This is a genomic window from Streptomyces sp. NPDC002669 (genome assembly GCF_042889165.1).
In the GTDB taxonomy this organism is placed as follows: Bacteria; Actinomycetota; Actinomycetes; order Streptomycetales; family Streptomycetaceae; genus Streptomyces.
On sequence record NZ_JBIAQQ010000029.1, the window covers coordinates 1 to 57,671 of the forward strand.

45 protein-coding genes (1 of these 45 running past the window's edge) are annotated in these 57,671 nt (G+C 70.5%); 28 read left to right on the forward strand and 17 right to left on the reverse strand.

The window, feature by feature from the left end; all coding sequences use genetic code 11:
• From ACFYW1_RS31745 to ACFYW1_RS31760, 4 genes are all read left to right on the forward strand, one after another.
• Positions 1 to 882: acyl-CoA carboxylase subunit beta (locus tag ACFYW1_RS31745; RefSeq protein ID WP_389000970.1), on the forward strand; the 882-nt coding region annotated here is incomplete at its 5' end.
• Between the two features lie 71 nt (positions 883 to 953).
• Complete coding sequence (locus tag ACFYW1_RS31750; RefSeq protein WP_389000973.1) at positions 954 to 1,166, forward strand: acyl-CoA carboxylase subunit epsilon; 213 nt, start codon at positions 954 to 956, stop codon at positions 1,164 to 1,166.
• Positions 1,167 to 1,492: 326 nt separating this feature from the next.
• Positions 1,493 to 1,921: an ATP-binding protein gene (locus ACFYW1_RS31755; RefSeq protein WP_389000976.1), complete on the forward strand. Its 429-nt coding sequence runs from the start codon at positions 1,493 to 1,495 to the stop codon at positions 1,919 to 1,921.
• Between the two features lie 192 nt (positions 1,922 to 2,113).
• The gene (locus tag ACFYW1_RS31760; protein ID WP_389001215.1) at positions 2,114 to 4,642 is read left to right on the forward strand and encodes a SpoIIE family protein phosphatase; all 2,529 of its coding nucleotides are present in this window, start codon (positions 2,114 to 2,116) and stop codon (positions 4,640 to 4,642) included.
• A 67-nt stretch (positions 4,643 to 4,709) separates the two neighbouring features.
• On the opposite strand, the gene ACFYW1_RS31765 is transcribed toward ACFYW1_RS31760, so the two are convergent.
• The gene (locus ACFYW1_RS31765; RefSeq protein WP_389000979.1) at positions 4,710 to 5,420 is read right to left on the reverse strand and encodes a PspA/IM30 family protein; all 711 of its coding nucleotides are present in this window, start codon (positions 5,418 to 5,420) and stop codon (positions 4,710 to 4,712) included.
• Positions 5,421 to 5,483: 63 nt separating this feature from the next.
• Complete coding sequence (locus ACFYW1_RS31770) at positions 5,484 to 7,565, reverse strand: TPM domain-containing protein (RefSeq protein WP_389001218.1); 2,082 nt, start codon at positions 7,563 to 7,565, stop codon at positions 5,484 to 5,486.
• A 15-nt stretch (positions 7,566 to 7,580) separates the two neighbouring features.
• On the opposite strand from ACFYW1_RS31770, the gene ACFYW1_RS31775 reads away from it, so the two are divergent.
• Entirely contained in the window at positions 7,581 to 8,750 is a 1,170-nt protein-coding gene (locus ACFYW1_RS31775; RefSeq protein WP_389000982.1) for a hypothetical protein, read from the forward strand.
• 129 nt (positions 8,751 to 8,879) lie between these two features.
• On the opposite strand, the gene ACFYW1_RS31780 is transcribed toward ACFYW1_RS31775, so the two are convergent.
• The 5 genes from ACFYW1_RS31780 to ACFYW1_RS31800 all read right to left on the reverse strand — a co-directional run bounded on the left by ACFYW1_RS31780 (position 8,880) and on the right by ACFYW1_RS31800 (position 15,096).
• Positions 8,880 to 10,352 (reverse strand): glucoamylase family protein, encoded by a 1,473-nt coding sequence (locus ACFYW1_RS31780; RefSeq protein WP_389000985.1) that lies wholly within the window; start codon positions 10,350 to 10,352, stop codon positions 8,880 to 8,882.
• Positions 10,353 to 10,647: 295 nt separating this feature from the next.
• Positions 10,648 to 11,850, reverse strand: a complete 1,203-nt coding sequence (locus tag ACFYW1_RS31785; RefSeq protein ID WP_389000988.1) for a glycoside hydrolase family 1 protein — start codon at positions 11,848 to 11,850, stop codon at positions 10,648 to 10,650.
• Positions 11,851 to 11,963: 113 nt separating this feature from the next.
• A complete protein-coding gene (locus ACFYW1_RS31790) occupies positions 11,964 to 12,851 on the reverse strand; it encodes a carbohydrate ABC transporter permease (protein ID WP_389000991.1) in 888 nt (295 codons plus the stop codon).
• On the reverse strand, positions 12,848 to 13,840 hold the full coding sequence (locus tag ACFYW1_RS31795; protein WP_389000994.1) for a carbohydrate ABC transporter permease: 993 nt from the start codon (positions 13,838 to 13,840) through the stop codon (positions 12,848 to 12,850). Before ACFYW1_RS31795 ends, ACFYW1_RS31790 begins: the two co-directional genes overlap by 4 nt.
• A gap of 5 nt (positions 13,841 to 13,845) precedes the next feature.
• Positions 13,846 to 15,096, reverse strand: a complete 1,251-nt coding sequence (locus ACFYW1_RS31800; RefSeq protein WP_389000997.1) for a sugar ABC transporter substrate-binding protein — start codon at positions 15,094 to 15,096, stop codon at positions 13,846 to 13,848.
• Positions 15,097 to 15,343: 247 nt separating this feature from the next.
• Here ACFYW1_RS31800 and ACFYW1_RS31805 point away from each other — a divergent pair, with 247 nt between their 5' ends.
• On the forward strand, positions 15,344 to 16,336 hold the full coding sequence (locus tag ACFYW1_RS31805; protein WP_389001000.1) for an acetylxylan esterase: 993 nt from the start codon (positions 15,344 to 15,346) through the stop codon (positions 16,334 to 16,336).
• Between the two features lie 210 nt (positions 16,337 to 16,546).
• Here ACFYW1_RS31805 and ACFYW1_RS31810 read toward each other — a convergent pair whose 3' ends face one another.
• On the reverse strand, positions 16,547 to 17,602 hold the full coding sequence (locus ACFYW1_RS31810; RefSeq protein WP_389001004.1) for a LacI family DNA-binding transcriptional regulator: 1,056 nt from the start codon (positions 17,600 to 17,602) through the stop codon (positions 16,547 to 16,549).
• Positions 17,603 to 17,943: 341 nt separating this feature from the next.
• On the opposite strand from ACFYW1_RS31810, the gene ACFYW1_RS31815 reads away from it, so the two are divergent.
• The 7 genes from ACFYW1_RS31815 to ACFYW1_RS31845 all read left to right on the forward strand — a co-directional run bounded on the left by ACFYW1_RS31815 (position 17,944) and on the right by ACFYW1_RS31845 (position 29,461).
• Entirely contained in the window at positions 17,944 to 20,322 is a 2,379-nt protein-coding gene (locus ACFYW1_RS31815; RefSeq protein ID WP_389001007.1) for an ABC transporter family substrate-binding protein, read from the forward strand.
• A 677-nt stretch (positions 20,323 to 20,999) separates the two neighbouring features.
• The gene (typA, locus tag ACFYW1_RS31820) at positions 21,000 to 22,904 is read left to right on the forward strand and encodes a translational GTPase TypA (protein ID WP_356935119.1); all 1,905 of its coding nucleotides are present in this window, start codon (positions 21,000 to 21,002) and stop codon (positions 22,902 to 22,904) included.
• A gap of 679 nt (positions 22,905 to 23,583) precedes the next feature.
• On the forward strand, positions 23,584 to 25,227 hold the full coding sequence (locus tag ACFYW1_RS31825; protein WP_389001011.1) for an ABC transporter substrate-binding protein: 1,644 nt from the start codon (positions 23,584 to 23,586) through the stop codon (positions 25,225 to 25,227).
• A gap of 150 nt (positions 25,228 to 25,377) precedes the next feature.
• Entirely contained in the window at positions 25,378 to 26,304 is a 927-nt protein-coding gene (locus ACFYW1_RS31830; protein WP_356935164.1) for an ABC transporter permease, read from the forward strand.
• Positions 26,297 to 27,247, forward strand: coding sequence for an ABC transporter permease (locus ACFYW1_RS31835; RefSeq protein ID WP_389001014.1), 951 nt, complete (start codon positions 26,297 to 26,299; stop codon positions 27,245 to 27,247). Before ACFYW1_RS31830 ends, ACFYW1_RS31835 begins: the two co-directional genes overlap by 8 nt.
• 14 nt (positions 27,248 to 27,261) lie before the next feature.
• Positions 27,262 to 28,317 (forward strand): ABC transporter ATP-binding protein, encoded by a 1,056-nt coding sequence (locus ACFYW1_RS31840; protein WP_389001017.1) that lies wholly within the window; start codon positions 27,262 to 27,264, stop codon positions 28,315 to 28,317.
• Positions 28,310 to 29,461, forward strand: a complete 1,152-nt coding sequence (locus ACFYW1_RS31845) for an ABC transporter ATP-binding protein (RefSeq protein ID WP_389001020.1) — start codon at positions 28,310 to 28,312, stop codon at positions 29,459 to 29,461. The genes ACFYW1_RS31840 and ACFYW1_RS31845 overlap by 8 nt, the downstream gene beginning before the upstream one ends.
• Positions 29,462 to 29,750: 289 nt before the next feature.
• Here ACFYW1_RS31845 and ACFYW1_RS31850 read toward each other — a convergent pair whose 3' ends face one another.
• The 5 genes from ACFYW1_RS31850 to ACFYW1_RS31870 form a co-directional block, all read right to left on the reverse strand.
• Positions 29,751 to 30,836 (reverse strand): ABC transporter ATP-binding protein, encoded by a 1,086-nt coding sequence (locus ACFYW1_RS31850; RefSeq protein WP_389001023.1) that lies wholly within the window; start codon positions 30,834 to 30,836, stop codon positions 29,751 to 29,753.
• A 26-nt stretch (positions 30,837 to 30,862) separates the two neighbouring features.
• Entirely contained in the window at positions 30,863 to 31,828 is a 966-nt protein-coding gene (locus ACFYW1_RS31855; protein ID WP_389001221.1) for an ABC transporter ATP-binding protein, read from the reverse strand.
• Positions 31,829 to 31,899: 71 nt separating this feature from the next.
• Positions 31,900 to 32,880 (reverse strand): ABC transporter permease, encoded by a 981-nt coding sequence (locus tag ACFYW1_RS31860; RefSeq protein ID WP_389001026.1) that lies wholly within the window; start codon positions 32,878 to 32,880, stop codon positions 31,900 to 31,902.
• A gap of 87 nt (positions 32,881 to 32,967) precedes the next feature.
• Positions 32,968 to 34,752 carry an ABC transporter substrate-binding protein gene (locus tag ACFYW1_RS31865; RefSeq protein ID WP_389001029.1) on the reverse strand — a complete coding sequence of 595 codons (1,785 nt, stop codon included), beginning with the start codon at positions 34,750 to 34,752 and terminating at the stop codon, positions 32,968 to 32,970.
• Between the two features lie 74 nt (positions 34,753 to 34,826).
• On the reverse strand, positions 34,827 to 35,852 hold the full coding sequence (locus ACFYW1_RS31870; protein ID WP_389001032.1) for an ABC transporter permease: 1,026 nt from the start codon (positions 35,850 to 35,852) through the stop codon (positions 34,827 to 34,829).
• 509 nt (positions 35,853 to 36,361) lie between these two features.
• Here ACFYW1_RS31870 and ACFYW1_RS31875 point away from each other — a divergent pair.
• From ACFYW1_RS31875 to ACFYW1_RS31900, 6 genes are all read left to right on the forward strand, one after another.
• On the forward strand, positions 36,362 to 37,993 hold the full coding sequence (locus ACFYW1_RS31875; protein ID WP_389001035.1) for an ABC transporter substrate-binding protein: 1,632 nt from the start codon (positions 36,362 to 36,364) through the stop codon (positions 37,991 to 37,993).
• Positions 37,994 to 38,144: 151 nt separating this feature from the next.
• Positions 38,145 to 39,068, forward strand: a complete 924-nt coding sequence (locus ACFYW1_RS31880; RefSeq protein WP_389001038.1) for an ABC transporter permease — start codon at positions 38,145 to 38,147, stop codon at positions 39,066 to 39,068.
• Positions 39,061 to 40,035 carry an ABC transporter permease gene (locus ACFYW1_RS31885; RefSeq protein ID WP_389001041.1) on the forward strand — a complete coding sequence of 325 codons (975 nt, stop codon included), beginning with the start codon at positions 39,061 to 39,063 and terminating at the stop codon, positions 40,033 to 40,035. Before ACFYW1_RS31880 ends, ACFYW1_RS31885 begins: the two co-directional genes overlap by 8 nt.
• A gap of 13 nt (positions 40,036 to 40,048) precedes the next feature.
• Complete coding sequence (locus ACFYW1_RS31890) at positions 40,049 to 41,026, forward strand: ABC transporter ATP-binding protein (protein ID WP_389001044.1); 978 nt, start codon at positions 40,049 to 40,051, stop codon at positions 41,024 to 41,026.
• Positions 41,016 to 42,263, forward strand: coding sequence for an ABC transporter ATP-binding protein (locus ACFYW1_RS31895; protein WP_389001047.1), 1,248 nt, complete (start codon positions 41,016 to 41,018; stop codon positions 42,261 to 42,263). Before ACFYW1_RS31890 ends, ACFYW1_RS31895 begins: the two co-directional genes overlap by 11 nt.
• 80 nt (positions 42,264 to 42,343) lie before the next feature.
• Positions 42,344 to 43,357, forward strand: a complete 1,014-nt coding sequence (locus ACFYW1_RS31900) for a hypothetical protein (protein WP_389001050.1) — start codon at positions 42,344 to 42,346, stop codon at positions 43,355 to 43,357.
• Between the two features lie 75 nt (positions 43,358 to 43,432).
• On the opposite strand, the gene ACFYW1_RS31905 is transcribed toward ACFYW1_RS31900, so the two are convergent.
• The gene (locus ACFYW1_RS31905; RefSeq protein ID WP_389001053.1) at positions 43,433 to 45,568 is read right to left on the reverse strand and encodes a prolyl oligopeptidase family serine peptidase; all 2,136 of its coding nucleotides are present in this window, start codon (positions 45,566 to 45,568) and stop codon (positions 43,433 to 43,435) included.
• Positions 45,569 to 45,742: 174 nt separating this feature from the next.
• Between ACFYW1_RS31905 and ACFYW1_RS31910 the strand changes: the two genes are divergently transcribed.
• The 9 genes from ACFYW1_RS31910 (at position 45,743) to ACFYW1_RS31950 (ending at position 54,494) form a co-directional block, all read left to right on the forward strand.
• Complete coding sequence (locus ACFYW1_RS31910; RefSeq protein WP_148839028.1) at positions 45,743 to 45,937, forward strand: hypothetical protein; 195 nt, start codon at positions 45,743 to 45,745, stop codon at positions 45,935 to 45,937.
• Between the two features lie 190 nt (positions 45,938 to 46,127).
• On the forward strand, positions 46,128 to 47,051 hold the full coding sequence (mshB, locus tag ACFYW1_RS31915; RefSeq protein ID WP_389001056.1) for an N-acetyl-1-D-myo-inositol-2-amino-2-deoxy-alpha-D-glucopyranoside deacetylase: 924 nt from the start codon (positions 46,128 to 46,130) through the stop codon (positions 47,049 to 47,051).
• A complete protein-coding gene (locus ACFYW1_RS31920) occupies positions 47,048 to 47,494 on the forward strand; it encodes a DUF6113 family protein (protein ID WP_389001059.1) in 447 nt (148 codons plus the stop codon). The genes mshB and ACFYW1_RS31920 overlap by 4 nt, the downstream gene beginning before the upstream one ends.
• Before the next feature lie 418 nt (positions 47,495 to 47,912).
• Positions 47,913 to 49,784 carry a hypothetical protein gene (locus ACFYW1_RS31925; protein ID WP_389001062.1) on the forward strand — a complete coding sequence of 624 codons (1,872 nt, stop codon included), beginning with the start codon at positions 47,913 to 47,915 and terminating at the stop codon, positions 49,782 to 49,784.
• Between the two features lie 213 nt (positions 49,785 to 49,997).
• The gene (locus tag ACFYW1_RS31930) at positions 49,998 to 50,933 is read left to right on the forward strand and encodes an ABC transporter ATP-binding protein (RefSeq protein WP_389001065.1); all 936 of its coding nucleotides are present in this window, start codon (positions 49,998 to 50,000) and stop codon (positions 50,931 to 50,933) included.
• Complete coding sequence (locus ACFYW1_RS31935) at positions 50,930 to 51,670, forward strand: ABC transporter permease (protein WP_389001068.1); 741 nt, start codon at positions 50,930 to 50,932, stop codon at positions 51,668 to 51,670. The genes ACFYW1_RS31930 and ACFYW1_RS31935 overlap by 4 nt, the downstream gene beginning before the upstream one ends.
• Positions 51,667 to 52,914 (forward strand): sensor histidine kinase, encoded by a 1,248-nt coding sequence (locus ACFYW1_RS31940; protein ID WP_389001071.1) that lies wholly within the window; start codon positions 51,667 to 51,669, stop codon positions 52,912 to 52,914. Before ACFYW1_RS31935 ends, ACFYW1_RS31940 begins: the two co-directional genes overlap by 4 nt.
• Entirely contained in the window at positions 52,911 to 53,522 is a 612-nt protein-coding gene (locus tag ACFYW1_RS31945) for a response regulator (protein WP_384217540.1), read from the forward strand. The genes ACFYW1_RS31940 and ACFYW1_RS31945 overlap by 4 nt, the downstream gene beginning before the upstream one ends.
• Positions 53,523 to 53,627: 105 nt before the next feature.
• A complete protein-coding gene (locus tag ACFYW1_RS31950; protein ID WP_389001075.1) occupies positions 53,628 to 54,494 on the forward strand; it encodes a DUF3626 domain-containing protein in 867 nt (288 codons plus the stop codon).
• 59 nt (positions 54,495 to 54,553) lie between these two features.
• Here ACFYW1_RS31950 and ACFYW1_RS31955 read toward each other — a convergent pair whose 3' ends face one another.
• The 3 genes from ACFYW1_RS31955 to ACFYW1_RS31965 all read right to left on the reverse strand — a co-directional run.
• Positions 54,554 to 55,393, reverse strand: coding sequence for an immunity 49 family protein (locus tag ACFYW1_RS31955; RefSeq protein ID WP_389001224.1), 840 nt, complete (start codon positions 55,391 to 55,393; stop codon positions 54,554 to 54,556).
• Positions 55,394 to 55,507: 114 nt separating this feature from the next.
• Complete coding sequence (locus tag ACFYW1_RS31960; RefSeq protein WP_389001227.1) at positions 55,508 to 56,326, reverse strand: immunity 49 family protein; 819 nt, start codon at positions 56,324 to 56,326, stop codon at positions 55,508 to 55,510.
• A 60-nt stretch (positions 56,327 to 56,386) separates the two neighbouring features.
• Positions 56,387 to 57,671, reverse strand: partial view of a hypothetical protein gene (locus ACFYW1_RS31965; protein WP_389001078.1) — the 3' portion only. The gene runs 1,388 nt beyond the window's last position; the window shows 1,285 of its 2,673 coding nt (coding positions 1,389-2,673); its start codon lies off the right edge, out of view; it ends in the stop codon at positions 56,387 to 56,389.

Consider the following 57,671-nt stretch of genomic DNA (forward strand, 5'->3'; position numbering starts at 1 on the left):
GGGGTGGCGCACTTCGCCTACGACGACGAGGAAACCTGCATCGCCGAGGTCCGCTACCTCCTGGGCATGCTCCCCTCCAACAACCGCGAGAACCCGCCCACCGCCCCCGGCGGCGACCCCGCCGACCGCCGCGGCGACACCCTTCTGAGCCTGGTCCCGGCCGACGGGGCGCGCCCCTACGACATGCGTGCCGTGATCGAGGAGATCGTCGACGACGGCGAGCACATGGAGGTCCACGAGCGCTGGGCGACCAGTGTGGTCTGCACCCTGGCCCGGCTGGACGGGAAGGCGGTGGGCATCGTCGCCAACCAGCCGCAGTCGTTCGCGGGCGTCCTGGACATCCACTCCTCCGAGAAGGCCGCCCGCTTCGTCCAGTTCTGCGACGCGTTCAACATTCCCCTGGTCACCCTCGTCGACGTCCCCGGCTTCCTGCCCGGCGTCGACCAGGAACACGGCGGCATCATCCGGCACGGCGCGAAACTGCTGTACGCGTACTGCAACGCCACCGTCCCGCGGGTCCAGGTCATCCTGCGCAAGGCGTACGGCGGCGCCTACATCGTGATGGACTCCCGCTCCATCGGGGCCGACCTGTCCTTCGCGTGGCCGTCGAACGAGATCGCGGTGATGGGCGCCGAGGGCGCGGCCAACGTGGTCTTCCGCCGCCAGATCGCGGCGTCCGACGACCCGGAGACCACGCGCGGCCTGCTGGTCAAGGAGTACAGGGCCGAGCTGATGCATCCGTACTACGCGGCCGAGCGCGGACTGGTCGACGACGTCATCGACCCCGCCGAGACCCGCGAGGTCCTCATCGCCTCGCTCGACATGCTCCGCAACAAGCACGCCGACCTGCCCTCCCGCAAGCACGGCAACCCGCCGGCCTGAGGGCCCGTCGGGCGACCGGCCGGCGCGGTCCCGCACCGGCCGGGCACCACGAGACAGCGAGTGGAGGAAGCATGACGAATGCTCCGCAGGACCCGCAGGGGCCCGCACCGGTGAAGGTCGTCAGCGGCGCGCCCACGCCCGAGGAACTCGCCGCCGTCACGGTGGTCCTCACCGCCCTTCAGGGCGGCGAGGGCGGGACCCCGGCGCCGGGGCCGACCGCCGCGACCTGGAGACATGCCGGGAGCCGGGGCTTCCCGCCGGCCTCCTGGATGGCCGCGAAGTAGCGCGGGCCCCGGGGTCCGGCGATGACGGGAGCGCGGCGGTGGAACTTGGGTGCGCCGGAGTGCGACGGTGCGCCCGGGACGCTCGGGGCCGGGTGCGGGAGCGGGGCGTACGGAGGCGCCGAGCAGGTGGTTGACCCGGGCAAGCACCCCCTCGGCGGCGCGTGCCGGGCGGTCGTGCGCCCCCGCCACGGTGTCCACCCGTTCGTGCGCGTGGTCATACACCCGTACGCCCCACGTGTCGATGCCGACGATAGTTCACCCCGATTATCGGGTATGTGCTGATTAGTCCTCGCAGGCGAGGCGTTCTTCTTTGCTGGTCTTGGGAAGTGATCGGCGTGATCGACACCGCAGGCGACAGCGCCGAGTGGACCTTCCCGGCTGTGCCGGGCGCCGTTCGATCCGCGCGGCACGCGGTTCACGAGGCACTGACCGCCTGGGGGCTCGACGCCGGTGTCGCCGATGTGACGGTTCTGCTGGTCAGCGAGTTGGTGACCAACTCCATGCGGTATGCATCCGGTCCCATCGGTGTACGGCTGCTGAGGCCGGCCCCCGACGGCGGCGGGCCCGCCGCCCGGACCGGACTGCTGGTGGAGGTGTCCGATCCGCTTCCGGATCCGCCCACCGAACGCGCGGCGGGGCCCGACGACGAGGGCGGCAGGGGGTTGCAGCTCGTGGCCTGCACGGCACGGCGCTGGGGGACCAGACAGGGAAAGACCGGCAAGACGGTGTGGTTCGAGCTGGCCCTGCCTGGTTAGGAGTGGGGTGGGACGCACAGCGATCACGGAGGTCCGAAGGAACCTGGACGAAAGGGACTGAGACCGTGCTGTGATCGTGAACGCCGTGTCGGAAGAGGCCGTAGTGCTGAATACTGCGGGCAGGACCGGTCCGGTGTGTGAGCTGGAGGGGACGGTCGCGTGAGCGAAATACCTGGGACGGCGGGCGATGTCATGTGGCAGACAAGCCCGCCCGGCTCGATCTACGACTACATCAGGGTCGCCTCCTTCTCGATCGGCCCCGACGGCCTGATCGAGCAGTGGAGCAGCCGGGCCGCCGGTCTTTTCGGCATTGCCGCGGACAAGGCCGTGGGCATGGACCCGGTCGAGGCGTTCCTGCCCGACGGGCTGCACGGCGACGGCCGGCGCCGGGTCGAGGAGATCCTCGACGGCCGGGAGTGGACGGGTCTGGTCCCCTTCCGGATGCCGGACGAGGACACCGTGCACGGCCTCGCCGAGATCTATGTGATGCCGAGCGAGACGGAGCACGGGGAACGGGCCGCGATCTGCATCGTCGTGGACGTCCGGGCCCTGCGCCGCATCGAGACGGACCTCGCCGCCTCACAGGCCATATTCGGCCAGTCCCCCTTCGGCTTCGTGCTGTTCGGCACCGATCTCACGGTGATCCGGGCCAACCAGCGCTTCGCCACCGTCTTCGGCGGCCGGGCCGACGACCACCGCGGCCGCACCGTCGAGGACTACCTCTCCCGCCCCGAGGCCGACCGGCTCACCGCCAGCCTCGAACGCGTCCTGGAAACCGGCACCTCCGTCACCGATCTCCAGCTCGTCGGCACCGCCCCCGGCGAACCCGGCAGCCGGTACTGGTCGGTGAACCTCTACCGGGTGCACAGCGGTTCCGGCCGCCCCGTCGGCATCGCCGGACTGGCCACCGACGTCACCCGCAGGCACATCGCCGCCCGCGAGGCCGCCAGCGCCCGCCGCAACCTCGCCCTGCTCAACGAGGCCAGCGCCCGCATCGGCAACTCCCTCGACCTGGAGACCACCGCCCGCGAACTCCTCGACGTCGCCGTGCCCGGCTTCTGCGACCTCGCCTCCGTCGACCTGTACCAGAGGATGCTGACCGGCGACGACGCCCCGCCCGGCAGCTGGGACTCGCTCCGTCAGGAATCCGTCGGCGGCTCCGCGGAGCTGCGCCGGGTCGCCCTGGCCAGCGCGGTGTCGGACGCCCTGCCGGAGACCGACACCGCCGACGGGCCCGCGCTCGGCGCCGTGCACCGCTTCTCGTTCAACTCGCCCTGCGCCATAGCCCTGCGCACCGGCCGCGTCGAGGACGTCCCCGGCGACGACCGGGGCTTCGTGCAGTCCACGCTCGCCGTGCCGATGGTCGCCCACGACACGGTGGTCGGCCTGGTGCGGTTCTCCCGCACCAAGGGCAGCGAACCCTTCGGCGAACGGGACCGGGCACTGGCCACCGAACTCGCCGCCCGCGCCGCGGTCTGCATCGACAACGCCCGCCTCTACCGGCGCGAGCACGAACGCGCGCTGATCCTCCAGCGCAGCCTGCTGCCCCCCGGCGACCCGGTGGCCGCCGGACTCGACATCGCCTGCCGCTACCTCCCCGGGAACACGGCCACCGAGGTGGGCGGCGACTGGTTCGACGTCATCGAACTCCCCGGCCACCGCACCGCCCTCGTCGTCGGCGACGTCATGGGCCGCGGACTGCGGGCCGCCGTGGCGATGGGCGAACTGCGCACCGCCGTACGGACCCTGGCCCTGCTGGACCTGGAACCCGCCGAGGTGCTCTCCGCACTTGACGAGGTCGCCCGCGGACTGGGCACCTCCGGCGGCTCCGGCCCGTCCCGCGGCGGCTCCCAGTGGCCCTCCCGGGCCGCCCACAAGTCCCGCGAGGCGGACCTCTCCGAGGTCTACCTGGCGACCTGCGTGTACGCGGTCTACGACCCGGTCACCCGGCGGTGCACCTTCGCCAACGCCGGTCACCTCCCGCCCGCCGTGGCCGAACCCGGCCGGCCCGCCATGCTGCTCGACGTCCCGCCCGGGATGCCGCTCGGCGTCGGCGGCGAACCCTTCGAGGAGGTCGAGGTCGAGCTGAAGGAGGGCTCCCTGCTCGCCCTCTACACCGACGGCCTCGTGGAATCCCGCCACCACCCGCTCGACGAGGGGCTGGACGCCCTGCGCGGAGCGCTCGTGGAACCCGAACGGCCCGTCGAGGACGTCTGCGACCAGGTGCTGTCCACCCTCGACACCCGGCACGGCGAGGACGACATCGCCCTGCTGGTGGCCCGCATCCAGGGGCTGCCGGACGACGCGGTCGGCGACTGGGTGCTGCCCCGCGAACCCCGCTCCGTCGGCCGCGCCCGCGAACTGGCCCGGGGCCGGCTCCTCGCCTGGGACCTGGACGACCTGGTCGACACCACCGAACTGCTGGTCAGCGAGCTGGTCACCAACGCCCTGCGGTACGGCGAGGGCGAGATCAGGCTCCGGCTGCTGCGCGACCGCACCCTGGTGTGCGAGGTGTGGGACGCGGGCCTGGTCCAGCCGCGCCGCCGACGGGCCCGCGACACGGACGAGGGCGGCCGCGGCCTCCAGCTGGTCGGGCTGATGAGCGTGGCCTGGGGCTCGCGGCGGACCCCGCGCGGCAAGACCGTCTGGTTCGAACTGGCCCTGCCCGACGGGAAGCCGCCCGCCGAACTCTCGGTGGAGCAGCTGCTGAGCATGTACTGAGACGGGCGCGCCGGGGACGCCGGCCGGGCGCCCGTCGGGCTGCTTCCGGACCGTCTCCGGGCCGCCCTCAGGCCGCCTTCAGCGCGGCGAGCCGGGCCTCGATCTCGGCGCTGTCGCCCAGCGCGTCCAACTGCTCGAACTGGGCGTCCAAGGACGACGCGGCGAGCTCCTGCCCGCCCAGCGCCCTCGCCTCCTCGCGCCGCACCTTGTCCTCGAACCGGCCGAGTTCACCGGCCGGGTCGAGGACGTCGACGCTCTTGACGGCGTCCATCATCCGGTTCTGCGCCTCGGCGGTCTTCGCACGGGCCACCAGCTCGTCCCGCTTGGCCCGCAGCTCCGTCAGCTTGTCCCGCATCCGGTCCAGGCCGGAGCGGAGCCGGTCCACGACCTCGGTCTGCGCGGCGATGACCGGTTCCGCCGTCTTCGCCTCCTTCTCAGACCGGAGCTGACGGCCCAGCGCCACCTTGGCCAGGTTGTCGAACCGGTCCGCCTCCGCCCCGGCCCCGGCCGCCCGCAGCTCGTCCGCCTTGCGGCTCGCGGCGAGCGCCTTGCCGCCCCACTCGTGGGCCGCGTCCACGTCCTCCCGGTGGTCCTGCTCCATCAGCCGCAGATTGCCGATGGTCGTGGCCACCGCCTGCTCGGCCTCCGCGATGTTGGCCGTGTAGTCGCGGATCAGCTGGTCCAGCATCTTCTGCGGGTCCTCGGCCTGGTCGAGCAGCGCGTTGACGTTGGCCCTCGCCAGCTGGGCGACCCGGCCGAGAACGGTCTGCTTGGTCATGCTCTTCCTCCTCGATGCGTGTACGTGTCGTGGGGACCGGGCGGGGCCGCCCGGTCCGCCGGCTCAGAAGCGGCCCCCGCCGCCGCGCCGCTCCCGCGTGCCCCCGCCGCCGAAGCTGCCGGGCCCGCCGCCCCCGCCGTACCCTCCGCCGCGGCCCCCGGGCCCCCCGCCCAGGAGCCCGCCGAGGATGATCCCGCCGAGCACCGCGCCACCGATCCCGTCCCCCGCCCCCCGCACACCGCCCGCCGCGCCGCCACCGCCGTACGACCGCACGTCCTGCTCCGCCAGGCTCGACGCCTCCCCGGCCAGCGCGTCCGCCTGCCGGGCCTGCGCCAGCGCCCCCTGCGCGTCGCCCGCCCCGGCCAGTTCGAGGGACCGGTCGAGCCGCCGCTGCGCCTCCGCCAGCCGGGTCCTGGCCGGGCTGCCCACCGCACCGCGGTTCGTGGCGACGAAGTCGGCGGCGGCGGCGATCGCCGAACGCGCGGTGAGCGTCGTGCGGTCGAGCAGGGAACGGGCCCGCTCCTCGTCCTTCTCCCGGGCCCGGGCACCGGCCAGCGCCTCGTCGAGCGCCGCGTCCGCCTCCTCCACCCTGCGCAGCGCGTCGAGCGGGTCGTACGGCCCGGCCCGCAGCTCCTCCCGCACCCCGTCGAGCACCGAGCGGGCCCGGGCGATCCGGCCCCGCAGGTCCCCGGTCGGCACGTCCGCCCCGGTCCCCTCCAGCAGCCCGCCCGCGTCGGCCAGATCGGTCTCCGTCCCGGCCAGGGCCCCGGCCAGCCGTTCGTCCGCCTCCGCGAGCTCCCGGCCCCGCCGGTCCACCGCGTCGACGAGGGTGGCCGCCTGGTCCACGGCGCCCTCGGCGGCCCGGATGTACACGGCCGCCGCGGCACCGTCCCCGTCGTCCACCGCCTGCCGGGCCCGGTTGAGCCCGGCCGTGGCGAACAGCAGCCGCTCCTTGGCCTGCTCGACGTCACCGGCGACGGGCGCGGACGCCGATGGCGCGTACCGCCCGCGCATCGCGGTCAGGGCCGCCTCGGCCGTGGAGACCCGTCCGGCGAGCGAGCGGAACGCCTCCTCGACCGAGGCCAGGGCCCCCGGCGCGTCGCGCTCCAGGGCGCGCAGCCGGTCGAAGTCGCCGGACACGTCGTCGAGCCGGGCGTCCGCGTCCGCGCAGCGGCGGACGATCTCGTCCAGCATCCGGCGCCGGGCCGCGTCGTCCTCGGGCACGGCGTCGTCCAGCTGCTGACGCAGCCGGAACGCGGCCGTCAGCTCGCCCTTCGCCCACTCGACCGCCGCCGCGAAGGGCGCGGCGGCCTCCTCGCCGAACTGGGCGGTGGCGAAGCCCAGTTCCTCCTCGCTGGTGCGCACCGCGTCGTCGGTCGCCACCAGCACCTCCTTCGCCCGCGCGTCGAGCCGCTCCAGCGGGACGGGCGGCGGCTGCGGCGGCCCGCCCCGGCCCCAGCCCCGCGCGGCGGGCGTGGTGCGGGTCGTGGTGCGCCGCCTGCGCCGGACGTACGCGTACCCGGCGACCGCCACCGCCCCGCCGACGACGACCACCGGCAGGACCAGGCCCTCGGCGTCCGTCCCGTCCGGGCCGCCGGGGTCGGGGTCGCCGGGGGTGGGGGTCGGGGTGGGCACCGCCCTGCCCGTCAGCACCGCCGCGTACCCGTTCGCGGCGCCGATCGCCGCCCCGGCCCAGTCGTTCTCCCGCAGCGCGGGCTCGATCGCCGTGCGCGCCACGTCCCCGAGTTGCCCGTCGGTGAGGCGCGAGCCCTGCTCGACGGTGTACGCGTACCGCCGGTCGTGGGTGGCGACCGCCAGCAGGACGTCGTCCCGGCCCAGCCCGTTGCGGTCGGCCGTCGTATCGGCCCAGCCCTGCGCGGACCGCCCGGAGAAGTCGCGCACGTAGACGACGAAGAGCTGGACGCGGCGGTCCGCGTACAGCCGGTCGAGTGCCGCCTCCACCTGCTTCCCGCGGCCCCCGAGCGCCCCCACCCGGTCGGTGATCTGCCCGTCCCGGGACAGCGTGACGGGATCGTCGGCGCGCGCGGCCGGCAGCACGGGGAGGACCAGCCAGCACACCGCCGAGAGCACGGTGAGAAGGGCCCGGCCCGGCGGGGAGACCCGGGCACGGCCCACGAGCGGCATCACCTTTGCGAGGCTATGTCCGCCCCGCGCCCCCCGCGACCCGGCGACCGGACCGCCGGGGCACCGCACGGCCCGCCCCCGAACCCTTCAGACTGTGACGGCACACCGACACACGAGGGGGAGACGGACGTGCTGACGCGGATGAGGCGGGGGATCGCGGCCGTACGGGCACGGGCGGCCCGGTTCCGTTGGACCTGGCCACGGCGGATCGCGCTGGTCGTGGTCCTGGTGATCGTGGTGCCTGTCCTCGCCGCGGGCACCGCCCTGCGGCTCAACTACACGGGCGACCCCGGCGACGGCACCCGCACCCGGGGCCGGGACGCCATCTGGCTCGGCCACGCCTGGGTCGACGGGCGCAAGGACGACACCGACCTCGCCGCGTTCGCCGAGCGGATCGCGGGCACCGGCATCAAGGACCTGTACGTCCACGCCGGGCCGCTGGAACACGACGGCACCCTGCCCGCCGGCCGTCGCCCCCGGGCCCGGTGGCTGATCGACGCCGTCCACCGCACCCTGCCCGGCATCCGGGTCCAGGCATGGCTGGGCGACGTGCTGGCCACCGAGGGACCCGACGGGCTGCGCCTGGAGCGGGCCGCTTCCCGCACCGCGGTGGTGGCCTCGGCCCGGCAGGTCCTGGACGCCGGATTCGACGGCGTCCACTTCGACCTGGAGCCGCTGCTCTCCGACGACGGCCACTACCTCTCGCTCCTGGACGACCTGCGCGCGCTCACCCGGCCGCGCGGGGCGCAGCTGTCGGTCGCCGCCCACCAGATCGACCCGCTGCCCGCGGCGCACAGCGTGAACGGCGCGCTCAGCGGCAGCGAGAAGTGGTGGTCGCAGGAGTTCTTCGGGCAGGTCGCGCGCCGGGTCGACCAGATCGCCGTCATGTCGTACGACACCTGGATGCCCCTGGAGGGCCTGTACGGCGGTTACGTCGCCCAGCAGACGGCGCTGGCCCTGGAGGTGACGCCGGAGGACACCGACCTGCTGATGGGGCTGCCCTTCTTCCACGAGGACGACCTCGGGCACCACGAGTCGGCGGAGACGGTCACGGCCGCGGTCCGGGGCACCAGGCTGGGCCTGGCACGCACGGACCGCGGCCGCGAACGGTTCGGGGTCGCCCTCTACGTCGACTTCGCCGCCCGGGACGGGGACTGGACGGCGTACCGCGAGGACTGGAACTGACCCCGGGACCGGGGGACTTCGGGCCCCGGGGCCGGGGCCCGTCGGGCGACGGACCCCCGACGGCGCACCGGTCCGGGGCCGGGCCCCGAGCACTCCGCCCCGCCCGGTGCGCCGTGTCGGTGGGGGTCCTCAGATGGAGAACCGCTCCTTGGCGAGCAGCGGCCGCACCCGGGACCGGAACCCGCCGGTGCGGAACGGGCGTTGCAGCAGACCGGGGCGGAGCGCCTGGGCCAGGGCCGCGGCGATCATGCCCTGGTCGAGGGCGAGCAGGTAGTCGCTGACCCGGCCGGTGCCCACGTTCACGGAGTCCCGGAACCCGTACCCGGGGTGGTAGGCGCCGAAGTCGCGGTCGAGCGCGCGCAGGTTGGCGACCGCCTCGTCGTGGGCGTGGGGCAGGGCGAGGAAGGAGGCGTGCGGGGTGACCACACCGTTGGTGAACGCGGAGGCGGGCGGCAGCGGCGCGCCGTCCTCGGTGTACGTGCGGTCGGTGTTGGAGGCGTAGCCGTCCACCTGCATGCCGAGCGCGTCGACGCCGTACTCCTGGTAGCCGCCCTCGGGGACATTGGCGGGGGAGAAGCCCCAGTACCCGTACTTCGCCTCCTCCAGGCCGTGTTCGATCTGGCCGCGGACGTAGCGGTGGTGGTTCTTCCCCCAGGAGTGCGGCGACCACTCAGCCTCCGGCACGAACAGCGGCACCATCAGCGCCTCGAACATCGACCCGCCCCAGGTGGGCACGACCTTCCGGCCGCGGTGGGTGTAGTGGCCCTGCCAGACGCGGACGCCGTCCATGGCGACGTAGCTGCCGCCGGGGTGCTGCTCCTGGCCGTGCTCGGGGAGCATCGTGCGCAGCAGGTGCCAGTAGTGGTCGGCGGGCAGCGAGCCGTCCGCGATGCCCAGGTAACTGGCCATTCGGGGCTCGGTGTTGAGCGCGCCGTAGTGGTGGCCGGTGGGCTCGCCGGTGTCGGTCCAGAAACCGCCGCGCAGCTGGCCCGGGCCGGCGACGGGGTCGGCGGGGTCGTACGGCGTGTAGTAGTAGGACCAGTCGGCGGTCGCCAGGATGCGGGCGACGCGGGGGCGCAGCGCGGGCGCGGCGTCGGCGGCGATCCGCAGGCCGGTGACCAGCCAGGCGTTGTCGACCGAGGAGAGGAACGGGCGCACCGGGTCGCCGCTCTCGGGCCAGTGGGTGATGACCGAACCGTCGTGCGCGTCGTACCAGTTGAGCCAGAAGCCGTGGTGGCGCTCCAGCTTCTCGACGGCCCCTACGGTGTGCTCCAGCCTGCGCCGCATGGTGGCGTCGTCGATCACCCCGAGTCCGGCCGCGGCGACGGTCGACCACAGGCCGCAGCCGATGTTGGTGGGGGAGGTCTGGCGCGACTGCACGGGACGCGCCCCGCTGACGTCGATCTTGTCGACGGCCAGGCCGAAGCCGGTCGTCATGGCCTCGATCGAACGGTACGTGTCACGGAACCAGCGCAGCAGCAGCGGCGCGTCCGGGCCGCGCACGGGCCGGCCGGCGGCGCCCGCCGGGGACGCGGACACGGCCCCCAGCGACAGGGCCGCGGCCCCGGAGCCCGCGGCGGTGAGAAAGGTGCGACGGTCCATCTTGAACCCCTCGAAGAAGAGCCGCAGGCACTTCGGCCGGCGGGCGGATTTCGTTCGTCGGTCGTATCGCGGGTGCGGGGGCGCCCGGCGCGGGCGCCGCACGTGAACGGGGCTGGACACGGGCGGCGCCGCACGCGGGCGCGGGGCCCGTCCGGCGCGCACGCGCGGTCCGGACGGGGTCCCGGCGGTACGGGAACCGGCGATCCGTCAGGTGTCGCCGGTCCCCGTACGGGCGGGAGCCGTCAGGTGGCTCCCGGTCGGGGGGAGCCGGGGTGACCCGGCTCGGGGCGGGCGCTCAGCCGGCGACGCGGGGCAGCGCGCGGGTGCGGCCCATCCCGCCCAGCCAGGAGGCGGACGGCTTGGGCAGCCGCTCGAAGGTCTCCGGGTTCCAGCCGATCAGGCCGAAGGTGGGCTTGTAGGAGCCCCACTCGTAGTTGTCGAGGGCGCTCCAGGCCAGGTAGCCCTGGATGTTCAGGCCGTCCTCGATGGCGCGGGCGACCTCGTTCAGCGCGCCGGTGTAGTAGTCGATGCGGCGTTGGTCGTCGTCGGTCGCGATGCCGTTCTCGGTCACGATCAGCGCGATGCCGTTGCCGGCCACCTCGGCGGTGTGGCGCAGCGCGTACCCGACGGCGGAGGGGTAGTACTCCCACTGCGTGAGGGTGCGCTCGGCGCCCTCGGGCGTCGGTATCGGGCCCTCGGGGCCGATCTTGGTCCGGGTGTAGGACTGCACGCCGATCCAGTCGTCGCCGCGGGCGGCCTCGATGAAGACGTCCTCGCGGGGGTGCCGGTAGGCCGCGGTGACCTCCTCGGCGCCGGGCAGCGCCTGGTAGACCTGGTTGGCGATGGTCCAGCCGACCTTGATGTCCGGGTCGATCGCCCGGACCGCCTTCACGGCGGCGTGGTGCGCGGCGATGACGGCCTCGGTGGTCTCGTCGTCGGGGGTCGGCAGGCCGGCGGGCGGGAAGCTGTTGTCGCCCCGCTTGGCCTGGCCGGCCATCACGGCGATCATGTTCGGCTCGTTGATGGTGCAGACGTACTCGACGCCCTCGGAGATCACCGGCGCGCAGGCCGCGACGTAGCGGGCGAAGAGTTCGGTGGCGCCCTCGGCGGTCCAGCCGCCGCGCGCCTCGAACCACTGCGGCACGGTGAAGTGGTGCAGGGTGATCATGGGGCGCAGGCCGCGCTCGATCGCGCCCTCGACCATGCGGCGGTAGTGGGCCAGCTCGGCGCGGGAGAAGGTGCCCTCGACGGGCTCGATGCGGGCCCACTCGATGGAGAACCGGTAGTCCGTGAAGCCCAGCCCGGCCAGCACGTCCATGTCCTCGTGCCAGCGGTGGTAGCTGTCGCAGGCGTCCAGGCTGGGTTCCTGGATGTGGGTGCCGGGGGTGTGCTCCTTGACCCACCAGTCGCAGTTGGTGTTGTTGCCCTCGATCTGGTGCGCGGCGGTGGAGGCGCCCCACAGGAAGTTTTCGGGGAACGGGACCTGGGTGTGAGTCATCGCAGACTGTCTTTCTGGTGCGTGAAGGGGTGTGACCGGGCGGATGGGGGCGCGCGGCCTCGTACGTTTCGTGGGGGCGGCCGGGGAAGGACCCGGCCGCCCGGGGCGGGGGGCTACTTCATGCCCGCCGTGGCGATGCCCTGGGTGAAGTGGCGCTGGAGCGCGATGAAGACGACCAGGACCGGCAGCACGATCAGGAAGGACCCGGCCATCAGCATGCCGTTGGACCCGCCCGCCTTGTTGGGGTCGGTGGCGAAGGTGGCCAGCGCGACCGGGAGGGTGTACTTGTCGGGGTCGTTGGTCGCGATGAGCGGCCAGACGAAGTTGTTCCAGGAGCCCAGGAAGGTGAAGATCGAGAGCGTCGCCAGGGCGGGCTTCACCAGCGGCATCACGATGCGCCAGAAGATGTACCACTCGCCGGCGCCGTCCATCCGGGCCGCCTCCAGCAGCTCGTCCGGGATCGACTGCATGAACTGCCGCATCAGGAAGACCCCGAAGGCACCGGCCGCGAACGGCAGCACCAGACCGGCGTACGAGTCGATCAGCTGCAACTTGCTCATCAGCACGAACAGCGGCAGCAGCATCAGGTTGCCGGGCACCATCAGCGCGCCCAGGACCAGCCCGAAGATCTTGTTGCGGCCGGCGAAGTTCAGCTTGGCCAGGGCGTAGCCGAGCATCGAGCAGAACACCAGGTTCGAGACGGTCACCAGCACCGCCACGATCACCGAGTTCATGAAGTACAGCGGCAGGTCGAGCTTGTCGAGCAGGTTCCGGAAGTTCTCCAGGGTCCACTCGGTCGGGAGCCACACGGGCGGGCTGGCCGACAGGTCCGTCTGCGTCTTGAAGGCGGAGACCGCCATCCACAGGAACGGCGCCGACATGACCAGCAGGCCGAGCGAGAGCAGGACGTAGACCAGGACGCGCTTGGCTCCGCCGCCGGACCGCGGGGACTTCTTCACGGGCGCCGTCGGGACGGCGCCGGGTGCACGGGTGGCGCTCATTTCGTGTTGTCCTTCAGCAGTCGGAGCTGCAGCACCGTGATGCCCATGATCACTACGAAGAGGACATACGCCATGGCGCTCGCATAGCCCATGTGGAAGAAGCTGAAGCCCTCGCGGTACATGTTCAGCGAGACGGTGAGCGTGGAGTCCGAGGGACCGCCCTGGGTCATCACGAACGGCTCCTCGAAGACGTTGAGGTAGCCGATGGTGGTGATCACCGTGGCGTAGAGCAGCGTGGGCCGCAGCAGCGGCACCGTGATGCCCCTGAACTCCTGCCAGGTGCCGGCCCCGTCCAGCCGGGCGGCCTCCCGCACCTCGGTGGGGATGGCCTGGAGGCCGGCGATGAAGAGCACCATGACCGTGCCGAGGTTGCGCCAGACCGCCATCGCGATCATCGAGGGCATGGCGAGCGTCTCGGACCCCAGGAAGTCGGGCGCGGTGAGGCCCACTTCCGAGAAGAGCCCCGCGATCAGCCCGTCGCTCGGGTCGAGCACGAACCGCCAGACGACGGCGACCGCGACGATGGTCGTGACCACCGGGGCGTAGAAGCCGACGCGGAAGAAGGTCCGCGCCCGGTCGATGCCGTTGTTCAGCAGCACGGCGACGACCAGGCCGAGGCCGATCGTCAGCGGGACGCCGACCACCACGAAGTACGCCGTGTTGAACAGCGACTTGAGGAACTTCTCGTCGCCGAACAGCTTGACGTAGTTGTCGAGGCCGATGAACTCCGCGTCCAGCGGGTGCGTGACGTTGCGCAGCCCGAAGTCGGTGAAGCTCATCACCAGCGTCGCGATGATCGGGAACGCCATGAAGACGAGGAAGAGCACGAGGAACGGGGTGGAGAACAGCCAGCCGGCCAGGTTCTGCACGCCCATCGAGCGCTTCCTGCCGCCCCGGCGGCCGGCGGGCCCGCCGGCCGGGGACTTCGAGGTCCCCGGTCCGGCCTGCGCCTTGGCCGACTCCGCGGCCCTTGAGGTCATGGTGCGCATGACTCCTACTTCACGAGGCCTTCGATTTCGGACTGCGCGGTCTTGAGCGCGTCCTCGGCGGACGCCTTGCCCTGGGTCACCTTCGCGATGGCCTGGTCGACCTTGTCCGTGATCTCCGTCCAGTTGGACAGCGACGGCGAGGACTTGGCGGTGTCCATCTGCTTCTTGAAGACCTGGAGGTTGGCGTCGTCGGCGAGGTCGCCGGAGGTCCAGGCGGCGGTGTTGGCCGGCAGGTCCTTGGTGCGCTCGTACCAGTCGGCCTGGCCCTTGGTGTCGGTCAGGTACTTGATGAATTCCTTGGCGGCGGCCTTGTGCTCGCTGTCCTTGGAGATCACCAGGGAGGAACCGCCGGCCATGGAGACGGACGCCTTGTCGGCGGGCACGTTGGCCACCGCCCACTTGCCCTTGATCTGCGGCTGGCCCTCGTTCAGCAGGGTGACGTGCCAGGGGCCGCCGAAGAACATCGGGACGCGGCCGTTGCCGAAGTCCTTCACCACGTCGTAGCCGGGCTGCACGGACTTGTTGGACAGGCCCTTGTCGAAGTACGAGCCGTACTCCTTGAGCGCCTTGACGGCCTCGGGGCTGTCGATGACGGCCTCGCCCTTGTCGTTGACGATCTCGCCGCCGGCCGAGTAGAGGAAGGAGTAGAAGTTCTGCACCGTGTCCAGGCCGCTGGGCTGGATGGACAGGCCCCACTTGGTCCCGGCCTTCTTCTGGTAGGCCGTGGCGAGGTCCTGCATCTCCTTCCAGTTGCTCGGCGCCTTGGTGACGCCGGCCTTCTCGGCCAGGTCGGTGCGGTAGTAGAGGACGCGGGTGTCGACGTACCACGGAACGCCGTACGCCTGGCCGTCCACCTCGCCCTGGCTCCAGCCGGCGGGGAAGTAGTTCTTCTCGTCGAAGGTCTTGGTGTCGACCGGCTCCAGCACCCCGAGCTCGGCGAACTCGCCCATGTAGCTGCCGCCCATCTGCGCCACGTCCGGCAGGGTGCCGGCGGCGGCCGCGGAGACCAGCTTCTGGTGGGCGACGTCCCAGCCGACCGGGGTCACCTTGACGGTGATGTTCGGGTTGGCCTTCGTGTACTCCTTGGCCACATCCGTGAGCTTCTCGCCCTCGGCCCCCATGGCCCAGACGGTGAGCGTCTGCTTCTTGTCCGCGGCGACGTCGTCCCCACCGGAGCTGCCGCACGCGGTGATACCGAAGGTGAGCGCGGCTGCGGTGGCGATACCGACCGTGGCGTTTCTGGCGGTGCGGGACATGGAGGGCTCCTCCTTGAGCAATCCTGATGTATGCGCTGCCTGTAAGCGCATACATCACTCTGCGACAGGAATCCGGGAATCCGCAAGAGGGTGCTGGGTCACACTCGCGCAACGTGCCGGACATCTGAATGTTCAACTTGGCACGGTAAGTGTGCCATTTGCGAAATAGCGGATGTTGTGACCGATTCCGCATGATCGCACGGTGGTGCCCCGAGGCCCGCGGGGGCGGGGCGCTACTGTCGCGACCATGGCTTCGTTCGAACATGACTTCCCCTTCGACCCGACCCACGGGCACACGCTCGACGACCTGCTGCGGATATCCGCGCCCGACGGCGCCCCGGCCGACTTCGCCGACTTCTGGCGGGGCCGGTACGAGGAGGCGCGCAAGGTCGACACCGCGCCGGAACTGGGCCCGCCGGAGGAGGAGCGCGACGGCGTGCGCATCCACGGCGTGACCTTCACCTCGGTGGGCGGGGTGCGGCTCGGCGGCTGGGTGGCGCTGCCCGACACGGGGCCGGCGGAGCGCGGCTTCGTCATCGGGCACGGCTACGGCGGCCGGGAGGCCCCGGGCCCCGACGTGCCGCTGCCGCTGCCCCGGTCCGCGGCGATCCTGCCGTGCGTGCGGGGCATGGTCTCGCGCGGCCTGCTCCCGGGCGTGCCGACCGTTTCGAGCGCGCACGTGCTGCACGGCATCGAGTCGCGCGACACCTATGTCCTCGGCGACTGCGTGGCGGACCTGTGGTGCGCGGCCTCGGCCCTGCACGAGCTGGTGCCGGAGCTGGCGCCCGGCACGGGCGCCCCGCTGCTCGGCTACCTGGGGGAGAGCTTCGGCGGCGGGCTCGGCGCGCTGGCGGTGCCCTGGGACGACCGCTTCGGGGCGGCCCAGCTGACCGTGCCGACCTTCGGGAACCACCCCCTCCGGCTCACCCTGCAGTGCTCCGGCAGCGGCGAGGCGGTGCGCGGGTACCACCGGGACCACCCCGAGGTCACCGAGGTCCTGCGGTACTTCGACGCCGCCACGGCCGCGACCTGGCTGAAGCAGCCCACGCTGGTGGCCGCGGCGCTCTTCGACCCGTCGGTGCCCCCGCCGGGGCAGTTCGCCGTGCACAACGCGCTGGCCGGCGAGAGCGAGCTCCAGGTGCTGAGCGCGGGCCACTTCGAGCACGAGGGCCTGGCGGCGGAGACGGCGGAGCTCAGGGCGGCCCGCAGGTGGTTCTTCGGGGAGCGGCTGGGGCGCTGATCCTGGCGGTGCGGCCGGTGCGGGCTTGAGCGGTGTGGGCTCCGGGCGGTGCGGGCTTGAGCGGTGTGGGCTCCGGGCGGTGCGGGCGCACCGTCGCCGGCCGGCCGCATCGCTGTGCCGCCGTCGGCCGGTCGCACCGCCGTCGGCCGGCCGGGTCGTCGTGGGGCGTCCCGGGGATCCGGTGGCCGCCGCGCGGTGTCCTCGGGGGCGTCAGCCGCAGCCGCAGCTGGCGCGGCGGACCGGGGTGACCGGAAGCATCAGCGACACCGGCTCCTTGCCGCTGTCGCCCAGCCGCTGCACCAGCAACTCCACGGCCTGCTCGCCGAGTTGACGGATCGGCTGGCGCACGGTCGTCAGCGCGGGGCGGACGATCCGGCTCAGCGGGATCCCGTCGAATCCGGTCACCGCGATGTCCTCGGGCACCCGCACCCCGCGCCGCTCCAGGGCGCGCAGCGCGCCCACCGCCATCTGGTCGTTGGCGAAGAGCACCCCCTGCGGCCGTTCGCCGGGCCGGTCCAGCAGCGCCTCCGCGGCCCGTGCGCCCTCCGCCTGCGTCATCATCGCGGCCCGCAGGTCCGGGGCGTCCGGCACCGGGAGCCCGGCGTCGCCGCACGCCTGCCGGAAGCCGAGGAAGCGGGCCTCGGCGTCCGGCGAATCGACCTCGCCGCCGACGAAGGCCAGCCTGCGCAGCCCGTGGTCCTCGATCAGGTGGCGGGTCAGCTCGCGCTCGCCGTCGGCGTTGGCGACGACGATGTGGTCGAGGTGGTCGATCTCGCGGGGACCGGCGAGCATCACCACCGGGAGCCGGCGCGAGATGACCTCCAGGTCCTCGGTCGGCACGGTCTGCGCCAGCACGGCGAAGCCGTCGACCCGGCCCGCGACCTTCGCGACCAGGCTCTCCGGCCCGCCCTCCAGGGAGGCGGCGATCAGCAGCGCGTAGCCGTGCCGGCGGGCCGCCCGCTCCATGCCGCGGATGATCTGGTCCGAGTAGAGCATCACCGCGTCGTCGGCGTCGCTGTCCGCCTCGGCGTCGGCCTCCGCGTCGGGGTCCGCGTAGTCGGGGAAGCAGAGGCCGAGCACGCCGGTGGTCCGGCTGGCCAGCCCCCGGGCGTTCCCGCTGGGTACGTAACCGAGCTGGCGGGCGGCTTCGAGGACCCGCTCCCGGGTCTGGGCGCGCACCGAGTCGGGGGTGCGGTAGACCCGCGAGACCGTGGCAATGGAGACGCCGGACCGCTCGGCGACGTCGTACACCGTGGGGGCGCTCACTCGACCGACCGTCCGCTTCTTGTTCCGTACCGAAGCACCTGTTGTTGCATGTACCGACCCTTTTCTGAAAGCGCATTCACCCTAGATCGCGGGCCGCGCGGCGAGCAAGGCGGCCCGGGAGCGGGCGGGGGCGGGCGGGGCCGGCCGCGGCCCGCGGGTGGTTCCGCTCCTCCGCACGGGTGAGGTTGCGGGGTGCGGCGCCGTGTCTGCGCCGCCTCGCGCGCGGGGGCGCATTCAGTGGAGGGACGAAATCAATGTGATCAACTGCATATGCCACCAAAAATGCACAATTCGGCCCACTCGGGTACGGGTGAGCCGGGCCGGCCCCGGAGGTATCAGCCATGTCCCACGTCGGCGTCCCGCGCGGGACGGCCCGCAAGCGCCGCTCGCTCGCCCTCCTCACGGCGGGCGTGCTGACGCTCCCCGGGCTGGCGGGCTGCACCTCCGGCGACAGCGGCGGGTCCGCCGGCGCCACTCCCCAGGACGTCGCGGTCGCGGACCGGAACATGGTCGCCCAGGGCGGCACCGTCCGCTGGGCGATCGACGCCGTGCCCACCACGCTCAACGCCTTCCAGGCCGACGCCGACGGTGCCACCGCCCGGATCACCGGAGCGCTGCTGCCGCACCTCTTCCCGCTGGACGACAGGGGCAGGCCGCAGCTCGACCCGGACTACCTGGAGTCCGCGAAGGTGATCGAGAGCGAGCCCCGGCAGGTGGTGCTCTACCGGCTCAACCAGCAGGCGGTGTGGAGCAACGGCCGGGAGATCGGGGCGCCCGACTTCGTCGCCCAGTGGCGGGCGCTGAGCGGCAGGAACTCGGAGTTCTGGACCGCCCGCAACGCGGGGTACGAGCGGATCGAGAAGATCGAGCGCGGCGCCGACGACCTGGAGGTGCGGGTCACCTTCGCCAAGCCGTACGCGGACTGGCGCTCGCTGTTCTCCCCGCTGTACCCGAAGGAGGTCACCGGTTCCCCGGGCGCCTTCAACGACGGGGCCCGCACCACGATCAAGGCCACCTCGGGACCGTTCCGGCTGCGCGGCGTGGACAAGGCGAAGGGCGAGGTCACCCTGGTCCGCGACCCGCACTGGTGGGGCGGCCGGGCCAAGCTGGACACGCTGGTCTTCAAGGCCGTCGGACCGCAGGACCGGGCCGGGGCCCTGGCCGGCGGGAAGGTGGACGTCGCCGACATCGACGCCGCGACGGCGCGCCGGATCACCCGGGCCGCCGCAGACCGGGGCGCGGCCGGCCCGCTCGCCCACGGCCCCGGCGCCCCGGCGGGCCCGGCCGCGGCGCTGCGCTCCTGGGCCGTGGCGCACGGCTCCGACCCGAAGGCGGCGGCCGCCGCACGGGCGGCCAGGAAGAAGAACCGGGCCGCCGCCGAGGCGTACGCCGTCGAGCAGCGCGGGCTGGGCGCCTACGTGGTCCGTGCGTCGCTGGAGCCCGCCTACACCCAGCTCGCGCTGAACGGCGAGTCCGGGCCGCTCGCCGACGTCCGGGTGCGCCGGGCGGTGGCCCGCGCCCTGAACCGTCAGGAGATCGCCGACGCCGTGCTCGCCCCGCTCGGCCTGCCCGCCGAACCGCTCGGCAGCCACCTCGCCCTGGCCGGACAGCCGGGGTACGAGGACGGCAGCGGCGCGCTCGGCGGCCACGACACCGAGGAGGCGCAGGCGCTGCTGGCCGACGCGGGCTGGACGCGGGAGGGCGCGGTCGACACCTCCGACGGGACCAAGGCGGGCAGCGAGGCCGACAAGAAGCAGAAGGAGAAGCAGAAGGAGCAGCCCGCGGGGAAGACGGCGGAGAAGGCGGGCGCCGCCGCCGAGGGGAAGAACGCCGCCGCCGGGCACGAGCCCGCCGCGGACGACGGCCTGTACATCGTCGGCGACGACGGCAAGTCCGGTGAGGGCGACCCGGCGGGCGGCATCACCCACGTCCTGGCGCCCGCCCCCGTGGCCGCGTTCCACAGCTCGGCCCTGCTGCGGCAGGCCGGGTACCTGGCCCGGACCGGGACCTCCGAGGACGTCCCCGCCGAGGCCGCCGCCCGGGACCGGCGGCCGGGCGGCGCCACCGGCGCGTACGCCCCCGCGGGCACCGCGGCCCCCGCCCGCGCGTCCGGTGCGCACGGCGCTCCGTCCGACGGTCCGCACGGCGGCCCGCTCGGCAAGGACGGCGAGCCGCTGACGCTGCGCTTCGTCCTGCCGTCCGGCCGGGGGGCGGAGCCGCTGCGCGGCGTCGGGGACCGGATCGCGGCGATGCTCGACACGATCGGCGTCCGTACGGAGATCACCAAGGTCTCCGACGACAGCTACTTCCGGGACCACATCGCGTCCGGCGACTACGACCTGGCGCTGTACTCCTGGCCCGCCACCGCCTACCCGGCCACCGACAACCGTCCGATCTACGCCAAGCCGGTGCCCGCCACCGACGGCTCGCTGCTGGTCGAGCAGAACTACACCCGCGTCGGCACGGACCACATCGACCAGCTTTTCGACCGGGCGGTCTCGGAGCTGGACGAGGGGGCTGCCCGGGACCTGATGAAGCAGGCCGACGCCCGGATCTGGGCCGCCGCCGGGTCGATCCCGCTCTACCGGCGCCCGCAGCTCGTGGCGACCGACCGAGAGCTGCTGAACGTCGGCGCCTTCGGCTTCGGCACGCCCCACTACCAGGACATCGGTTTCAAGAAACCGCAGGTCGCGAAGGGTCCGGGCGGGACGAAGAAGTAGCAGGTCAGGGCGGTTCCCCAAAGCTCAGAACTGGCTCAAATTCCTTGCCCGACGGACGGTCCGGCGGGCAAGGTCGTACCCACCCGTCGACCCGGGTGGCCGCTCGCTCCCCCCACTTCTGAGGCCCCCCACCCCGGAGCCCCCGAGCTCCGGGCCCTCAGTACCTCCGTCCCGGAGCCCCACCTCCGAGACGCGCCGACGCCGCCCGCTTCCGCCGCCGGGCGACCGTGGCCGGACCGGTCGATGACGATCGCCGGAACAACCGGTCACGGAGGCGGAAACGCGAAGTGGACGCGGCCCGGCGCCGGACGGACCGGGGGGAGCGGGCGCGGCATGTCCCTCGCTCCCGTTCGTCGTCGCGGACGATTCCCCCGGCCGCCCGTCGCCTCGTTCCCGTCCGCCGTCGCGGACGATTCCGCAGGCCGTCCGCGGCCCGCGCCGCCGCCCGCGAGGGGGCCGGCACCGTGCGCCCACCGGCCCGTACGGCTGTGTTTCCGCGCCCCGCCCACGGGGGCGGGCACCCGCCCGGAGGCCCGGCGGCGCTTGCCCGGGAAGCCGCGGCGGCCTCGGCCCCGTACCATGGACAAGCCGTGGCGCGTCCGCCCGGCGGGCGTACGAGGAACCCGAGACCGACTGAGACGCCTGATCCCACGATCCGAGAGAAGCGCAAGCCACCCATGCCCACGCGCCACGACATCCGTAACGTAGCCATCGTCGCCCACGTCGACCACGGCAAGACGACCATCGTCGATGCCATGCTCAAGCAGGCCGGGGCGTTCGCCGCCCACCAGCTGGAGTCCGTCGACGACCGCGTCATGGACTCGAACGACCTGGAGCGTGAGAAGGGCATCACGATCCTCGCCAAGAACACGGCGGTGAAGTACCACCCCAAGGACGGCGGGGCGCCCATCACGATCAACATCATCGACACCCCCGGCCACGCCGACTTCGGCGGCGAGGTCGAGCGCGGCCTGTCGATGGTCGACGCGGTCGTGCTGCTGGTCGACGCCTCCGAGGGCCCGCTGCCGCAGACCCGCTTCGTGCTCCGCAAGGCCCTCCAGGCCCGGATGCCGGTGATCCTGTGCATCAACAAGACGGACCGCCCGGACTCCCGCATCGACGAGGTCGTCAACGAGACGTACGACCTCTTCCTCGACCTGGACGCCGACGAGGACCAGATCGAGTTCCCGATCGTCTACGCCTGCGGCCGTGACGGCATCGCGTCCCTCACCAAGCCCGAGGACGGCACCGTCCCGGCCGACTCCACCAGCCTGGAGCCGTTCTTCTCCACCATCCTGGAGCACGTCCCGGCCCCGACGTACGAGGAGGACGCGCCGCTCCAGGCCCACGTCACCAACCTCGACGCCGACAACTTCCTCGGCCGCATCGCGCTGCTCCGCGTCGAGCAGGGCGAGCTGCGCAAGGGCCAGACGGTCGCGTGGATCAAGCGCGACGGCACGGTCTCCAACGTCCGCATCTCCGAGCTGATGATGACCGAGGCGCTCACCCGCAAGCCGGCCGAGGTGGCGGGCCCCGGTGACATCTGCGCCGTGGCCGGCATCCCGGACATCATGATCGGCGAGACCCTGGCCGACCCGGAGAACCCGGTCGCGCTGCCGCTGATCACGGTCGACGAGCCCGCGATCTCCATGACCATCGGTACGAACACCTCGCCGCTGGTCGGCCGCGGTGCCACCGGCAAGGGCGCCGACGCCAAGGCCGTCGTCAAGGACCGCAAGGTCACCGCCCGCCAGGTCAAGGACCGTCTGGACCGCGAGCTGATCGGCAACGTCTCGCTCCGCGTCCTGGACACCGAGCGCCCCGACGCCTGGGAGGTGCAGGGCCGCGGCGAGCTGGCGCTGGCCATCCTGGTCGAGCAGATGCGCCGCGAGGGCTTCGAGCTGACCATCGGCAAGCCCCAGGTCGTCACCAAGCAGGTCGAGGGCAAGACGTACGAGCCGGTCGAGCGCATGACCGTCGACGTCCCCGAGGAGCACATGGGTGCCGTCACCCAGCTCATGGGCGTCCGCAAGGGCCGCATGGACAACATGTCGAACCACGGCTCCGGCTGGGTCCGCATGGAGTTCGTCGTGCCCTCCCGCGGTCTCATCGGCTTCCGCACGGAGTTCCTGACCCAGACCCGCGGCACGGGCATCGCCCACTCCATCCACGAGGGCCACGAGCCGTGGTTCGGCACGCTGACGACCCGTAACAACGGCTCGCTGGTCGCCGACCGCGCGGGCGCGGTCACCGCCTTCGCGATGACCAACCTCCAGGAGCGCGGCGTGCTCTTCACCGACCCGGGCACCGAGGTCTACGAGGGCATGATCGTCGGTGAGAACTCGCGCGCCGACGACATGGACGTGAACATCACCAAGGAGAAGAAGCTCACCAACATGCGCTCCTCCTCCGCCGACTCCTTCGAGGCGATCGTCCCGCCGCGCAAGCTCTCCCTGGAGCAGTCCCTGGAGTTCTGCCGCGACGACGAGTGCGTCGAGGTGACCCCGGAGGCCGTGCGCATCCGCAAGGTCGTCCTGGACCAGAAGGAGCGCGGTCGCACCGCGTCGCGCGCCAAGCGCTGATGTGACTCCGCACGCGCCCGGAGCCGGCCCCGTGCCGCGCGCCGGGCGCTGACGCGGCGTCGGGCGCGCGGCGCGCCCCGCGCGCCGGTGTGCGTCCTGGTTGTCCCACGAGGGCCCGGTCTTCCGTCAGTTGACGGGGGGCCGGGCCCTCGTGCGGTGTTCCGGGAACCCGCCGGACATCCGCCGCGGGGGGCGTCCGCACGGTCGCGAGGGTTGTGCGGGACCATGGGTGGGCAGGGTGCGGGAGCGCCGGTGCGTGTCGGCGGAGTGCGGTCGTGTGCATCCGCGACGAAGAGCGCCGGAAGCATGATCGTCCAGCAGCACGATCATGCCTTTGTCCAGTGGTTTTCCTCCGGCGATCCGTCCGGATATCGATCGTCGCTCTCCGAAAGCTGCGTTAACGGTCCGTTTCGAGGGTGTCTGTCTGGGATCACTTTGTCCGGATTTCGGGCAATCGGGGTTCCTCGATGTTGTCAAAACGAGACCCCTTAAGTGTGGTTTACGGCCCGGTCGTACTTAATAGTTGGCTCCATTGAGCTCGGGTCAATGGGTCACGCACTGTGGGGAGTGCCGACTCACGAGCACACTAGGGGCACTGAAACGATCACCGTCAGGGGTGTCGGTGTATCACTCCAGTGCCCTTCTTGTAGTCAAAAGTGGACTCATGAGGAGGAAACCCATGCGTGGTGCCAAGAGCGCCAAGTGGGTCGCAGGCGCGGCCATCATCGCCCTGGCCGCGACCGCCTGTGGTGGTGGCGACAAGGACAGCGACAGTGGCATGAACTCGGGCAAGGCGGACCCGAACGGGATCCTGACCGCCCAGCTCGGCGAGCCGCAGAACCCGCTGCAGCCGGCGAACGCCAAGGAGAGCCAGGGCAGCCGTGTCCTGCGCACCATCTTCTCCGGCCTGGTCGACTACGAGCCCGGCACCGGCAAGCTCACGTACGTCAACGCCGAGTCCGTGACGCCCAACGCCGACTCGTCGGTGTGGACCGTCAAGCTCAAGCCGGGCTGGAAGTTCCACGACGGCACCACGGTCACCGCCAAGTCCTACGTGGACTCCTGGAACTGGTCGGCCAACGTCAAGAACAACCAGACCAACTCCAGCTGGTTCCAGGACATCAAGGGCTACGAGGACGTCCACCCGGAGAAGGGTGACCCGAAGGCCGACAAGATGTCCGGTTTGAAGGTCGTCGACGAGAACACCTTCACCATCTCCCTGACCGGCCCGGTCTCGTACTTCGCGTACAAGCTCGGCTACGACGTCTGGGCCCCGCTGCCCGAGGTCTTCTTCAAGGACCCGAAGGCCGCCGGCCAGAAGCCGATCGGCAACGGCCCCTACAAGTTCGTCTCGTGGGACCACAAGAAGCTGATCAAGGTTCGGAAGTTCGACGGTTACCAGGGCCCGAACAAGGCCAAGAACGGTGGCATCGACTTCAAGAACTACACCACCGCCGAGGCCGCCTACTCGGACCTGCGCTCGGACAACCTCGACTGGATCGAGCAGGTTCCGACCACCTCGCTGACCAGCTACAAGCAGGACCTCGGCGACCGTGCCATCGACGCCGAGTACTCCGCGGTGCAGTCGATCGTCCCGGCGTTCTACACCAAGCAGTTCAAGAACATCGACCCCAAGGTCATCCAGGGTCTGTCGATGGCCATCGACCGTGACACGATCACCAAGACCGTGCTGCACGGCACCCGTACCCCGGCCGACTCGTACGTCGCCCGCGGTGTGCTCGGCTACAAGCCCGGTGCCCTCGGTGACATCACGAAGTTCGACCCGGCCAAGGCCAAGAAGCTGATCGAAGAGGGCGGCGGCGTCCCGGGCAACAAGATCTCGATCCAGTTCAACGCCGACCAGTCCCACAAGCCGTGGGTCGACGCGGTCTGCAACAGCATCCGCAAGGCCACCGGTGTCGAGTGCACCGGCGACTCCAAGCCGGACTTCCAGGCGGACCTGAACGCCCGCGACAACAAGCAGGTCAAGTCCATGTACCGCGGTGGCTGGGTGCTCGACTACCCGGTCAACTCGAACTTCATGCGCGACCTGTACGGCACCACCGCCGCGGGTAACACCTCGGGTTACTCCAACAAGGAGTTCGACGAGCTCGCCTCGAAGGCCGACAAGGCCAAGACGCTCGACGAGACCGTCAAGATGTACCAGGAGGCCGAGCAGCTCCTGAAGAACAACATGCCGGCCATCCCGCTGTGGTTCTACAAGAACAACTCGGGTCAGTCCAACAACGTCTTCGGCAAGATCGTTTACGGCCAGGACGGCGACCCCATCTTCACCGACGTCCAGGTGAAGGCCAAGAAGTAAGCATCGGGATCCGAAGGCCGGTTCCGCCGTCCCCGATGAGGGACGGCGGAACCGGCCCACGGGCGTAGGCCCCGGGGCTCTCCCCCACACCCCCGCGGCGGAGACAACTCTGAGAAGGCCATCGCCGACCCCTCACGGCATGGAGGCATGATGGGGCGTTACGTCGCAAGGCGACTGCTCCAGATGATCCCGGTATTCATCGGGACCACTCTGATTATTTTCCTCATGGTCCACATTCTTCCCGGCGATCCGATCCGGGCGATGTGGGGAGACAAGGCGGCAGACCCCGCACAGGTCGCGTCGCTCCGCCATGAGTTCGGGCTCGACCAGCCCCTGTGGAAGCAATACGTCGACTACATGGCGAATCTTTTCCAGGGCGACTTCGGCAAGACCTTCGGTGGTCGCGAAGTCATCGACGAGATGTCCGAATCCTTCCCGGTGACCCTGCGGCTGACCGCCGTGGCCATGATCATCGAGATCATCGTCGGCATCGGGCTCGGCGCCTGGGCGGGTCTGCGGGCCGGCAAGGCCGCCGACACCGGCGTGCTGATCTTCACCCTGATCGTCATCTCGATCCCGGTGTTCGTGCTCGGCTTCCTCGCCCGCTTCGTCCTCGCGGACACGCTGGGCTGGGTGGCACCGAACGTCCAGGACTCCACGGACTACGCGCAGCTGTTCCTGCCGGGCTTCGTGCTCGCCATGCTCTCCATGGCGTACGTGGCACGGCTGACCCGCACCACCTTCGCGGAGAACCTGCGCGCCGACTACATGCGTACCGCCATGGCCAAGGGCCTGCCGCGACGCCGCATCGTCGGTGTCCACCTGCTGCGCAACTCGCTGATCCCGGTCGTCACCTTCCTGGGTACGGACGTCGGCGGCTTCATCGGCGGCGCGGTCGTCACCGAGGGCATCTTCAACGTCCAGGGTGTCGGGAACCTGCTCTTCAAGGCGCTGCAGCAGCGCGAGGGCTCGACGATCGTCGGCGTCGTCACGGTCTTCGTCCTCGTCATCCTTGTGATCAACTTGCTCGTCGACCTGCTGTACGCGGTCCTGGACCCGAGGATCCGGTATGCCTGACGCGACCAAGACCACGACCGAAGCAGCGGTGGACGCCACCGCCGCACCCGCGGCCGCCGAGGGCGCCAAGGCACAGGGCAAGCCGCGCAGCCTCTGGGGCGACGCGTGGTTCGACCTGCGCCACCGCCCGATGTTCTGGATCTCCTCGATCCTGCTGCTCCTCCTGCTGATCGTCGCGGCCTTCCCGGGGCTGTTCACCGGTGCGGACCCGCGCGACGGCGACCTGACCAACCACTTCCTGACCAAGCCGGAGCTGGGGCACTTCTTCCAGCCCGACTGGTTCGGTTACGACGGCCAGGGCCGTTCGATCTACGCCCGTGTCGTCTACGGCACCCGCGCCTCGATCCTGGTCGGCGTCGGCGTCACCGCCACGGTCACCCTGGTCGGCGGCCTGCTGGGGATGCTCGCCGGTTACTTCGGCGGCTGGCTCGACTCGATCATCTCCCGGGTCACCGACATCTTCTTCGGCATCCCCTTCCTGCTCGGTGCGATGGTCGTCCTGAACGCCTTCACCGACCGCAAGGTGTACGTGGTGATCCTGGCCCTGGCCTTCCTGGGCTGGACCTCGATCTGCCGCGTGATGCGTTCCTCCGTGATCACCGCCAAGCAGGCGGACTACGTGACGGCGGCCCGCGCCCTCGGCGCCGGCACCTCGCGCATCCTCTTCCGGCACGTACTGCCCAACGCGCTCGCCCCGACCATCGTCGTGGCCACCATCGCGCTCGGCGGCTACATCTCGGCCGAGGCGACGCTCTCGTTCCTCGGACTCGGGCTCGCGGACCCGACGATCTCGTGGGGCATCGACATCGCGGAGGGCAGCCAGGCCATCCGTGACAACCCGCATGCGCTGCTGTTCCCGGCAGGAATGCTCAGCCTCACGGTCTTCGCGTTCATCATGCTCGGCGACGCGGTCCGCGACGCCCTCGACCCGAAGCTGCGCTGAGGAGGGCGTACGACGTGACCAGCATCAAGACATCAGACATTCCGGCGCCCCGTGCCGAGGAGTCGGGCGACACCCCGCTCCTGGAAGTGCGCGACCTGCACGTGGAGTTCCACACCCGGGACGGAGTCGCCAAGGCCGTCAACGGTGTGAACTACAGCGTGGACGCGGGGGAGACCCTGGCCGTGCTCGGTGAGTCCGGTTCCGGCAAGTCCGTGACCGCCCAGGCGATCATGGGCATCCTGGACATGCCGCCCGGCAAGATCCCGCAGGGCCAGATCCTGTACCGCGGCCAGGACATGCTCACCATGAGCTACGAGGAGCGGCGGAAGATCCGTGGCCAGAAGATCGCGATGATCTTCCAGGACGCGCTCTCCTCCCTCAACCCCGTGCTCTCGGTCGGCTACCAGCTCGGCGAGATGTTCCGGGTCCACCAGGGACTCTCCAAGAAGCAGGCGAAGCTCAAGGCCATCGAGCTGATGGACCGGGTCAAGATCCCTGCCGCCAAGCAGCGGGTCAACGACTACCCGCACCAGTTCTCCGGCGGCATGCGCCAGCGCATCATGATCGCCATGGCGCTGGCCCTGGAGCCGGACCTGATCATCGCGGACGAGCCGACCACCGCGCTCGACGTGACGGTCCAGGCCCAGGTCATGGACCTGCTCAGCGAGCTCCAGACCGAGTTCAACATGGGTCTGATCCTGATCACCCACGACCTCGGCGTCGTCGCCGACGTCGCGGACAAGATCGCGGTCATGTACGCGGGACGGATCGTCGAGACGGCGCCGGTGCACGAGCTGTACAAGCGGCCCGCGCACCCGTACACCCGCGGTCTGCTCGACTCGATCCCGCGGCTCGACCAGAAGGGCCAGGAGCTCTACGCGATCAAGGGCCTGCCGCCCAACCTGCTCAAGATCCCGTCCGGCTGCGCCTTCAACCCGCGCTGCCCCAAGGCGGAGGACATCTGCCGCACGGAGATTCCGGCCCTGGTGCCGGTCTCCGAGCAGGACGGCACCGAACTGCCCGGTCGCGGCAGCGCCTGCCACTTCTGGAAGGAGACGATCCATGGCTGAGCTCGACAAGACTGACGGTTCCATGGACGCCACCCCGAACGTCACCGAGGTCGTGACGGTCGACACCGCGGACGAGACGGCCGCGGTCGCCGCGATCGAAGCCCCGGTGGAGCGCGGCGAGCCGATCCTCCAGGTGCGCAATCTGGTCAAGCACTTCCCGCTGAGCCAGGGCATCCTGTTCAAGCGCCAGGTCGGCGCGGTCAAGGCCGTGGACGGGGTCTCCTTCGACCTCTACCAGGGCGAGACCCTCGGCATCGTCGGCGAGTCCGGCTGTGGCAAGTCCACCGTCGCCAAGCTGCTGATGACGCTGGAGACCGCCACCGCCGGCGAGGTCTTCTACAAGGGCCAGGACATCACCCGGCTGTCCGGGCGGGCGCTGAAGGCGGTCCGCCGGAACATCCAGATGGTGTTCCAGGACCCGTACACCTCGCTCAACCCGCGCATGACGGTCGGCGACATCATCGGCGAGCCCTTCGACATCCACCCGGAGGTGGCGCCGAAGGGCGACCGCCGCCGGAAGGTCCAGGAGCTGCTGGACGTCGTCGGCCTCAACCCGGAGTACATCAACCGGTACCCGCACCAGTTCTCCGGCGGTCAGCGCCAGCGCATCGGCATCGCCCGCGGCCTCGCGCTCAACCCGGAGATCATCATCTGCGACGAGCCGGTCTCCGCGCTCGACGTGTCGGTGCAGGCGCAGGTCATCAACCTGATGGAGAAGCTCCAGGACGAGTTCAACCTGTCCTACGTCTTCATCGCGCACGACCTGTCGATCGTCCGGCACATCTCCGACCGGGTCGGCGTCATGTACCTCGGCAAGATGGCCGAGATCGGCACCGACACCGAGATCTACGACCACCCGACGCACCCCTACACCCAGGCGCTGCTGTCGGCGGTCCCGGTCCCGGACCCGGCCGCCCGTGAGGGCCGCGACCGGATCATCCTCACCGGTGACGTCCCGTCGCCGGCGAACCCGCCGTCCGGCTGCCGCTTCCGCACCCGCTGCTGGAAGGCCCAGGACAAGTGCTCCACGGAGCTGCCGCTGCTGGCGATCCCCGAGCGCTTCAAGGGCTCCGACAGCCCCGCGGCGCACGAGTCGGCCTGCCACTTCGCCGAGGAGAGGGACGTCATCGGCGCGGCCTCGTAGCCCCGTAGTACGACCCGCAGTGCACGAGAAGCGCCCGGAACCGATCGGTTCCGGGCGCTTCTCGTCGTGCCCGGCGGGCGCGCCGTCGTCCTCCGCCGGTTCACGCCGGTGCGGGCGACACCACCCGTCCCGGCGGGTCCGGTGGTTCCCGCCCGGCGGCGGACACGCGAAGGCGCCCGGGAATCGGTCGGTTCCCGGGCGCCTCCTTCCCGCGTCCCCGGGAACCGGGCGCGCAGGCGGCTCGGGTCAATGGGCCGGCGTGCTCGGTTCCCGGGCCGGGAGAGGGGTATCAGCCCTCGGACTCGAGGTTCTTGTCCTTCTTCTTGCCGAGCACCGTCCCGGCCTCCTCACGGGCCTTCGGGGCGGCCGCGACGGACCGGGCGTCCTCGGGGTAGTGGCAGGCCGTCAGGTGGCCCTCCCGGCTGCCCTCCACCCGCACCAGCGGCGGCGCCTCGCTCGCGCACTTGTCCGTCGCCTTCCAGCAGCGGGTGCGGAAGCGGCAGCCCGAGGGCGGGTTGACCGGGGACGGGACGTCGCCGGTCAGGCGGATGCGCTCACGGCCCGCGACGTCCTCGACGCCCACCTCGGGCACTGCGGAGAGCAGCGCCCTGGTGTAGGGGTGGCGGGGATTGCCGTACAGGTCCTCGCGGTCGGCGATCTCCACGATCCGGCCGAGGTACATGACCGCGACGCGCTGCGAGAAGTGCCGCACGACGGCCAGGTCGTGGGCGATGAACAGGAACGCGATGCCGAGTTCCTTCTGCAGCTTCTGCAGCAGGTTCACCACCTGGGCCTGGATCGACACGTCCAGCGCCGAGACCGGCTCGTCCGCCACGATCAGCTTCGGCTCCAGGGCGAGCGCCCGGGCCACCCCGATGCGCTGGCGCTGGCCGCCGGAGAACTCGTGCGGGAAGCGGTTGTAGTGCTCCGGGTTGAGGCCGACGGTCTCCAGCAGCTCCCGCACGCGCGCCTCGCGCCCGCCCGCGGGGTTGATGTCGTTGATCTCCATCGGCGCCGTGATGATCTTGCCGACGGTCTGCCTCGGGTTCAGCGAGGCGTACGGGTCCTGGAAGATCATCTGGATCTCGGAGCGGACCGGGGCCAGCTCCTTGCGCGAGGCGTGGGTGATGTCCCGGCCGCGGTACGAGATCCGGCCGGCCGTCGGCTCCAGCAGCCGGGTGATCAGCCGGCCCGTGGTCGACTTGCCGCAGCCGGACTCGCCGACCAGGCCCAGGCTCTCGCCCTCGGAGACCTGGAAGTCCAGTCCGTCGACCGCCTGCACCGCCCCGACCGTCCGCCGGATCGGGAAGCCGGCCTTGATCGGGAAGTGCTTGGTGAGTCCGGAGACGTCCAGGAGGGGGTCTTTGCTGCTCATGGTGGGGAAGTCCCGTCTCTTGTACGTCAGTTGGGCCGGTTGCCGGAGAAGTCCGTGAAGAACTCGGCGCGCTGCTCGGCGGTGAGGTGGCAGGCGGCACCGCGCCCGGCGGTGAGCTCCAGCGGCGGCTGTTCGTTCGCGCAGCGCCCGCCGCCGACCTGCTCGGTGAACGAGCAGCGCGGGTGGAAACGGCAGCCGCTCGGCGGGTTGAGGAGGCTCGGCGGGGAGCCGGGGATCGGCGAGAGCGGCACGTCGACCGGGCCGTCCAGGCTCGGCATGGAGCCCAGCAGACCCCAGGTGTACGGGTGCTGGGGCGCCCGCAGCACCTCCTTCTTCGTGCCCCGCTCGACGCAGCGCCCGCCGTACATCACCAGCACGTCGTCCGCGATGTCGGCGATGACCCCGAGGTCGTGGGTGATGAAGATGATCGAGGTGCCGGTCTCCTGCTGGAGGTCCTTGAGCAGGTCCATGATCTGGGCCTGCACGGTGACGTCCAGCGCGGTCGTGGGCTCGTCCGCGATCAGCAGCGACGGGTCGCAGACCAGCGCCATGGCGATCATCGCGCGCTGGCGCATGCCGCCGGAGAACTGGTGCGGATAGTCGTCCACCCGCAGGTCGGGCTGGGGGATGCCCACCTTGGTGAGCATCTCGACGGCCCGCGCCCGGGCCTCCTTCTTGGAGGCGCCGGTGTGCTTGCGGAACGTTTCGCCGATCTGCCTGCCGATGGTGTGGTACGGCGACAGCGAGGCCAGCGAGTCCTGGAAGATCATGGCCATCTTGTTGCCGCGCAGCCGCTCCAGCTCCCGCTCCGACGCGGTCAGCAGGTCCTGGCCGTCGAGCAGGATCTCGCCCTCGATCTCGGTGTGATCGGGGTGGTGCAGACCCAGGATGGTCAGGTTGGTGACGGACTTGCCGGAGCCGGACTCGCCCACGATGCCGAGGGTCCTGCCCTTCTCCAGGTCGAAGGACAGCCCGTCGACGGCCTTGACCATGCCGTCTTCGGTGGAGAAGTGCACGCGCAGATCGCGTACGGAGAGGAAGGGGGTGCTCACTGGGTCTCTCCCTAGGCGAGGCGGACGCGCGGGTCGATGAGGGCGTAGACGGCGTCGACGATGATGTTGAAGACGACGATCGCGCCTGCCGCGACCAGGACGACACCGAGCAGCAGGGGCAGGTCGTTGTCGGCGACCGCCTTGATGGAGAGCGCGCCGATGCCGTGCAGGCCGAAGGTCTTCTCGGTGATGATCGCGCCGCCGAGCAGGACGCCGAGGTCGAGGCCGAAGATGGTGACGATCGGGCCCATGGCCCCGCGCCAGGCGAATCTGAAGAACACCGTCCGCCGGGACAGCCCCTTGGCACGTGCGGTACGCACGTAGTCCTCGCTCAGGGTCTCGACGAGCTGGGAGCGCGCCATGCGGGTGTAGTTGGCGGTGAAGATCAGCGCCAGCACCAGCCAGGGCAGCAGCAGCCCGGAGAACCAGCCGGCCGGGTCCTCGGTGAAGGGGACCTCCTTGGGCCGGTTCAGGATGTGCCACTGGTCCGCGAGGTAGTACATGGCGACCACGCCGACGATGTAGATCTGCATCGAGGAGCCGATCAGCGACGCCGAGGAAGCGATCTTGTCCAGCGCCTTGCCCTGCTTGACCGCGGCGATCATGCCGGTACCCACACCGAAGAGCACGAACACGAAGGCGCTGCCGATGGAGAGGGAGAGCGTCGTCGGGAAGCGGTCGATGATCGTGCCGAGGACCGGCTCGCGGTTGTGGAACGAGTAACCGAGGCACGGTGCGGGGCAGTGGCCGAACGAGGTGTAGTCCCGGCCGACGAACACGCCCTGCAACCAGTGCCAGTACTGCACCGGCATCGGGTCGTCTATGCCGAGGTTGCGCTTGACCAGTGCCAGCGTCTCGGGGGTGCACACCTTGCCGCAGGCCACGCGAGCTGGGTCACGGGGTGCAATGTAGAAGAGGACGAAAGTGATGGCACTGATGATCAACAGGATGACCAGTGCGCCGATTGCCCGGCGGATGAGGAAGCGGAACATGGCGATGGGTTTCCCTGGCAGACGCCGACGAGGGGGAGTGGAGCGGGCGGGGCGCCGTACGGGCGCCCCGCCCGGGGAGTGTCGGCGTCAGGCCTTCACGAACAGCTTGTAGAAGACGGCCGAGGAGAACAGCGGGTGGAACATCGCCCCGCCGACCTTCTCGCCGTAGAGGTAGAAGCGGCGCTGGTACGTCTCGGGGATGATCGGCGCCTCCTCCGTCATCATCCGCTTGTCCAGCGCGGCCCAGGCCTTGCCGGCCTCCGTGGGGTCGGCGATGAGGTTGTTCTTCTTGATGGCCTCGTTGACCCAGTCGACGTTCAGCTGCGAGATGTTGTTCGCGCCGTTGGCGATCGTGCTGCCGTCGAAGAGCGGCTGCATCAGGGTGTAGCCGGTCGGCCAGTCCGGGGACCAGCCGAACCACATCACGTCGAACTTGTTGTCGATCTGCTGGATCTGGTCGTAGTAGCTGGTGGAGTCCAGCTGCTTCATGACCGGGTCGAAGCCGGCCGCCTTGAGGGCGTTCTCGATGACGACCTTGGTCTTGTCGTAGGTGTTGCTCTGCGGGAAGGCGTAGACGACCTTCTGGCCCTCCTTGCCGGCCTCCTTCAGCAGCTTCTTCGCCGCCTCCGGGTCGCCCATCGGCTTCTTCAGCTTGCCGTAGACGTCGTCCTTGGCGTAGCCGAGGATGTCGGGGCTGAGGATGGAGGTCGCGTAGTCACCGGCCGAGGGACCACCGTAGATCTTGCGGATCTGCTCCAGCGGCCAGGCGTGGATGAGTGCCTGACGCACCTTCACGTCGGTGATCCGCTTGGTGTTGATCGCGTAGTAGTAGATGCCGGTCAGCAGGCCGTTGAAGGTCCGCTTCTTCAGCTCGGGGTCGGTGAGGACCTTCTGGATGCGCTCGGCCGGGACGCCGCTGTACGCCATGACCGCGTACTGGTCGTCGCCGTCGTTGGCGATCAGGCGGTCGGTGGCCTGGAGGGACTCGGGGCCGAACTCGTAGACGATGCTGTCCGGGTACGCGTTGCGGATCGAGTCCGTGTTGGGGTCCCAGTGCGGGTTGCGCACCAGCGTCATGGACTTGTCGACGGAGTGCGCCTTGATCCGGTACGGACCGCAGCTCATCGGGTCCTTGTCGTACTTCTCCTTCGTGTCGCCCTTGACCGGGACGGCCGCGTAGGAGTTCATCGCCAGGGTGAAGTTGAGGTCCAGGCGGGGCTCGGCCAGCTTGAAGGTGATCGTCTTCGCCTTGGAGTCGGTGACGACCGAGTCGAGGTGCTTGCCGCCGTACGGACCCTTGTACTTCGAGCGGTAGTCGCCCGGGCCGACCAGCGCGTTCTGGACGTAGCCGGCGCCCTCGGTGGTGAAGCTGGCGAAGCCGCGCTCGATGCCGTGGCGCACGTCCTCGATGGTGAGTTCCTTGCCGTCCTCCCACTTCAGACCGTCCTTCAGGGTGAAGGTCCAGGTCTTGCCGCCGTCGGACATGGTGCCCGCGTCGGTGGCGAGGTCGCCGACCAGCTTCATCGATCCGTCCGCGGCGATCTTGTAGCCGGTCAACCCGCGGATGAAGAGGTCACCGACCGCGGAGTTCCACGAGAAGTAGATGCGCTGCGGGTCCAGGTGCGAGAAGTCGTCCGGGGCTATGCCGCGGATCGTGCCGCCCTTCTTCGCGCCCGGGATCTCGGGGGCCGGACCGGTGGAGTCTTCCTTCGTGCCGACGACGACCGAGCCGGTGTACTTGTCGGCACCGCCGTGACCGGCGTCCTTGCCGCCCTTCTTGGCCGTGCTGCCGCTGCTGCACGCGGAGAGAACCATCGAACCGCCGGCTGCGACCGACGTGGCGATGACGAAGTTTCTGCGGGAAAGGGACATGGCTTCCTGCTCTGGTCGATGGAGAGAAACGTTCGATCCGGTGGGCCCCGTCGCCCGGCCGGAGGAAGTGCGGTTCAGCGCTTGGTCTTCGGGTCCAGTGCGTCACGCACCGAGTCGCCCAGCAGGTTGAAGGCGATGACGAAGATCACCATCGCGGCGCCGGGGAAGAGCATGAACGTGATGTCGCTCTGGTAGACGTCCGACCCGCGCTGGATCATCACGCCCCAGTCGGGTGTCGGGGAGGTCAGCCCGACACCGAGGAAGGCGAGGCCCGCCTCCGCGGTGACGTACATGGGCAGCGCGAGCGTCGCCTGAATGAGGATCGGCGTCCAGAGGTTGGGCAGCAGTTCCTTGAAGATGATGCGCGCCGGAGACGCCCCCGTGACCTTGGCGGCCTCGACGAACTCCCGCTCGCGCAGGGCGAGTACCTCGCCACGCAGCAGTCGGGCGATGGAGGCCCAGCCGAATGCGGTCATGACCGTGATGAGGCTGACGACGGTCAGCCAGACCGGGGTGTTCTCCTCCGGAGAGACCAGGATCGAGATCATCACCGGCCAGAAGCCGATGAAGAAGAGCGTGGAGGGGAAAGCCAGCAGGATGTCGATGACCCGACCCACGAAGTAGTCGGTCTTTCCGCCCAGGTAGCCCGCGGTGATGCCGACGGCGATGCCGATCACCGTCACCAGCAGAGTGGTCACTGCGGCGATGAGCAGGGAGTTGCGGATCCCGTAGAGCAGGAAGGTGAAGACGTCCCGCCCCAGTCCCGGCTCGATGCCGAACCAGAAGTCGCCGCTGATACCGCCGTTGGGCAGGATCGGGGAGCCGAAGTCGTCCAGCAGACCGGGTTCGTTCTGCCCGTACGTCGTGTACGGGTCCTTGCCGTACAGCTTCGCGATCAGCGGCGCGCAGATGCCGATCACGAAGAAGAAAATGACCACATAGGCCGAAATCACGCCGGTGCGGTCGCGCTTGAAGCGTCGCCAGGCCATCTTGCCCGGGGACCGTCCGTCGCCGCCCTTCGAGGCGGACGTGTCGGATATCGCCTGCTTCGCGTCAGCTGCTTCAAGTGGTGCGGCTGCTCGCGGGGTTGGAATCGTCATGGTGCTCCTGGCCCGGAGGGTCGAAGGACTCCGCAGGGCAACACCTACGGGCTACCCGGACTTTTTCAACGCAATTCATGCAGGGTCAATGAATGTCCGACGCCCTTGGGGTGCTCTTTGGAAATTTTTCCAGCTCATTACCTTTTCTGGGGCGTGGCTTTGCTTCCGCTTGGGCTTTTCGAAGACATGTTCGTGACTTAACGGTCGAAGTCCGGCAATGAGTCCGATATGCGGGCGCTGTTGTCTCGGAATCCGTACATCCGGGCGGGCGGGCTCGCGGACGATGCGCATTCGATGCGCAGCCGTTACCTCTCCGCTGCGCGACGGGCGCCCGGACCTCCCCTTTTTCCGGCCCGCGCGGGCCGGGGCGGGGTGAACCGGAGGTGGCCGCGCGGTGCCACTCGGGTGGGGCTCCGACGCGCCCGAATGGGTGGAGTAAATGTGCATCTTGTCCCTTGTGCGGTGATATTTGACCCCAAGTGAGACGGAGCACCAAGAGGAGGCACTCCATGCGCGGAGCCACACAGGCCAGGTGGGCCGCAGGTGCGGTGGTCGTCGCCCTTGCGGCGACGGCATGCGGCGGAGGGGGCAGCAGCAGTGGCGGCGGTGGGGCCGACGGAATCGTGAGCTCCTCCTGGGGTGACCCGCAGAACCCGCTCGAACCGGCGAACACCAACGAGGTCCAGGGCGGCAAGGTCCTCGACATGATCTTCCGGGGACTCAAGCGGTACGACCCGAAGACCGGCGCGGCCGACAACATGCTCGCCGAGAAGATCGAGACCAAGGACAACCAGAACTTCACGATCACCGTGAAGGACGGATGGACCTTCAGCAACGGCGAGAAGGTCACCGCGAAATCGTTCGTGGACGCCTGGAACTACGGCGCCCTGCTGAAGAACAACCAGAAGAACGCCTACTTCTTCGGCTACATCGACGGGTACGACAAGGTCCACCCGGACTCCGGCGCCGCCACCGCGACCACGCTCTCCGGCCTGAAGACCGTCAACGACCGGACCTTCACGGTCAAGCTGTCGCAGAAGTTCTCCCTGTGGCCCGACACCCTCGGCTACCCGGCCTTCGCCCCGCTGCCCAAGGCGTTCTTCACCGACCACGCGGCCTGGGTGTCCAAGCCCATCGGCAACGGCCCGTACAAGGTCGACAAGTACACCAAGGGCTCGGCGATGAGCCTGCGCAAGTGGGACGGGTACCCCGGCGACGACAAGGCGCAGAACGGCGGCATCGACCTCAAGGTCTACACCGACAACAACACCGCCTACACGGACCTGACGGCCGGCAACCTCGACCTCGTCGACGACGTGCCCGCCTCGCAGCTGAAGAACGTGAAGGCGGACCTCGGCGACCGCTACATCAACACCCCGGCCGGCATCATCCAGACCCTCGCCTTCCCCTTCTACGACAAGAAGTGGGACACCCCCGGCGGCGTCAAGGTCCGCCAGGGCCTGTCGATGGCGATCAACCGGCAGCAGATCACCGACCAGATCTTCCAGAAGACCCGCACCCCCGCCTCCGACTGGACCTCCCCGGTCCTCGGCGCGGACGGCGGCTTCAAGGAGGGGCTGTGCGGCGCGCCCTGCGAGTACGACGCGGCCAAGGCCAAGAAGCTGATCGAGGAGGGCGGCGGCATCCCCGGCGGCCAGCTCAAGATCTCGTACAACGCCGACACCGGCTCCCACAAGGAGTGGGTCGACGCGATCTGCAACAGCATCAACAAGGTGATGGGCAACAACAAGGCGTGTGTCGGCGGCCCCGTCGGCACCTTCGCCGACTTCCGCAGCCAGGTCACCCAGCAGAAGCTGACCGGCGCCTGGCGGGCCGGCTGGCAGATGGACTACCCGCTCATCCAGAACTTCCTCCAGCCGCTCTACTACACCAACGCCTCGTCCAACGACGGCAAGTGGAGCAACAAGGAGTTCGACGGCCTGGTCGACAAGGCCAACGCCGAGACGGACAAGGCCAAGGCCGTCTCGACCTTCCAGGACGCCGAGAGGGTCCTGGCCGACCAGATGCCCGTCATCCCGCTCTGGTACCAGAACGGCAGCGCCGGCTACTCGGACCGGATCTCCGACGTCGGCCTGAACCAGTTCAGCGTCCCGGTGTACGAGCAGATCAAGGTCAAGTGACCCGTCGGGGGGGGGGGGGGGGGGGGGGGGGGGGGGGGGGGGGCGGGCCCGGGGCGCCCCCCCCCCCCCCCCCCCCCCCCCCCCCCCCCACGTCCCCGACGCGTCGCTCCCCAGCCCCGCGTTCCCGACCCCGCGACCTCCGGAGCCCTGCATGGGACGTTATGTGATCCGGCGGCTGCTGCAGATGATCCCGGTCTTCTTCGGCACCACGCTGTTGATCTTCCTCATGGTGAATGTGATGGGCGACCCCATCGCGGGTCTCTGCGGCGACCGCCAGTGCGACCCGGCGACCGCGGCCCAGCTCCGTGCGGAATTCGGCCTCGACAAGCCCGTGTGGCAGCAATACCTCACCTACATGGGCAATGTCTTCACCGGAGACTTCGGCACCGCGTTCAACGGGCAGAAGGTCACCGAGCTGATGGCCACCGCCTTCCCCATCACCATCCGGCTCACCCTCGTGGCGATCGTCTTCGAGATCGTCATCGGCATCAGCCTCGGCGTCGTCACCGGACTGCGCCGCGGCCGCCCCGTCGACACCACCGTGCTCATCCTGACCCTGGTCGTCATCTCCGTACCGACCTTCGTCACCGGCCTGCTGCTGCAACTCCTGCTGGGCGTCGAGTGGGGCGTCATCAAACCCTCCGTCTCGACGGAGGCCCCCTTCGACGAACTGCTGGTCCCCGGGCTCGTCCTCGCCTCGGTCTCCCTGGCCTACGTCACCCGGCTCACCCGCACCTCGATCGCCGAGAACGCCCGCGCCGACTACGTCCGCACCGCCGTCGCCAAGGGCCTGCCCCGGCGCCGCGTCGTCGTCCGGCACCTGCTGCGCAACTCGCTGATCCCGGTCGTCACCTTCATCGGCACCGACGTGGGCGCCCTGATGGGCGGGGCGATCGTCACGGAACGGATCTTCAACATCCACGGCGTCGGCTACCAGCTCTACCAGGGCATCCTGCGCCAGAACTCCCAGACCGTCGTCGGCTTCGTCACGATCCTGGTCCTCGTCTTCCTCGCGGCGAACCTGATCGTCGACCTCCTGTACGCCGTACTCGACCCGAGGATCCGCTATGCCTGAGCAGACACCGGACGAGGCGATCTCGTCGGCCGGAGCGGGAGGCGCGATGGACCTCGCCCTGGAGGAGGGCACCACCCTGGAGAAGACGCCGGGCGGTCCCGAGGGGACCGGCCCCGCCGAGAAGCCGCGCAGCCTGTGGTCCGACGCCTGGCGGGACCTGCGCCGCAACCCGGTCTTCATCATCTCCGCCCTGGTCATCCTCTTCCTGGTGATCATCTCGATCTGGCCCTCGCTGATCGCCGACCAGGACCCCCTCGACTGCGACCTGGCCAAGGCCCAGGAGGGCTCCCAGCCCGGCCACCCCTTCGGCTTCGACGGCCAGGGCTGCGACGTCTACACCCGGACCGTCTACGGGGCCAGGAACTCGGTCACCGTGGGCGTCTGCTCCACCCTCGGCGTCACCCTGCTCGGCGGGCTGCTCGGCGGCCTGGCCGGCTTCTTCGGCGGCTGGTGGGACTCGGTCCTCTCCCGCATCACCGACGTCTTCTTCGGCATCCCCGTGGTCCTCGGCGGCCTGGTCTTCCTCTCCGTGGTCACCAGCTCCACCGTCTGGCCGGTGATCGGCTTCATCGTGCTGCTGGGCTGGCCGCAGATCGCCCGCATCGGCCGCGGCTCCGTGATCACCGCGAAACAGAACGACTACGTGCAGGCGGCACGGGCGCTCGGCGCCTCCAACACCCGGATGATGCTCCGCCACATCGCCCCGAACGCCATCGCGCCGGTCATCGTCGTCGCGACCATCGCACTCGGTACGTACATCTCGCTGGAGGCGACCCTGTCGTTCCTCGGCGTCGGCCTGAAACCGCCCGCCGTCTCCTGGGGCATCGACATCTCCGCCGCGTCCCAGTACATCCGCAACGCCCCGCACATGCTGCTCTGGCCCGCCGGAGCCCTGGCGATCACCGTGCTCGCCTTCATCATGCTCGGCGACGCGGTGCGCGACGCCCTCGACCCCAAGCTGCGCTGAGGAGCCCGCTGCCATGTTGCTCGAAGTGCGCGATCTGCACGTGGAGTTCCACACCCGCGACGGCGTGGCCAAGGCCGTCAACGGGGTCAACTACTCGGTGGCCGAGGGCGAGACGCTGGCCGTCCTCGGCGAGTCCGGCTCCGGCAAGTCCGTCACCGCGCAGGCCATCATGGGTATCCTCGACATGCCCCCGGGAAAGATCAGCGGCGGCGAGATCCGTTTCAAGGACCGCGACCTGCTGACGATGAAGAAGGACGAGCGCCGGAGGATCCGCGGCCAGGAGATGGCCATGATCTTCCAGGACGCGCTCTCCTCCCTCAACCCCGTGCTCAGCGTGGGCCAGCAGCTCGGCGAGATGTTCGAGGTGCACCGGGGGATGTCCCGCAAGGACTCCCGGGCGAAGGCCGTCGAGCTGATGGACCGGGTCCGCATCCCGGCCGCGAAGGAACGCGTCGGGAACTACCCGCACCAGTTCTCCGGCGGCATGCGCCAGCGCATCATGATCGCGATGGCGATGGCCCTGGAACCCTCGCTGATCATCGCGGACGAACCCACCACAGCCCTCGACGTGACCGTCCAGGCCCAGGTGATGGACCTGCTCGCCGAACTCCAGCGCGAGCTGAACATGGGCCTGATCCTGATCACCCACGACCTGGGCGTGGTCGCGGACGTCGCCGACAAGATCGCCGTGATGTACGCGGGACGGATCGTCGAGTCCGCCCCCGTCCACGAGATCTACCGGGCACCCGCCCACCCGTACACCAAGGGTCTGCTCCGGTCGATCCCGCGCCTGGACCAGAAGGGCCGGGAGCTGTACGCGATCAAGGGCCTGCCGCCCAACCTGCTGCACATCCCGCCCGGCTGCGCCTTCAACCCGCGCTGCCCGATGGCCCAGGAGATCTGCCGGGACGAGGTGCCGCGGCTGTTCGAGGTGGCCGAGGACCGCGAGAGCGCCTGCTACTTCTGGAAGGAGACGCTCGATGCGCGCTGACGACTCGGCGACCGGCACGGTGCGCGAGGCGGCCGTGAGGACCGGCGAGCCGATCCTGGAGGTCCGCGACCTGGCCAAGCACTACCCGTTGACCCAGGGCATCCTGTTCAGGAAGCAGGTCGGCGCGGTCAAGGCGGTCGACGGGGTCTCCTTCGACCTGGCCGCGGGCGAGACGCTCGGCATCGTGGGGGAGTCCGGCTGCGGCAAGTCGACCGTGGCCAAGATGCTGGTGCACCTGGAACAGCCGACGGCCGGCGCGATCAGGTACAAGGGCGAGGACCTCACCAAGCTGTCGGGGCGCGCCCTGAAGGCGGTGCGCCGCAACATCCAGATGGTGTTCCAGGACCCGTACACCTCGCTCAACCCGCGCATGACGGTCGGCGACATCATCGGCGAGCCCTTCGACATCCACCCCGAGGTGGCCCCGAAGGGCGAGCGGCGCAGGAAGGTCCAGGACCTGCTGGACGTCGTCGGCCTCAACCCGGAGTACATCAACCGCTACCCGCACCAGTTCTCCGGCGGCCAGCGCCAGCGCATCGGCATCGCCCGCGGCCTGGCCCTGAACCCCGAGATCATCGTCGCCGACGAACCCGTCTCCGCCCTCGACGTCTCCGTCCAGGCGCAGGTCGTCAACCTGCTGGACCGGCTCCAGGCGGAGTTCGGGCTCGCCTACGTCTTCATCGCGCACGACCTGTCGATCGTCCGGCACATCTCCGACCGGGTCGGGGTGATGTACCTGGGCCGGATCGTTGAGATCGGCTCCGACGAGCAGATCTACGACCACCCCACGCACCCGTACACCCAGGCGCTGCTGTCCGCCGTCCCGGTGCCGGACCCGACGGCCCGCGAGCACCGGGAACGGATCATCCTGCACGGCGACGTCCCCTCGCCGGCCAACCCGCCCTCCGGCTGCCGCTTCCGCACCCGCTGCTGGAAGGCGCAGGAGCGGTGCGAACTGGAGGTGCCGCTGCTGGCGGTCCCGGCCGTCTTCCGGCTGACGGACTCCATGGCCAAGCACGACTCCGCCTGCCACTTCGCGGAGGAGAAGCAGGTGGTGCCGCCGGAGGGGCTGCTGGAAGCACCGGGCGGCACCGCGGACCAGACGGACGAGCACGAGAACGAGGACGAGGAAGGGGAAGAGACCGGGGTCGAGGACGGGGAGAAGGGCGGGAGCGCGGGCCCGGACGAGGGCCGGGAGGGCGGGGCCCCGCCGTCCGGGAGCAGCCGGGCGCGCTGAGCCCCGGCCGGTTGCCCGTTCGCGCACCACGCGGACGAACCCCTTGTCCCACGGCGCGGCGACGGTGGAGGATCGCTCGCGTGATACTCACTCGGGGGGCAAGGGTCACCGGCGCCGTTCTCTGTGCGGTGCTCGCGGTGATCGTCGCGGGCTGGATCGTACGGGACGTCGGAGCGGTCGACGATCCGGCACAGCTGTGGCGCCATTGGGCCGGTTACCACGACGCGCGGCTCGAGGCGCTGCCCGCCACCTCGGCCTACGACGCGGTGCTGTTCCTGGTGTACGTCGGCGCGGCCGTCGCCGCCCTGCGCTCGTCGGTGGCCGCCACCGCGCTGGTCGCGGCCGGAGCGGTCACGATCGCCGTGCGGCTGCCCGGACTCTGGACCATCGGCGGGAGCGGGACGACCGCCCGGTTCACCGACGACCTGCGCACCCGTGCCCTGCTCAGCGCCTTCGTGGCGCTCGCGGCGGGCATCGCGCTGATCATCACCGCCGGGGCCGGCCGCAGGGCGCCGTACGACCCCTCCGAACGCCTCCCGGCCCGGCCGGGCCAGGGCGCGGGCGTGATGGCCTTCCTGGGCCTCGGCGCGGCGGGGGCGGTCGTGATCGCCTGGGAGATCCGCCAGGCGGTGCGGTTCGCCGACGCCACCTTCGACGTCTACCCCGACTGGTACGTCGGCGGGGTCCGGGTCCTGCACGGGCTGATCGACCCGCCGCCCGGCTGGTTCACGGCGGTCCTGGCGCTGTTCTGCCTGTTCGCGGCGGTGAGCGCGCTGGCCCGGGCCGCGCACGCGCGGCCGTTCGGCCTGATCGCCGCCGCGCTGCTGCTGTTCGGCGGAGTGATGGGCGTGGCCCGTTCCGTGCACCACGAGCTGCTGGAGAACTTCGGCGGACTGCCGGTGGAGGAGCAACTCCTCGTGCTGACCTCGTTCTTCGAGGTGGCGGCCGGTGCCGTGGTACTGCTGGCGATGTCCCTGCCGGGCCCCGCCGACGTCCCCGCCCCGCCCCACCAGGGCTACGGGCAGGGGTACGGCTATCCGCGGCCCGGCGTCTTCGGACCGCCGCCGCCGTCCCAGCCGCCGCCCGGCTGGTGACGGACCCGCCGCCCGGACGCGCCCCCTTCCGCCCGCCCGGCGTCACCGGGCGGGCGGAAGGAACACCCCGCAGACCTATCCGGCCAGGCCCAACGACCGCTTCAGGAAGTCGACCTGGAGCAGCAGCAGGTTCTCCGCCACCTGCTCCTGCGGCGTCATGTGCGTCACCCCGCTGAGCGGCAGCACCTCGTGCGGGCGCCCGGCCGAGAGCAGCGCCGACGAGAGCCTGAGCGAGTGCGCGACCACCACGTTGTCGTCCGCCAGACCGTGGACGATCATCATCGGCCGCACCTGGTCGGCGGCCTCCGAGAGCCCCTCGTCCGTGATCACCGAGTTGCGCGCGTACACCTCGGGCTGCTCCGCCGGGTCGCCGAGGTAGCGCTCGGTGTAGTGGGTGTCGTACAGCCGCTGGTCGGTCACCGGCGCGCCCACCACCGCCGCGTGGAACACATCGGGCCGACGCAGCACGGCCAGGGCCGCCAGGTACCCGCCGAACGACCAGCCGCGGATCGCCACCTTGCCGAGGTCCAGCGGGAACCGGTCGGCCAGCGCGTGCAGCGCCTCGACCTGGTCGTTCACCACCACGCGGGCCATGTCGTCCTTGATGGCCTTCTCCCAGCCCGGCGAACGCCCCGGCGTGCCCCGGCCGTCCGCGACCACGACCGCGAAGCCCTGGTCGGCGAACCACTGCGAGGTCAGATGCGGATGGTGGGCGGCGAGCACCCGGCGGCCGTGCGGACCGCCGTACGGGTCCATCAGGACCGGAAGCGGGCCGTCCGACTCGTCGTACCCCTCGGGCAGCAGTACGGCGCACGGAATACGCCGTGCGCCCCCCTCGGTGAGGTGGGGCCGCGCGGAGAGAACCGGCCGTTCGGAACGGTCCGCCACCGTGGCGACCGGCTTGCCGTCCCGGAACACCTCGACGCGGACGCCCGGCCGGTCGGGCACGCGGGAGACCATGACCGTCACCCCGCCCGCGCGCACCGCCGAGTGCACCCCGGCCGCTTCGGAGACCCGCTCCACGCCCAGTTCGTTGACCCGGTAGACATGGGTCTCGCCGACCTCCGGCGCCGCGGCCTCCTCACCGGCCGAGGCCGCCACCAGGATGTCGGACTCCCCGATGTCCAGGACCGCCTGGAGCTGCAACTGCGCCCCGGTCAGCGGCCGGTCGCCCACCGCGAGCACCCGCGCCCCGCCCTCGTCCGCGATCCGTACGAGCCGCCCGCCCGGAGCCCAGGCCGGCACCCCGGGAAAGATTTCCAGCCATACGGGATCCTCGTCGGCGTGCACCGTCCGCGTCGCGCCGGTCTCCGGGTCCACCGCCAGGAAGAGCTGACTGCGCTGGTCACGGGCCTGGACGAGCAGCAGCGGAGCCCCGTTCGACGACCAGTGCACCTGCACCAGGTAGGGGTGGCGGACCCGGTCCCAGACCACCTCGGTACGGGTGCCGTCCAGGCCCAGCACGAAGAGCCGCACCTCGGCGTTGGGCGTCCCGGCCGCCGGGTAGGCGACCTCGGCGGGCTTGCGGTCGGGGTGCGCGGGGTCGGAGATCCACCACCGCCGCACGGGGCTGTCGTCGACCCGGGCGACCAGCAGCCGGTCCGACTGCGGCGACCACCAGAAGCCCCGCGACCGCTGCATCTCCTCGGCCGCGATGAACTCCGCGAGGCCGTACGTGACGTTCGCCCCGTCCGGTTCGGCGAGCGCCCGGTCCCCGTCGCCCTCCGCCCCCACGACACGCAGCTCACCCTTGGACACGTATGCGACGTGTCGTCCGTCCGGTGACGGTCGCGGGTCGATCACCGGGCCCGGAACCGGCAGCGCGCGGGCCGTTCCCGCCCGCAGTTCGGCGACGTACACCTTCCCGGAGAGTGCGAAAGCGGCCAACTCGGCGGCCGCGTCGACCGCGTAGCCGACGATCCCCGACGATCCCTCGCGGCTGCGCTCGCGCCGGGCCCGCTCCTGCGCCGACAGCCGCTCCTGCGAACCGCCCAGCAGGGCAACGGGATCGGCGACCACGCGTTCCTCCGGCGCACCGTCCTTCGGCAGGTCCAGGACCCACAGCCGGCCCGTCCGGTCCGTACCCGACTCCGAGCGGATGAAGACCACCCGCTCCCCGTCGGGGGAGACGGTGAACGCACGGGGTGCTCCGAGGCTGAAACGCATCGTTCGGGCGTGTTGGCGGGGGAACGAGATCTTCTGCGAAGTCATGGGACGAACCTAGCCCCCGACCACCCGTTCGTGCGCCCCTCGTGCTGCTGTGCTCCGAACAATGCGTTGGCACGGATAGTTATGATCCGTAGCGCTCGGTGGGTATGAACCTGCTGGCTCCGTGTGTGCTGCCCGTCCCGACCGTATTGATGGAACTGATGGAGGTGAACCGCCGTGGCACTCTCGATTTCGGCGGTGGTGCTGCTGGCGATCGTCGTCTTCCTGCTGATCCGGAAAGCCGGACTGAAGGGCGGACATGCGGTGGTCTGCGCGCTGCTCGGTTTCTATCTCGCCAGCTCGTCGATCGCGCCCACCATTTCGGAGCTGACCACGAACGTGGCGGGCATGATCGGCGGCATCAAGTTCTGACCCCCGTCTCCTGACTTCCGTCTCCCGGCCCGCTCCTCCGGCCCCCGCCCTCCGGCCTCCGTACCGCCGGCGGGCCGGGGACGGACCGCGGGTGACCGGCCGGTGCTCCGTCGGTGCGCGTCCGGTGTGCGGTGGGTGCGCGTACGGTGCGCGGGCGGTGATCGGTCCGCCCGGCTCGTAGGCTGTCCCCATGACGGACCATCCCGCCCGGCGTCTGCTCCTGGTGCACGCGCACCCCGACGACGAGTCGATCAACAATGGCGCCACCATGGCCAAGTACGCGGCCGAAGGGGCCCAGGTCACCCTGGTGACCTGCACGCTCGGCGAGGAGGGCGAGGTCATTCCGCCCGCCCTCGCCCATCTCGCCTCCGACCGGGACGATGCCCTCGGCCCGTACCGGCAGGGCGAACTCGCCGCGGCGATGAAGGAGCTGGGGGTCACCGACCACCGGCTCCTCGGCGGCCCCGGCCGCTTCCGCGACTCCGGAATGATGGGCGTCGAGCAGAACCACCGCCCCGGCGCCTTCTGGACGGCCGACGTGGACGACGCCGCCGGACACCTGGTGGAGATCATCCGCGAGGTGCGTCCGCAGGTCCTCGTCACCTACGACTCCGACGGCGGTTACGGGCACCCCGACCACATCCAGGCGCACCGGGTCGCGATGCGCGCCGCGGAGCTGGCCGCCGATCCCGCGTACCGCGCCGGGTCCGGGGCCCCGCACACCATCGCCAAGATCTACTGGAACCGGGTGCCGCGCACCGTCGCGCAGGACGGCCTCGCCCGCCTCCGGGAGACGGCGCCGGACGCCTTCCCCTTCCCCGGCGTCGCCGCCCTCGACGACCTGCCGGGCGTGGTCGACGACTGCCGGATCGCCGCGGAGATCGACGGCTCGGCCCACGCCGCCGCGAAGGCCGCCGCGATGCGCGCCCACGTCACCCAGATCACTGTCGACGGCTCCCTCTTCGCGCTCTCCAACGACCTCGGGCAGCCGCTCCTGACCACCGAGTACTACGAGTTGGCGCGCGGCACGTACGGGGCTCCCCGGGGCACCCGGGAGGACGACCTGTTCGCGGGGCTGGCGGAGTCCGCGGACCGGGCGGAGGCGGAGCGATGAGCGGCGGGGAGCGACGCGAGCAGCACCCCCGCACACCCGCCGGGAACGTCGCGGCCACCGGCCTCGCCGCCCCCGTCAACCCGGCCCGGATCGTCTCCTACGTGGGCCTCGCCCTGCTCGGCGCGCTCGTGGGAATCGCCGGATCGCTCGTCCAGGCCGCCTGGTTCCCCGCCGGACTGCTGCTCGCGCTGCTGGCCGCCGGCGGTCTCTTCTACGGCGGTCGCCGGGTCTTCGACACCCAGCTCGGCGCCCTGGCACCCGCCGCGGGCTGGCTGATTTCGATCGTTGTTCTGCTCGGCGGGCGGCCGGAGGGCGACTATGTCTTCGGCGGCGAACTGGGTCTGATCCTCTTCATGATCGGCGGAATGGCCGTCGCTGTGATCTGTGCCACCATGTCGCGGTCGCTTCTGCGGGGTGCCGACAGCGACCGACCTGGCAAGTAATGTGCCATCTCCGATCCCGTAAAGCCCCCTGTCCTTCCGGCGGCCACCCGGCCGTTTCCCCCGGTCGCGGGGTGTCTGCCGGTGGCGGCCAGTATGGTGGTTCGCGCGCCGAGCCGTCCCCAGGCCTGCGGCATGGGGGAAGTACGGGCGGCGGAGCCAATCGGGAGAACCTGCTTTGAGTCGTGAAACTGACAGTTCGTCCTCCGGGCCCCAGGGGCGCGGAGGAGCCGCGTACCCCTCGGGGACGCCGCCGTACGGATCCCGCCAGTATCCGTCGCTGCACCCTTCGCAGGACGCCCCGGAGGGGGCCCCGGAACCTGCGGATCCTTCTCGGTCCGACGAGCCGAAGACCGAGACGACGCTGACGACGCGGATCCGGATCAACATCCCGGGGTCGCGCCCCATCCCGCCCGTCGTCATGCGTACGCCCGTGGGCGACGCCGACACCGAGGGCGCCGAGCGCACGGGCAGCATTCCGCGCCCCGCGCGCTCCGGGCCGGACGGCGCCCCGGACACGTCCGGCGCCGCACCGGCCGCCGAGAAGCGGACGGGTGCCGCGACGGCCGAACCGGCCGCCGAGAAGCCGGCCAAGGAGCCGAGCGGCAGCGACTGGTTCGCCCCGCGCAAGCCCCTCGCGAACGCCTCGAAGCCCGAGCCCTCCGGCGGCGGCACGCCGGGCGGCAACGCGTCGCTCGGCGGGAGCCCGGCCGGTGGCGGCGGCACCCTCGGGGGCAACGCGCCGCTCGGGGGCCCCTCCGCAGGCGGCCCGGCCAACGGCGCGGAGCGCCCCGGGGGCCCCGCGCCCCGCCCCGACCTGCCGTACTTCTCGGACGGTCCGCAGCCCACGGGCGGCCAGGGCGTACCCCGCCTCGACGGCGACGACTTCGGCGCCGACGACGCCTCCGCGGGCGGCCCGCGTCCCACGCCGGGCCTCGGCGTGCGCACGCCGCCCCCCGGCGGCCCCACCACGGGTCCGGTCACCGGTACGTCGGCCCTCACCCCGAACCTCGACGGCCCGGCCGGTCCCGGCGGCGCGGGCGGTGTGCCGCCGCGGATGTCGGACGACACGGCGGTGCTGACGCCGCAGTTCGCGGCCCCGGCCCCCGCGGGGCCCGAGGGCAACGTCTCCGGTGACACGCTCACCAGCGGCATCCCCGTCGTCCCGCCGGAGCACCGGTCCGCCTCCCCGTTCCCGTCCCCGCCCGGCCTCGGCGAGCGCGTCGGCGCGGTGTCCGGCGGCCCGAGCGACCCGATGGGCACCGGTCCGGCCGGTCCCGGCGGACCCGCCGCGCCCGAACCGGCCGCCCCGTCGCCGTCCTCGTCCTCGTCCGCGCCCGCCAAGAAGGGCCGCTCCAAGCTGGTCCTCCTCGGCGTGGGCGTCGTCGGCCTGGTCGGTGTCGCCTACGGCGCCGGGCTGTTGATGAACCACTCCGAGGTCCCCAAGGGCACCACCGTCCTCGGCGTCGACATCGGCGGCGGCACGAAGGACGACGGCGTCGCGAAGCTGGAGGCGGCCCTCGGCAAGCGCGCCGAGGCCCCGCTCCAGCTGTCCGTCGCCGGCAAGAAGACCGAACTCGTGCCGGACAAGGCGGGACTCGCCCTGGACAGCCAGGCGACCGTGCGCGCCGCGGCCGGCAGCGACTACAACCCGGTCTCCGTCATCGGCTCCCTGTTCGGCAACAAGCGCGCCGTCGACCCGGTGATCCCGGTCGACGAGGAGAAGCTCGGCGTCGCGCTGAGGGACCTGGCGGGCGTCTCCGGCTCGGCCGGCGAGGGCACGATCAAGTTCGAACCGAACAAGGTCACCGCCGTCCCCGGCAAGCCGGGCAAGACGCTGGACGTCGGCCAGTCGATGATCTCGGTCCGCGACGCGTACCGCACCCAGGTGCAGACCGGCCGGTCGAACGTCGTCGAACTGCCCGTCGCCACCCGCGAGCCCACCATCACCCAGGCCGAACTGGACCGGGCGATGAAGGAGTTCGCGAAGCCCGCGATGTCCGGGCTGGTCACGATCAAGGCGGGGGCGAAGGAGATCCAGTTCGGCCCGTCCCGGTCGCTGCCGAAGATCCTCACGATGGTGCCGGTCGAGGGCAAGCTGGTCCAGCACTACGACAAGAAGGCCATCGACGAGCTCTGCGACGGCGTCTTCGACGGCATCATGGTCACCAAGGGCGACGGCAAGAAGCACCAGCTCAACGCGGACGACGTGGCTGCGGCCATGAACACCGCACTGCTCGGCAAGACCCCTGCCGAACGGACCGCCGTCATCGACCTCGGCGGCAACGGCTGACCTTCCGCCACATCGCACCACCCGCCCGCCCCCGTCCGGACCCACCGGCCGGGGGCGGCGCCGTTGCCGGGCCCGGTACCGGAAACGGCGCCGCTCCCGTACCGCCCGGGGCCGGCCCGCCCCGCAGTCACAAACCGGGCATGACATCTGTCATCCCGTTTCCACGACCGGCGACCCTGCCGCGTCCACCCCGCCCTCCGCCACGCTGGGGGCATGACAACGAAAGCCGCCGAGGCCACCGGGGCGCCCACCCCCGCGGTCCGCTTCGACCAGGTCAGCAAGGCGTATGGAGAGGTACGCGCCGTCGACGGGCTCACCCTCGAACTGCACCCCGGGGAGACCGTCGCGCTCCTCGGCCCCAACGGGGCCGGGAAGTCCTCCACCCTGGACCTGCTGCTCGGTCTGCGCACCGCGGACTCCGGCACGGTCCGGGTCTTCGGCACGACGCCGCAGACCGCCATCGCCGAGGGCCGGGTCGGCGCGATGCTCCAGACCGGCGGCCTGATGGAGGACGTCACCGTCGAGGAGCTGGTCCGCCTCGGCTGTTCCCTGCACCCCAGGCCCCACCCGGTGGGCGAGGTGATGTCCCGCGCCGGCATCGCGCAGATCGCCGGCCGGATGGTCAACAAGCTCTCCGGCGGCCAGGAACAGCGCGTCCGCTTCGCACTCGCCACCGCGGGTGCCAACGACCTGATCGTCCTCGACGAGCCGACCACCGGCATGGACGTCACCGCCCGCCAGGCGTTCTGGGCCACCATGCGCGAGCAGGCCGAGCAGGGCCGTACCGTCCTGTTCGCCACCCACTACCTGGAGGAGGCCGACGCGATCGCCGACCGCGTGCTCGTCCTCCACAAGGGCCGGCTGCTCGCCGACGGCACCGCCGCCGAGATCAAGGCCCGGGCCGGGGCCCGCCGGATCTCCTTCGAGCTGGAGGGCCCGGTCGACGAAACGGCCCTGCGCGGCCTGCCGTTCCTCTCCGCGCTCGACATCACCGGCAACCGGGTCCGCATCCAGTCGCACGACGCCGACGCGACCGTCCACGCCGTCTACGGGCTCGGCCTCCACCCGCGCGCCCTCGAAGTCGCGGGACTCGGCCTGGAACAGGCATTCGTCGCCATCACCGAGGCCGAGGAGGCCAGGACCGCATGAACACGCTGATCAGGCTCGAAGTCGCCCGCACCCTGCGGAACAAGAAGTTCATGTTCTTCTCGGTGGTCTACCCCTCGGTGATCTACCTCCTCATCTCCGGCACCCAGAACACCACCGACCGGATTCCGCACACCGCCCTCACCTTCCAGGCGTTCTTCATGGTCTCGATGGCCTCCTTCGGCGCGCTGACCGCCGTCCTCATGGGCAACAGCGAACGCATCGCCAAGGAACGCGAGAAGGGCTGGGTCCGCCAGCTGCGGCTCACCGCGCTGCCCAGCCGGGGCTACGTCCTGGCGAAGATCGCCAGCGCCGCGGTGGTCACCCTGCCCTGCATCGTGGTGGTCTTCCTGGTCGGCGCCGCCGTCAAGAACGTACGGGTGGAGACCTGGCAGTGGTTCGCGCTGACCGGGGTCATCTGGGCCGGTTCGCTGGTCTTCGCCGCGCTCGGGGTGGCCATCGGCTACCTCGCCAGCGGCGACGCGGTCCGCCCGCTCACCATGATCATCTACTTCGGGCTCTCCATCCTCGGCGGCCTGTGGATGCCCAGCGCGACCTTCCCGCAGTGGCTCCAGAACATCTCCGAGTGGCTGCCCACGCACGCGTACGCTTCTCTCGGCCAGGCGATCGAAATGGGTGGCGCGCCGCAGGGCAAGGACGTCGCCGTCCTCTGCGCCTACTTCCTCCTCTTCACGGGCGGCGCGGCCCTGCTCTACCGGAAGGACACCCTGAAGGCGTGAACGACGACGAGACGCCGGTGGGCATCGGACGCCCTCCCACGAACCGCAAGCAGTTCTGGATCAAGCTGCTCTGGATCGGTATCTGGCTCGCGTTCATGGGCGCCCCGGTCGAGGACCTGGCGGGGGGCCACCACACCCCGTGGGGGACGGTACTGGGCTGGCTCGGCCTGCTGACCTTTGTGGGGTCCTATCTGCTCCTGGTCTTCCGCCACACGAGCAGCCCCCTGGACCGACGTGTCGTCCACGCCTCGATCGCCTTCCTCGGCCTCCTGTCCACCGTCCTCGCCCTGACGCTCGGCACCTCGTGGCTGGTGCTCTTCGTGTACGTGGCGGTCTCCGTCGGCGCCACCCTGCCGCTGCGCACGGCCCGCTGGCTGATCCCCGCCGTCGTGGCGGTCATGGTGGTCATCGGGCTGACGGCCGACCACCCCCGCGAGGTCATCACGGCCCTGATCTTTCCCGCGCTGCTCGGCGGGTTCTCGATGACGGGGGTGCGCCAGCTGATCCGTACGACGATCGAGCTGCGCGAGGCCCGCGCCACCGTCGCCCAGCTCGCCGCCAACGAGGAGCGGCTCAGGCTGGCCCGCGATCTGCACGACCTGCTCGGCCACTCGCTCTCCCTGATCACGCTCAAGAGCGAGCTGGCCGGCCGGATGCTCCCGGACCATCCGGAGCGGGCCGCCGCCCAGGTCGCGGACATCGAGCAGGTCAGCCGCCAGGCCCTGATCGACGTGCGCGGCGCGGTCACCGGTTACCGCCGCCCCACGCTCCCCGGCGAACTCGCGGGCGCCCGTACGGCGCTGGCCGCCGCGGGCATCGCGGCCGACGTCCCGTCCGAGGTCCCCGACGACCTCCCCGAGAAGCCGGAGGAGGTGCTCGCCTGGGCGCTGCGGGAAGCCGTCACGAACGTCGTACGGCACAGCGGGGCCCGGCACTGCACGGTCACTCTCGTCCGGCGCCAGACCCTGGACGGCAAGGTCCTCGAACTCGCCGTCTCGGACGACGGCGTCGGCGCCTCGGGCACCACGCCGGGCAACGGCCTCACCGGCATCGGCGAACGCCTCGCCACGGTCGACGGCACACTGACCACCCGGTCGGGCAGATCCGGTTCCGGCACGGGCAGATCAGGTTCCGCCCATGGCAGAGCCAATTCCGTTCCGGGCAAAACCAATTCCGGTTCGGGCAAAGGCTTCACCCTCACGCTGACCGTTCCGCTCGGTTCCGGCCTAGGATCCGACGAATGAGCATGATCAGACTCCTTCTGGCCGAGGACCAGTCCATGGTGCGCGAGGCCCTGGCGGCGCTTCTCGGCCTGGAACCCGACATCGAGGTGGTGGCCCAGGTCGCCCGCGGCGACGAGGTGGTGGCCGCCGCCCACGCGCACGACATCGATGTGGCGCTCCTGGACATCGAGATGCCGGGCATGACCGGAATCGACGCGGCGGCGGTGCTGCGGCGCGAGCTCCCGGACGTGAAGGTCGTCGTCGTCACCACCTTCGGCCGCCCCGGCTATCTGCGCCGGGCCATGGAGTCGGGCGCCGACGCCTTCCTGGTGAAGGACGCCCCGGCCGCCGAACTGGCCGCCGCGGTACGGAAGGTGCTCGCCGGGGAACGCGTCATCGATCCGACGCTCGCGGCGGCGGCCCTCGCCGACGGGGCGAGCCCGCTCACCGAACGCGAACGCGACGTGCTGCGGGCGGCGGCGGACGGCTCCACCAACGCGGAGATCGCCGGCGCCCTCCACCTGTCCCAGGGAACGGTGCGCAACTACCTCTCCATGGCCATCCAGAAACTCGCGGCCCGCAACCGTGCGGAGGCGGTCCGCATCGCCCGCGAAAAGGGCTGGCTGTAGAACCCGGCGGTTGTGGGACCCGGGCCGGCCGGAGCCCGGTCCGGCCCGGAGGCACTCCAAACAATTCGCACGCGCCGTCCACCCACCCAGGGAAATACTGCACAGATGACTTCCCCGACCCCACCGACCTCCCGGGCATCACAGGAACAGGCCCTCGGCCACGTCACGGAACTGGCCTCGGGCCCGCCGATGGATCCTGAACTCCGGGTGACCCTCAACTTCCATCCGGACCGCCCGGCACACGGCACGGCGATACTGGACGCGATGGCCGAGGACGGCGTGTACCGCTCGCAGTTCGTCACGGGCACCAGCAACGGCGGGCTGACCGCGCATCCCGGAGGCGACCGGTGGCGCTGGGAGAGCCGTATCTTCAACGGGGCCTACGACGAGGCACCCGCCCATGAGCGGCCCGTCTACGGGGCGTTGAACTTCCGCCGGAAGCCGGTCGGCGGGGCGCCGCGATTCGGCTCGGCCCATTTCCGGCTGTCGGCCGGGACGCTGGAGCGGACCACGTTCTGCTACCCGGACAGCTTCCTCGAACCCTCGGACTTCGGCGTCGCGGACCGCATGGGCCTCATCGGGCTCGCCCTCGCCGATCAGCAGGACGACCTCGACGACTACATAGAGGCGCAGGTGCACGGCCCGGTCCGCCCGGACCGCCATGTGGAGGCCCTGGTCCTGGACCCCTGCTACCGGGACACGGCCGTCGAGTCCGCGGCCCTGCGCCTGGGCTGCCCCGTCGAATGGCACCCCGGATTCCGCCTCACGGTCGAGGAACTCCACCGCCACCCCGACTACCGGGGCCAGGAGTACGTCGACCTGGGCACGAAGATCGCCGTCGACGGCGTACTGAACCCCCGCATCCTCGGAGAAGCCGCCCACGACGACCGCTTCGACCCCCAGGCGCTCAAGAGGGTGTGGCACTACCTGGCACGGTTCGGACAACAGGGGCCGGCCGCGGCGAGGACCTGAGCCGAGCCGGAGACCGCGATCCCGCTGCGTCGTTCCCCCTGTTGCGGCGCAGCCGGGGCTCAGGTGGGGAATTCGCCGAGCCAGGTGTGCTGGAGGAGGTGTGTGGGGAGGTAGTCGGATTCGACGTCGATGGGGAACTTGCCGTCGTAGGCGAGGCAGGCGATGGCAAGCGGCCCGAGTGCGATGCTTCCGTCGATGTCGGTGGTGCGTTCTTCGGTGAGGGTCCAGTAGGCCCGGTGGAGTTTCAGGGTTTCGATCAGGGCGGGGGTGAAGCCTTCGAGGTCCCTGGTGACGAAGTGGTAGAAGAGGTTGATCGGGGGATAGAGCTGCCCCTGCAACAGGTCGAGCGGGGCGATGCGGGCGATGGCGGGGTCCGTCATCTCGATGGCGGTGGTGAGTTTCTCCGCCAGTCCGGGGCGGCGCAGCCAGTACGTCTGCAGGGTGTCGACCCAGTGGTAGATGTACTCGTCGTACGTCCCCTCCGGAGACCGCAGCCGTTCCAGCGGAATCTCGCACAACTGCGTCATCCGCTGCTGCTCACGACAGATGACGGCGAGCCAGAACGCGGACAGCCAGTTGCCGGCATTGGCGGACGACCTCGGCCCCCTGGCAGCGGGGAGAGTCCGCAGCTTCCGATTGATGCGGCACTCGACGGTTCCTTCGGTGATGCCGGTCACGGCGAAGAGTGCGGAGCCGAGTTGCATGGCGTTGACCGTGGCGTCCCACGTCTCTGCCGCTGCGGCCCGTGGGTCGGAAGTGCAGCGAGCGTATAAAGACAAGACGGCGGTGTCGAAATCTGAATCGATTACTTCCGTTGTTTCTTCGAGAGTCTCGATTCTTCGGAAAAGGTGCGCATTCAGCTTCTCTGCAAGCTGTTCGTCGTCAGACTCAGAAGGCAAGTTGTGGCGGGGAAAGGTTATGGCCACGAAGAGCCCTTCTGGTGGTCTTGAGCTGGCAGTAAGGGGGGTTGAGGCGGGGAACGGTCGAGTTCGCCGCATGGTTTCTCCCGGAGGCTACGCGTCGAACTCGCCACGCCAGGAGAAGTCCAGCAGGGCGGTCGGCAGGTAGCCGGATTCGACCTCGATCGGGATGCCGTTGGCCTTGGCGAGGCAGGTGATTGCCAGCGGGGCGATGGCCACGACCCCTTCGATGTTCTGGGTGCGGTCCTCGTCGGCCGTCCAGTACTCCTTGTGCCAGCGCAGGGCGTCGTTCAGTGCCTCGTTGAAGCCCGCCGCGTCGTTGCGCAGATAGCGGTAGAACATCATGATCGGCGGGTATTCCAGCTTGCTCATGGTCTCGGGATCCATGATGCGGGCGTGTTCGGGGGCGCTCAGGTCCACGGCCCGCACCAGGTGCTGGCCGACGTCGTCGCGTCGCAGCCAGAAGCTTCGGAGGGTCTCCACCCAGGCGTAGACGTACTCGTCCGCCACACCGCCGCAGTCCCGAAGCAGCGATGCGGGCACCTGCGCCAGCATGTCGAGGCGGGCCGTCTCCCGGCAGATCAGTGCCAGAAAGAAGGCATTGAGCCAGGTTCCCGCGTTGAGATAGAACTGCGGACCGGTGGTGGCGAGTTGCCGTTCCTCCTGGCGGACCTTGCAGGTCACGGTCTCTTGAGTGGAGCTTGCGGCGGCGAAGACCGCCGAGTGCACCTGCATGGCCAGCAGCCAGGACTCCCAGGTCTCCAACATCACTGCGTCCGGATCCCCGACACAACGGATACGCGCCACGTTCAGGGACGTTGTCAGCGCACCAGTCCTGGCGCGATGTGAAGTCTCGATATTCTGCAGTGAATTGGACAGGCCTTCCTCCAGGACGGGGACGACTGCCGCCATCTCTGCCACCGGATACTCCTGACGGGACACGCTGGTAACCACTGATCTCCCTTTTTGGATTCAGATATTGAAATACTCGAGGACGGCTCCAGCGTATGTGCCATTGCTCTTGGCGGCTTTCACCATCACATACTCCAGGTTGCCGTTGTCGAACGCCGTCCTCAGCTCAGTTGCCAGCTGGGCATTGGTCCGGACTTTCCCTGTACTGTCGGTCGCTGAAAGTGAAGGGCGGGCTTCCATCTCGGCGATGATGGTTTCCAGGTAGTGGCTGGTGCCCTGCTGCACCATGAACTTTTCGGCGGCACCCTTGCCTCTGCGCCAGATGAGTCCCGAACCCGGCGCCTTTGCCTCGACGATCATGAGCTTACCGTCCGGCCGACGGTACAACTGGTCAAACATGTTGGCACCGTTGGGGGTCTTTGGCAGAGGCTGTTCCACCGAGCCCTTGAACCGCTCGGGTATCACATGCAGCCGTGCGGCGTCCTCGCCCAGCCGCTCGGAGTAGCTGCTGTTGTTGGACGTCTGATCGTCGAAGTGGTCGGTGAACTGTTTTCGCGCACGCTCCACTTCCGCCAACGTCTGCTCGGTCGGTGAGAGCTTGTGCGCACGCTCGGCATTGGACAGATCCACTGAGACCTTGCGGTCCCTCGAGACATCGTCCAAGTGGTCGATCTGGTCGACCGGAGTGCTGTCACGATCCAGTGGGTCCCGACCGTACCTAGTCTCGGATGGGGCCGAGGGAAGGTCGTGCTTGGACATCCAGGAGCCGTCGCTGTCCTTCGCGAGAATGGGCAGCTCGACGTCGTCGATCTTGGTTTGAATGCTGCGGCGATGGCCATCGGACCGGTAGTAGAGGTCGAACCAGGACTTGTCGGGGTCGTTCGCGCGCCGGACGAATTCGTCCTGCTTGGCCTTGATCTCTTCGGCGGGCAGTCGCCGCCCCTCTGAGGGGTGCGTCGGCTGCGCCGCATCATCCGCACCGTGTGCTGCGTCGTCCAGGCCGCCTGTGCCCGGGCTTTCCGGGAGACGGGTTTTGCCGCCCACGGGTGGGGGCTCGTGGTGCCCGCCGCCAAGACCGTCGGTGTGGTTGCCGATGTTGGAAGGACCGTCCCCGTTGCCGCTCGGTCTGTTGGCCGAGGGCGTGTTGTCCAGGTTGTTTGCGGGCATGCGGTCGCCCGCGTGGCCGCCGGGGGTGTGGTCCGGGGTGTGGTCGCTTCTGTGGAGGGGGTCGGAGATATCGCTGCCCAGGCGGGTCGCGTCGTCGCCGTTGCGGCCGCCGACGCCTGCCAGTTCGTGTTCCGGGATCTCGGCCGTGGCCGGGGTGGCAGGGTTGCCTGTCGGGGCG

What these genes read in the sequence shown, in the direction of transcription:
- ACFYW1_RS31750 (WP_389000973.1), top strand. Translation starts at nt 954, where the DNA reads ATGACGAATGCTCCGCAGGACCCGCAGGGGCCCGCACCGGTGAAGGTC.
- ACFYW1_RS31760 (WP_389001215.1), top strand. Translation starts at nt 2,114, where the DNA reads ATGTGGCAGACAAGCCCGCCCGGCTCGATCTACGACTACATCAGGGTC.
- ACFYW1_RS31765 (WP_389000979.1), bottom strand. Translation starts at nt 5,420, where the DNA reads ATGACCAAGCAGACCGTTCTCGGCCGGGTCGCCCAGCTGGCGAGGGCC.
- ACFYW1_RS31770 (WP_389001218.1), bottom strand. Translation starts at nt 7,565, where the DNA reads ATGCCGCTCGTGGGCCGTGCCCGGGTCTCCCCGCCGGGCCGGGCCCTT.
- ACFYW1_RS31775 (WP_389000982.1), top strand. Translation starts at nt 7,581, where the DNA reads ATGTCCGCCCCGCGCCCCCCGCGACCCGGCGACCGGACCGCCGGGGCA.
- ACFYW1_RS31780 (WP_389000985.1), bottom strand. Translation starts at nt 10,352, where the DNA reads ATGGACCGTCGCACCTTTCTCACCGCCGCGGGCTCCGGGGCCGCGGCC.
- ACFYW1_RS31785 (WP_389000988.1), bottom strand. Translation starts at nt 11,850, where the DNA reads ATGACTCACACCCAGGTCCCGTTCCCCGAAAACTTCCTGTGGGGCGCC.
- ACFYW1_RS31790 (WP_389000991.1), bottom strand. Translation starts at nt 12,851, where the DNA reads ATGAGCGCCACCCGTGCACCCGGCGCCGTCCCGACGGCGCCCGTGAAG.
- ACFYW1_RS31795 (WP_389000994.1), bottom strand. Translation starts at nt 13,840, where the DNA reads ATGCGCACCATGACCTCAAGGGCCGCGGAGTCGGCCAAGGCGCAGGCC.
- ACFYW1_RS31800 (WP_389000997.1), bottom strand. Translation starts at nt 15,096, where the DNA reads ATGTCCCGCACCGCCAGAAACGCCACGGTCGGTATCGCCACCGCAGCC.
- ACFYW1_RS31805 (WP_389001000.1), top strand. Translation starts at nt 15,344, where the DNA reads ATGGCTTCGTTCGAACATGACTTCCCCTTCGACCCGACCCACGGGCAC.
- ACFYW1_RS31815 (WP_389001007.1), top strand. Translation starts at nt 17,944, where the DNA reads ATGTCCCACGTCGGCGTCCCGCGCGGGACGGCCCGCAAGCGCCGCTCG.
- typA (WP_356935119.1), top strand. Translation starts at nt 21,000, where the DNA reads ATGCCCACGCGCCACGACATCCGTAACGTAGCCATCGTCGCCCACGTC.
- ACFYW1_RS31825 (WP_389001011.1), top strand. Translation starts at nt 23,584, where the DNA reads ATGCGTGGTGCCAAGAGCGCCAAGTGGGTCGCAGGCGCGGCCATCATC.
- ACFYW1_RS31830 (WP_356935164.1), top strand. Translation starts at nt 25,378, where the DNA reads ATGGGGCGTTACGTCGCAAGGCGACTGCTCCAGATGATCCCGGTATTC.
- ACFYW1_RS31835 (WP_389001014.1), top strand. Translation starts at nt 26,297, where the DNA reads ATGCCTGACGCGACCAAGACCACGACCGAAGCAGCGGTGGACGCCACC.
- ACFYW1_RS31845 (WP_389001020.1), top strand. Translation starts at nt 28,310, where the DNA reads ATGGCTGAGCTCGACAAGACTGACGGTTCCATGGACGCCACCCCGAAC.
- ACFYW1_RS31850 (WP_389001023.1), bottom strand. Translation starts at nt 30,836, where the DNA reads ATGAGCAGCAAAGACCCCCTCCTGGACGTCTCCGGACTCACCAAGCAC.
- ACFYW1_RS31855 (WP_389001221.1), bottom strand. Translation starts at nt 31,828, where the DNA reads ATGGTCAAGGCCGTCGACGGGCTGTCCTTCGACCTGGAGAAGGGCAGG.
- ACFYW1_RS31860 (WP_389001026.1), bottom strand. Translation starts at nt 32,880, where the DNA reads ATGTTCCGCTTCCTCATCCGCCGGGCAATCGGCGCACTGGTCATCCTG.
- ACFYW1_RS31865 (WP_389001029.1), bottom strand. Translation starts at nt 34,752, where the DNA reads ATGTCCCTTTCCCGCAGAAACTTCGTCATCGCCACGTCGGTCGCAGCC.
- ACFYW1_RS31870 (WP_389001032.1), bottom strand. Translation starts at nt 35,852, where the DNA reads ATGACGATTCCAACCCCGCGAGCAGCCGCACCACTTGAAGCAGCTGAC.
- ACFYW1_RS31875 (WP_389001035.1), top strand. Translation starts at nt 36,362, where the DNA reads ATGCGCGGAGCCACACAGGCCAGGTGGGCCGCAGGTGCGGTGGTCGTC.
- ACFYW1_RS31880 (WP_389001038.1), top strand. Translation starts at nt 38,145, where the DNA reads ATGGGACGTTATGTGATCCGGCGGCTGCTGCAGATGATCCCGGTCTTC.
- ACFYW1_RS31885 (WP_389001041.1), top strand. Translation starts at nt 39,061, where the DNA reads ATGCCTGAGCAGACACCGGACGAGGCGATCTCGTCGGCCGGAGCGGGA.
- ACFYW1_RS31890 (WP_389001044.1), top strand. Translation starts at nt 40,049, where the DNA reads ATGTTGCTCGAAGTGCGCGATCTGCACGTGGAGTTCCACACCCGCGAC.
- ACFYW1_RS31895 (WP_389001047.1), top strand. Translation starts at nt 41,016, where the DNA reads ATGCGCGCTGACGACTCGGCGACCGGCACGGTGCGCGAGGCGGCCGTG.
- ACFYW1_RS31905 (WP_389001053.1), bottom strand. Translation starts at nt 45,568, where the DNA reads ATGACTTCGCAGAAGATCTCGTTCCCCCGCCAACACGCCCGAACGATG.
- mshB (WP_389001056.1), top strand. Translation starts at nt 46,128, where the DNA reads ATGACGGACCATCCCGCCCGGCGTCTGCTCCTGGTGCACGCGCACCCC.
- ACFYW1_RS31920 (WP_389001059.1), top strand. Translation starts at nt 47,048, where the DNA reads ATGAGCGGCGGGGAGCGACGCGAGCAGCACCCCCGCACACCCGCCGGG.
- ACFYW1_RS31925 (WP_389001062.1), top strand. Translation starts at nt 47,913, where the DNA reads ATGCGTACGCCCGTGGGCGACGCCGACACCGAGGGCGCCGAGCGCACG.
- ACFYW1_RS31930 (WP_389001065.1), top strand. Translation starts at nt 49,998, where the DNA reads ATGACAACGAAAGCCGCCGAGGCCACCGGGGCGCCCACCCCCGCGGTC.
- ACFYW1_RS31935 (WP_389001068.1), top strand. Translation starts at nt 50,930, where the DNA reads ATGAACACGCTGATCAGGCTCGAAGTCGCCCGCACCCTGCGGAACAAG.
- ACFYW1_RS31945 (WP_384217540.1), top strand. Translation starts at nt 52,911, where the DNA reads ATGAGCATGATCAGACTCCTTCTGGCCGAGGACCAGTCCATGGTGCGC.
- ACFYW1_RS31950 (WP_389001075.1), top strand. Translation starts at nt 53,628, where the DNA reads ATGACTTCCCCGACCCCACCGACCTCCCGGGCATCACAGGAACAGGCC.
- ACFYW1_RS31960 (WP_389001227.1), bottom strand. Translation starts at nt 56,326, where the DNA reads ATGGCGGCAGTCGTCCCCGTCCTGGAGGAAGGCCTGTCCAATTCACTG.